The following is a 55,987-nucleotide window of genomic DNA, read 5'->3' as shown; positions in this document are numbered from 1 at the left end:
GCAGGCACTCCCGGCTGCGGCCGGCGTCGCCGAGTTCGGCGAGGGCCCGGCCGAGGACGGCCAGTGACAGCGCCTCGCCGTACGGGTGGCCGATCTGGCGGCTCACCGTCAGGGCCTGCTCGGCGTGCCGTACCGCGTCGGCGAACCGGCCCGCCGCGATGAACGTCTCCGCCAGCCGGCAGCAGACCCGCTGCTCCCACACGTGCTGGTTACTGGCCCGGAAGAAGGCGAGGCACTCGGCGTGATGGTGCACCGCCTCGTTCAGCCGCCCGACCTTGGACAGCACGATCCCCAGGTGGTAGCGGGCCCGCGCGGTGCCCGCCCCGCTGCCCATCTCGGTGAAGATCGCCAGCCCGCGTTCGGCGGCGGCGATGGCGTCGTCGGCGCGGCCGAGTCCGAGGTGGTCGCGTACCGAGTAGCTGAGCACCAGCGCCTCGCCCGCGGGGGCGTCCATGTCCCGGTAGACCTGCATGGCCGCGTCGAAGTGCGCCAGCGCCTCGTGGTGGCGGCGCTGCCGGCCGGCCACGACGGCCAGCGCGTTCAGCGTCTCGCCGAGCACGATCCGCTCCCCGCTCGCCTTCGCCAGCTCCAGCGCGGTGGCGAACTGCTCCTCGGCGTCGCGCAGCCGGTCCATGCCGAAAAGCACCCGTCCCAGGATGTACCGGGCGCGCACCTCGCTGTTGCGGTCGCCGCCGCGTCCGGCCGCGGCGATCACCTGGCGGGCGTGCCGTTCCAGCTCCCGGCCGTGCGTACCGGACTCCAGCAGCGGCTCGATCGCCAGCAGCAGGTCGGCGGCGGGCAGAATCGACCGGCCGGGCGTGTCGGCGGCCTGCGCGATCACCGCGAACAGCGCGTCGGCCTCCACCGTCAGCCACGCCACGGCCTCGTCGGCCGTGCCGAACGCCCGCCCGCTGCCGGACACCGCGAACCCGTCGGACACCCGGCTGCCCTCGTACCCCAGCCGGTGCGCCTCCTTGGCGGTGGCCAGGTAGAAGTCCAGCAGCCGGGCCAGGGCCTGCTCGCGGGCCTCGGGGTGCTCGGAGTCCTCCGCCTCGCGGCGGGCGAACAGCCGCAGCAGGTCGTGGAAGCGGTAGCGGCCGGGTGCCGGGGCCTCCAGCAGGCTGGCGTCCACCAGCGACTCCAGCAGGTCCTCGGCCTCGACGGGGGCGCGGTCCAGCAGCGCGGCGGCGGCCGAGGAGGAGATGTCCGGGCCGGTGGGCAGGGACAACAGGCGAAACGCCCGGGCCTGGGCGGGATCGAGCTGGTTGTAGCCGAGCGCGAAGGTCGCGTCCACGGCCAGCGTGCCGACCTTCAGCTCGTCCAGCCTGCGGCGTTCGTCGGCCAGCCGGGGCACCAGCGAGGCCACCGTCCAGGACGGGCGGGCGGACAGCCGGGCCGCCACGATCCGCACCGCCAGCGGCAGGAACCCGCAGGCGGCCACCACGTCCATCGCCGGGGCCCGCTCGGCGGCCACGCGTTCGGTCCCGGCGACCGCGCCGAACAGCGACAGCGCCTCGGTCGGCTCCAGTACGTCCAGGTCGATCAGCCGGGCGGCGGGCAGGTCGGCGAGCTTGGCGCGGCTGGTCACGATCGCGGCGCAGCCGGGCGCGCCCGGCAGCAGCGGGCTGACCTGCTCGGTGCTGTGCGCGTTGTCCAGCAGCACCAGCATCCGCCGCTCGGCCAGCAGCGAGCGGTACAACGCGGAGCGTTCGGCGGTGCGCTCGGGGATGATGTCGGGCGGCATGCCGAGCGCGCGCAGGAACGCGGCCAGCGCCGAGTGCGGCGTGGTCTGCTCGGTACCGTGGCCGCGCATGTCCACATAAAGCTGTCCATCGGGGAACAGATCGCCCGCGGCGTGCGCCACATGCACGGCCAGCGCGGTCTTGCCGACGCCGCCGATGCCGCAGATCGCCGCGACCGCCACCCCGCCCTCCTGCCGGTCGTCGCGCGCGGCCTCGGCGAGCAGGGCGCGCAGCCGGGCCACCACCTCGCGGCGGCCGGTGAAGTCGCTGACCGCGGCGGGAAGCTGGGCCGGGCGGGGCAGCTCCTCCTCTTCGGCCTCCGGGTGGTCCGGGTCGCCGGCCGGGGGCTGTTCTGGCCGTACGGCGGCCTGCGGCTCGTCCGGTACGGCCAGCGTCGGGTCGGCGGCCAGGATGCGCTGGTGCAGGGCGGCCAGCTCGGGGCCGGGGTCCACGCCCAGCTCCTCGATCAGCGCCTGGCGGGTCTCGGTGAACACCGCGAGCGCGTCGGCCTGCCGCCCGCAGCGGTAGTAGGCCAGCATGAGCTGGGCGCGCAGCCGTTCGCGCAACGGGTGGTCGGCGGTGAGCACGATCAGCTCGGAGACCACCTGGTCGTGCCGGCCGAGCTGGAGGTCCAGGTCCATCAGCGCCTCGATGGCGATCATCCGGCGCTCGGCCAGCCGTTCGCGCTGGTGCTCGGCGTACGGGCCGACGGCTCCGGCCAGCGGCTCCCCGCCGGACAGCGCGAGCGCCCCGCGCAGCAGCACGGCGGCCTCCTCCACGCGCCCGGCCCGCCGCGCGGTGTCGGCCTGGGCGATGTGCCGCTCGAAGACGGTGAGGTCCAGTGTGCCCTCGGGCAGCCGCAGCGCGTAGCCCTTGCCGACCGAGGTGAGCAGCTCGGGGCGGCTGCGCGGGGAGCGGTCCGGCTCCAGTACGGCGCGCAGCCGCGAGACGTACGTCCGCAGCGCGCCGAGCGCCCGGGGCGGCGCGTCCTGGCCCCAGACCGCGTCGATCATCTCCGTCGGAGTGACCGCCCGACCCTCTCTGAGCAGCAGCATCGCCAGGATGGAACGCTGGAGCGGAGTGCCCAGGTCCAGCTCGTCATCGTCCCGCCATGCCCGCACCGGACCCAGTACGGCGAAGCGCAGCCCGGCTTCTGTGCCTTGAACAGCCATTTCGCACGTCCCCGCCGCTAATGGGAAGTTTTACGGCCCAAATGATAGAACCTTGCGTCGCCGCCCCAAAGGCGCTCGGGCGCCGTGGTACGGCTGTCACTCGCCGTTGATCCGCTGTTGATCTGCTGTTGAGCGGGCCGGGCGACGCTGTGTTCACGCGCGGAGACCATGGCCCCGACACGGGGGCGGCCATGTTCTCGTACGTGCCCGACATATTCGACGGGGCCCGCATGGTGGTGCGGGCCCCTTTTCGTTGGCCCTCGCTGCTGCTCTTGCCCGCTCACCTTAGCGGGCGGGCTTGCAAGCCGCCGTCAACCCGGCGATAGCGCGTTGCAGGCGAGCGTCAACGCCATGTAAGCGCGGTGCAGGCGGGCGGGGTTACCAATGACCCATCGCCCCGGAAACGGGGCACGGTACTCGTCCTCAGCACAGGAGCACAACAATGCGCCACACCACCCGCAAGCTGCTCGGCCTGGCCGCCGTCACCGCCACCGCGCTGGCGATCGCGCTGCCGGCCTCCGCCTCGGCCGCCTCCGCCACCACGTCCGCGACGACCACGATCGCCGCCGACTTCGAGGATTCCTGGGGCTACAACTACTCCAAGTGGTACGACGGCTCGCGAGCCAAGGCCCGCGGCGACGTGTGGGCGGACGAGGACGGCCGGGTCCGCGTGTCCGGCAGGCTCTACGACAAGAACTCGCCCTGGTACCTCTGCGGGTACGCGCAGATCAAGTTCGAGAACGAGGACGGCGACGAGTGGACCCGCTGGGCCCAGAAGTGCGGATCGTCCGGCTACCGGAGCTTCCACTACTCCGCCCGTGACGTGGAGAACGTGCAGGTGCGCGTCTGCTACTGGCACTCCGAGCAGGAGAAGAAGAAGTACTGCGGCCGCTGGGACTACATCTTCGAGGCCGACGAGGACCTGTAACCCTCAGATAACCCTCAGACGTCGAGGAGCCCCGCCCGTCCGGGCGGGGCTTTTCGCGTGTGCGGTCAGCTCGCGGCGGCGGCGGCCGGGACGAGGACCCGGGCGCGGGACGCCTGCTGCCGCGGCGCCGTGGACAGGTCGCGCAGACCCTCGCTCAGATGGTCGAGCGCGGCGGCGATCCACGGCAGCGAAACCGGGTCGGGGGAGCGCAGCGCGGCCAGCCGCTGCTCGGTGGTCTCGCCGTACAGCAGGCTGGTGGCCACCCGGACCCGCAGCGCGCCCGGGTCGTCGCCGAAGGCGTGGCCGGGCAGCACGCCGATGCCGTGCCGGTCGAGCAGCAGCGCGCAGAAGTCCTGGACCGTGGACACGCCCAGCCGGTCGCGCAGGTGGGTCAGGTCGGGGTAGCAGTAGAAGCCGCCCTGCGGCTCGGCGACCTTCGCGCCCGCCTCGGCGAAGCGCGACCACACCGCGCGCAGCACCGCGCCGTGCAGCGACCGGCTGTCGGCCACCCGTTCGACCAGCTCGTCGGGCTCGGTGAACGCGTACGCGGCGGCCTGCTGGACCGGCGCCGCCGGGCTGGACCAGATCTCGCTGGCCACCGCGAGCATCCGCTCGCGCAGCGCGTAGCCCGCGTCGGGAAGCCTGGCCACGCCGATCCGCCAGCCGCCGAGCGCCAGGCTCTTGCTCAGCCCGGTGGTGATCACCGTGCGCTCGGGGGCGATGTCGGCCGGGCTCAGGTAGTCGGCGGCCGGGTCGTGGACGAGATCGCGGTAGATCTCGTCGGAGATGATGACGAGGTCCAGTTCGCGGGCCAGCTCCACCAGGCGGCGGATGGTCTGCGGGCGGGCGAGCGTGCCGGTCGGGTTGTCCGGCAGGGTCACGAGCAGCGAACTGACCTCGCGGCCCTGCCCCCGCGCGTGCAGTACGGCGGAGCGGACCAGGTCGGGGTCGGGCGCGCCGCCCTCGCCGGGAGGCGTGGGCACCAGCAGCGACCGGGCCCCGGCGAGGTCGGCCTGGGCGGCGTAGCTGACCCAGCTCGGCATCGGCAGGACGATGTCACCGCCGATCGCCAGTTGCAGGCCGTACAGCAGCGGCTTGCTCCCGGGGCCGCAGATCACCAGGTCGGGATCGGTGGCCAGGCCGCGGCGCTCCCAATATCCGGCCGCCGCCACGCGCAGGTCGGGCGCGCCGGCCACGGGGCCGTAGCCGTTGCGCTCGGACGCCGCGATCAGCCGCCGCCGGAGGGCCGGGTGAACGGGCAGACCGGCCTCGCCGAATGCGAGGTGGATGACCCGCTCCCCGGCACGCCGTCTTCGGTCGATGTCTTCGTTCGCCGCCAAGGTCGCGGACAACGTGACGTTCAAGGGGTGCCTCCAAGGTCTTTAACCGACACCTTTCCAGCGTGGCTGGACATAGGCGTAAGAACAAGCGAGCCTTTTCGAGGGTAGGCGTAAGGAAGGCCGATGCTTGATTTTCGAAGATTAATGCTGATCTGCGAGTTCGCCCGGCGTGGCAGCATCGCGGGCGCGGCGGCGTCGCTCGGCTACAGCCCGTCGGCGGTGTCCCAGCAGCTCGCGGCGCTGGAACGCGAGGCCGGCACCGCGCTGATCGACCGCACCGCGCGCAGCGCCGAGCTGACCGACGCCGGGCGGCGGCTGGTCGAGCACGCCGAACGCATCCTGTCCATGGTCGAGGCCGCCGAATCCGACCTGTCCGCGCACGCCGCGACCCCCTCCGGGCGCGTACTGATCACGGCGTTCCCCACCGCCGCGGTCGCCTTCGCCCCCGCCCTGGCCCGCTCGCTGCGCAGGCACGCCGCCCTGACGCTGCGGATGCGGCAGGCCCGTTCCGGGCGGGGCATGCGCGAGGTCGAGTCCGGCGAAGTGGACATCGCCCTGGTGGACGACTGGTACGGCCGGGCCCGCGAACGCTCGCCCGACCAGCTCCGGGCGTTCCCGCTGCTGCGCGACCCGCTGGTCCTGGTGGTGCCGCGCAAGCACCCGATGGCCGACCCGGACCGGCCGGTCGTTCTCGCCGAGCTGCGCGACGAGCCGTGGATGGCCACCCCCGACGGCGAACCGTCCCGGCTGGCCGTCGATCGGCTGCTGGCCGACGTGGGCGGCGCGCTGCCGGTGCCGTGGGAGTTCGAGGGGCTGGGGACGATCCTCGGGCTCGTCGCCAAGGGCATCGGGATCGCGGCGGTGCCCGCGCTGGCACTGGCCTCGGGGGTGCGCGGCATCGTGGTGCGGGAGTTCCCGGGCGACCCGCCGGGGCGGGAGGTGCTGGCCATCGCGCGCGCCTCCAGCGTCAACCGGCCTTCGGTGTCGGTGACGCTGCGGGCGATGCACGTCGCGGCCCGGGTCCTCGCGGCCGACCTCGAACCGCTGCGGCTGGCCGCTCGTTAGCGCTCTTTCGTCGGTGTGCGCGCGGTAGCGTTTCGCGACGTGAGACCTTCCTACGCCATCGAGCGGACACTGCTGGGCGGGCGGACCCGGCTGGTCGCCGGGATCGACGAGGTCGGCAGGGGAGCGTGGGCCGGTCCGGTGTCGGTGTGCGCGGTGGTGACCGATCTGTCCGACCCGCCGGGCGGCCTCACCGACTCCAAGCTGCTCACCGCCGCCCGGCGTACGGCCGTCGCGGCCGAGGTCCAGGCGTGGGCGGCGGGCATCGGCCACGGCGAGGCGAGCGCCGCCGAGATCGACGAACTCGGCATGACCGAGGCGCTGCGGCGGGCCGCCAGGCGGGCGCTCGACGCGCTGCCGAACCGTCCCGACGTGGTGATCCTGGACGGCAAGCACGACTACATCGGCTCCCCGTGGCCGGTCCGCTGCGAGGTCAAGGGCGATCAGGCGTCGATCTCGGTGGCGGCGGCCTCGGTACTGGCCAAGGTTCGCCGCGATGGGTATATGGCGGAGCTGGGATTTCCGGAGTACGGTTTCGCCGACAACGCGGGTTATCCGTCACCGGCGCACCAGGCGGCCCTGGCCGAGCTGGGGCCCACTCCGCACCACCGGCTCTCCTGGTCCTACCTCGACGACCTGCCGCGCTGGCGGCACCTGAAGAAGCACCGCGACCCTGCCGTTTCAGAAGGCCAACTCGACCTGTTCGCCATGTGATCGCCTATGAACGACTTCCGTGCCGGGGTTTTTCTGGCGGCCGCCCAGTTTCCGGGGGCGGCGGCGGGAGACGTGCTGGCCGACACCGTCGAGGCGATCGTCGCCGCCGAGGCGGCCGGGTTCGATGACGCGTGGATCGCCGAGCACCATTTCATGTCGTACGGGGTGTGCCCGTCGGCGGTCACGCTGGCGGGGGTGGCGCTCGGGCGTACGTCCCGGATCCGGGTGGGCACGGCGGTGAGCGTGCTGTCCACCCAGCACCCGGTGGCGCTGGCCGAGCAGGCGGCGGTGCTGCACCACGCGTCGGGCGGGCGGTTCGTGCTGGGGGTGGGACGCGGCGGGCCGTGGATGGACCTGGAGGTGTTCGGCACCGGGATCGAACGCTTCGAGCGGGGGTTCCCCGAGTCGCTGGACCTGCTGTGCGCGGCCCTGGGGTCTGCGAAGGTGGCGGCCGACGGGGAGTTCTTCCGGTTTCGCGAGGTGCCGATGGTGCCGCCGGGGTGCGCGGACCTGCGTCCGGTGGTCGCGTGTACGTCGGGCGCGACCCTGGCGCTCGCGGCCGAGCGCGGGCTGCCGATGCTGCTCGGCATGCACATGGACGATGCCGAGAAGGCCGCGATGCTCGCCGGCTATGCGAAGGCGTCGGCTTGTGCCGATCATGTGGCGGCGGTGGTCGGGCATGTGGCCGACACGACGGAGGAGGCCCGGAAGGAGCTGGCCGACGTGATGCCGTCGTGGCTGGGGCCCGGGCTGGCGGGTTATGTGACGGTGGACGGGCGGCCAAAGCGGGAGCAGGATATTTCGGCTTATGTCGACAGGTTGTGCCGCATCCATCCGGTCGGCTCACCGGATCACTGCGTCGAGACCACGCTCACCACGCTCCGGCGTACCGGCCTGCGGCATCTGATCTACATGGTGGAGGGTGCGGGCGGACCCGCCCGCACCCTCCAGAACATCACCCGCCTTGGAGCCGAGGTGCTACCTCGGGTACGTGCGGGCCGCTAGCAGTCCACCAGCTCGGGCTTCTGGTTGAGGATCTGGGCCCTCGGGGTGACGAAGTCGCGCAGGGCCTCGGTGGCGGTCGGGTCGAACACGGCGACACGGTGGCAGTTCTGGAAGGCCAGCCGTACCCCGAAGTGGCGCTCCAGGGCCCCGCGCATGGCGTCGCTGGCCAGGCAGCGCAGCAACTGGCCACGGGCCGCCTCGTCGGGCGGGGGCGTCTGGTTGTCGGCGAACGCGGCGCCGGAACGGTCGCGCTCCTCGACCAGCCCGCTGATCAGGGACCATGCGTAGGGGAGCGAGTCGCGGACGCAGCCGACGAACGCCGCGTCGTCGATCTCTCCGGCAACCGCCTGGTCGAGAAGATCGTTGGGAACGGTCAGCGACATGCTGGGTCTCCTTCCGGAAGGGACTTGTTTTCGACGCTAGATGGGGGGATTTGTCTGCTCTAGGTGGCTACGGGGCGACACTCGCGTGTACCGGCGGTTTGGTGTCCGTGCTCGCGGAGGGTGGTGGCACCGGCTGGGCCTGCGGCTTCGGCGGCCCGAACGCGAACGCCGGATCGACCTGCGCGCTCAGGTCCTCGCCCACGGCCCGGTTGGCCCAGGCCGCCGCGTTGCGCAGGTGGAACTCCACGGCCTGCCTGCCGAACTTCTCCCAGTCCTTCTGCTGGGCGTCGAGGTGGCTCAGGAGCACGGCGAGCGCGGCGCTGTTGGCGGGCTCCAGGTCGTCCAGCCCGAACGGCCGGCCCTGCTCCAGCGCCCGCACGGCCCTGCTGTGCTCGAACCACACCAGCAGGTCATCGCCGACGTGCCCCTTCAGGAACTCGACGTCCTCCGGGCCCTGGACCTTGTTGCCGACGACCGCGATCGGCACGTCGAACTCGGCCGAGTAGTCGCGGTACTGCCGGTAGACGCCGACGCCCTGACGGGTCGGCTCGGCCACCAGGAACGTCATGTCGAACCGGGTGAACATCCCCGACGCGAACGACTCGGCCCCGGCCGTCATGTCCACGACGACGTATTCGCCGGGGCCGTCCACGAGGTGGTTGAGGTACATCTCGACGGCCCCGGTCTTGGAGTGGTAGCAGGCCACGCCGAGGTCGTCCTCGTCGAAGGGGCCGGTCACCATCAGGCCGGGCCCCTCGGGGGTGGTGACCGAGAAGCGCTGGTGAATCGGGTCGGTCGCCTCGGAGATCTTGAGCAACCGGGAGCCCCGGCCGGGCGGCGTGGTCTTCACCATCGCCTCGGCGGAACTGATGCGCGGGTTGTCGCCGCGCAGGTACTCCTTGATCTCCGCGAGGTGGGCGCCCATGGGCGTGGGCGTCTGCTCCACGCCGAGCACCATGCCGAGGTGCTGGTTGATGTCCGCGTCGATCGCGACCACGGGCGCGCCACGGGCCGCGATGTACCTCGTGAACAACGCTGACATGGTCGTCTTGCCGCTACCGCCCTTGCCGACGAATGCAACACGCACGCCTGGTCACACCCCGATTCCGATACGGTTATGAAAACCATTCCTGCTGGCTGGCTGAACGAATCATGCCACGCCGCCGCCGCTCTGTCGTCCCCATCGGCCGATCCCTTCGCCGAGCCGCACCGTTCTGGTGGGATATGCGGCATAGGTCGTTCCAACCCGCTGCCTTACCGCACAGCCCACCCCCAAAGCGCCGGACCCTCCCACAGCCGCAGCGAAAGGTTCGTGCCAGGCCGAGCCCCGTCCAGCCGCGGCCGAGCCCCGTCCGGCCGGGGTTAAGGCTTGTACGGCAGAGCCCGGTACACGCCGCCCACCGTCTTCAGCAGGGGCTCTTGCGCCCGGCGTTTCGCGCGTGTCGTGCTACCCCGCCGTCCCAGCACCAGCCAAAAGCAGGCCCCGGACCGCCGTCGATGGCGTCCCACCGCCCTCCGCCCGAGAACCCGGGCTCCGCCCGTAGGGCCGCGCTCCGCGCGCAAGGGCCGGGCTCCGCCCGAAGGGACCGCACTCCGTGCGAGAGCGCCGGGCTTCGCCCAAGGGGTCGCGCTCCACGCGAGGATCCGGGCTCCGCCCGAAGGTGCCGCGCTCCGCGCGCAAGGGCCGGGCTCCGCCCAAAGGGGACCGCACTCCGCGCGGGAGGGCCGGGCTCCGCCCAAGGGGTCACGCTTCGCGCGTCGCAGAGGCTTCGCCCAACAGGTCCGCGCTTCGCGCAGGAGTCGGGTTCCGCGCCCCCTTGGACCTCGCTCCGCTCGGCCTGTACTTTCCCGCCGCCGCGCTACCGCGCGCCGCCTCAAAGCGCGCGTTACTGCGCACAATCGACCTCGCTTCGCTCGGCCTGTTTTCCAGGTCCGCGCTCCGCGCGCAGAGGCCGGGCTCCACCCGGGGGGTCGCGCTCCGCGCGCAAGGGCCGGGCTCCGCCCAAAGGGACCGCGCTCCGCGCGCAATCGACCTCGCTTCGCTCGGCCTGTTCTTCAGAACCGGGCTCCGCCCGAGGGGGTCGCGCTTCGCGCGTGCGGTGTGGTCCCGGGGGTCGCGCTTCGCGCGTGCGGTGTGGTCCCGGGGGTCGCGCTTCGCGCGTGCGGTGTGGTCCCGGGGGTCGCGCTTCGCGCGCATCGGACCTCGCTGACGCTCGGCCTGCTTTCCCAAGGCCGGGCTCCGCCCGACCATGACCGGACCCCTCAGTCGTCCACCCCACCGGCCTCAATGACCAAATGACCACGAACCATCAGCCGCCCGGCAAGCCACCCAGCTCATACATCCTTCCGAGATATCGTTTCTGTGTCTCTGGCTACATCCCCACAGCCCGGAGAGAAGATCGTCCCTGCCGAATCACGATGCTCAGAGGCCAGCCGGTGAGTGAGCGTTTTCGAACTAAAGGAAATCGCCGCCTGCGCCAGGAAGACCCGCAGGTCAGAAAGGGTGCTCCCCGCACGCGCGGGGGTGGTCCTTTGCACGCGGCCGGGATGCCGCGACGCTTTCGGTGCTCCCCGCACGCGCGGGGGTGGTCCTTTGCACGCGGCCGGGATGCCGCGACGCTTTCGGTGCTCCCCGCACGCGCGGGGGTGGTCCTTTGCACGCGGCCGGGATGCCGCGACGCTTTCGGTGCTCCCCGCACGCGCGGGGGTGGTCCTTTGCACGCGGCCGGGATGCCGCGACGCTTTCGGTGCTCCCCGCACGCGCGGGGGTGGTCCTTTGCACGCGGCCGGGATGCCGCGACGCTTTCGGTGCTCCCCGCACGCGCGGGGGTGGTCCTCGCATGCCGTGGCCCTTGGTGGAAACGGTCGGTGCTCCCCGCACGCGCGGGGGTGGTCCCCAGTTGACGACGGCGCCGCCGGGAGATGGCAGGTGCTCCCCGCACGCGCGGGGGTGGTCCCCGGTTGACCTCATCCAGGCGGACGTGGAACAGGTGCTCCCCGTACGCGCAGGGGTGGTCCTGACCGCATGGTCTACCGGGTTCTCAAGGGGGAGTGCCCCCGCACGCGCGGGGGGCCGATCCGTGACCGACCCTATGCCCACCACCGAGAGTGCTCCCCGCACGCGCGGGGGTGGTCCGCGCATCCGTCAGGGCCGCCTTAAATCGGGTCTTCAAAGTGGGATTGTCGGGTGGGATCGACTCGCCGTCCGCTACGAGGCCACTGGTGTGTCCGTGCGGGCGTCGTAGGTGGCGCGGGCATCGTCGATCCGGGCGAGGTGTGCGATGCTCCATTCGAGCAGGGGCGCGGTGGCCTCGCGCAGGGTGATGCCCATTTCGGTGAGCTCGTAGCTGACATGCGGGGGCATCACGTTGTGGACGGTGCGTGTCAGGATTCCGTCACGCTCCAGGCTGCGCAGCGTCACGGTGAGCATGCGCTGGCTGATGCCGTCAATGGCCTTTTTGAGCTCGGTGAAACGGCGCGGTCCGTTCCTGAGGTTGCGCACGACCAGCAGCGACCACTTGTCCCCGACGATGCCGAGCACCACGCGGGTCCGGCACGCGTCGCTGGGCCCCGCCGCCGGCCGCGGATCGCCGTGTGCCACGTCCATGGTTACCTCCAGAGAACCGGGGCATCGAAAAGTGCCTTATTGCCTGCGGCGCGGCGCGTGCACCAGCATGCTCTTGGTACTCAAACAGTACCGGGGCACGAATGGTAACCGCCAGAGCCGCGAACCGGCGGCATGCGCGTGGCCGTGCTCCTCTGCTTCTGCGAAGGAAGATCGATTCACTCATGTCCACATTTCTGCTGGTACACGGTGCTTGGCACAGCGGACGGTGCTGGGAGCGGGTGGTGCCGCTGCTGGAAGGTGCCGGGCACCGGGCGTTCGCGCCGTCGCTGACCGGCTATGGCGACAAGGTGCACCTAGCCGGTCCGGAGGTGGGGCTCGATACGCACGTCGACGACGTGGCCGGGCTGATCACCGAGGAGAACCTCAGCGACGTCGTACTCGTCGGCCACAGCTACGCGGGGCTGGTGATCTCCTCCGCGGCCAACCGGATTCCGGAACGCATCGCGCACCTGGTCTACCTCGACGCGATGGTCCCGGAGGACGGCGAGACCGCGGTCGACGTCCAACCCGTGGCACGGCAACTGATCGAGCTCGCCGAGAAGTCCGAGAGCGGCTGGCGCGTGCCGCCGATGCCCGAGCAGCCCGCGCCCTTCGGCCTGTTCGGCGTCACAGATCCGGCAGACGTCGCCTGGCTGCGCGGGATGCTCTCAGACCAGCCGGTGCGGTGCCTGCAGCAGCCGGTACGGCTGGATAACCCAGCCGTGAACGCGATCCCGCGCACGCACATCCACAATGTCGGCGCCATGCCGGCGGGCATCACCCATCGCCCCGTCCCCCCGATCCAACCCAACGGCACCGCCGCCCAGGTCTGGGAGCTGCCGACCGGCCACGACTGCATGATCACCATGCCGGTCGAACTGAGCGAACTGCTTCTCAAGCTCGCCTAGGCCGTGCCCTCGCAGGGGGTTGTGACCAGCCATTGATGGCGGCGATCTGCACGGTGGCCTCGTAGCGGACAGCGAGCCTGCCGTAGTGAGTGGCCACCGCGCGGTGTCGCTTGAGTTCGCGTAGTGGTCTGCGGAGCTCCCCGTACGCGCGGGCGGGGTGGTCTCGGGCGGTACCTTCGTGATGATCTAGGGCCGCATGCTCTCTGAAGTTTGGCTCTGGCGCGATTTTCCGTGGCTTGACTGCTCTGATCGGCCGGCATGGCACATTTGCGTAGGCGGCCGGGGCCGGTGCGGCCGTACATGGTGTGCCGGAAAGAAACGTGTCGTGCCTGCGCATCCTGCAGGCCGCACTGCAGGCCGCGTTCGTGGACATCCACACGCTGATGCTGCAGGACGTCCTCGCCGATCCGGAGTAGGCCGAGCCGACCGCCGCGTACTGACCCCGCTGTTCTCGCAGTCGTCCAGGTCCCACAGCAAGGTACGGCTGGACGTCGCCAAGCGGCTGCCGTTGGGCCGTGGCCTGCGCGCCCTGCAGCCGGGAAGCCGGGGTAGTTCATGATCGTGTCGTTGTCCGACGCGTGCGCGCGGGGGACACGACAGCCCGTGAGCCGGTAGCGGGGTTGGCCGCGTGGGGGCTCGATCGAGTGGCAAGCGAACGGATGGCACTTCCGCCGACCATCAGCCCCCTGATCTGGGCGGACCTCATCCGATGCCAACGGACAATGGCATATGGCGGCACCTGCGAGTCGTGGCCTCCGGAGGAACTCAAGCCGAAATTGAGACGCCCCGGGTGACAACCGGCCTCGTCGCGACACCTATCAAGTAGGCGGCACGACCTCGTACTGCCGACCTTGATAGGAGGCGGAGTTTGAACGACCAGACCGGCTTCACCGGCCTGTTCGAGGAGTATTACGAGGCGGTGCTCCGATACGCATGGCGGCGAGTCGGTGCCGCCGACGCATCGGACGTTGCCGCCGAAACATTTCGTATCGCCTGGGAGAAGTACGACCAGTTCTCTCGAGCCCAGCCCTTACCGTGGCTCTACACCACCGCCCGCCATGTGATCTTGAACTACGCCAGGAGCAGTAAACGGCGCGACAGCCTGGTCACCGCTCTGGGGGAAGGGCTTCTCCGGTGTGCTGGCGAGGGCGACCACGCGGCTGCCGTGGCCGCCCGCCATGCCGCGCTGGCAGCCCTTGACGATCTGGGCGAGGACGATCGTGAACTCGTGCTTCTCCTGGCATGGGAGGGCCTGGATCTGCACCAGGCGGCAAAGGTGGTCGGCTGCTCGTGGGCGGCGGCCCGAATGCGTCTCCATCGCGCTCGAAAACGGCTCCGGCGGCTTCTCGCAGACGATGATCAGGCCGGCGCGACCCATCGCTATCTGGAAGGGCTCACGTGAACAGCGATCTTGAGCAGCTCAGGACCATGGTCGGAAGGTACGACCCGGCCGGGAACGTCGTGGCCGATTCACACGTGCGGTCCGCGACCTTGGAGAGGATCATCAGCACGCCTCCTCCGGCAGGCGGCCCTGTGCGTCCCGGTCGCCGCCGCAGGCTGGTGACGGCGCTGAGCGTGGGCGCCGCAGCCGTCGCCATGGCCGTAGGGCTGCCGATGATCAACAGTTCCGGGGGGCCTCTCGCGAATGCCGTAGAGCGCGATGCGGACGGCTCTATCAAGATCTATATCAGAGAGTTCACCGACGCCGATGGGCTGGAGCAGAAACTACGGACTCTCGGGGTGAACGCAGTGGTGGACTTCGTTCCGGCCGGGATGCACTGCACCGAGCCCCGGGCCCGCTATGCGCCCCATGATCCGTATCTGGTGATCTCCGAGCCCCCCCGAGACGGCGCGAGTGGATTCATGCGGCTCCACCCTGAGCGCATCGAATCCGGCCGGACGCTGGTCTATGAGGTGGGCTACTTCGCAGGCCCGAAGGTCCGCTACAGCTATGATCGCGCCCGGCTGGCCATAGGGCAGGTCGCGCCCTGCCGCCTCGTGCCAGGTGGCGGATTCCGTGTCGAGTCCAAGCCTGGGAACTGAAAGCCCCGCACGAAGTACGCGCCGCCCCTGCCCCGTCCCTACCCTCGCCCCCGTCCCTCCCTCTGCCCCCGCCGTTGTAGGAGATCGGGGGCTGTGGCAAGAGGGCGGGCTGGGTTAGGGTTGGGCACGACAGATCGCGGGGGCCCGGTGAACCGGGCTGAGATTGTGGCTGAGACGGCTGCTGACCGCTGGAACCTGACCGGGTAATGCCGGCGTAGGGAGAGATCGAGTCGTCATGACCGACACTGCGATGACACGCGCCCGCAAGACGTACCTCCACGGAAAGCGGGCCGACCTGCGGGTGCCGATGCGGGAGGTGCCGCTCAGTGATGGCGGGGCCGTGGTGCTCTACGACACCTCCGGGCCGTACACCGACCCCGCCCACCACACCGACGTGCGACGCGGCCTGCCCGCACTGCGTACGCCCTGGATCGCCGAACGCGGCGACACCACCCCGTACACCGGCCGCACCGCACACCCCGAGGACGACGGGCGGCGCTCAAGCGACCCTCTGCGGAACGCCGCCGCGTTCCCCGAGCGGTCGCCCCGCCGGGCGAGCGGGGCGAGGGCGGTGACACAGCGCGCCTACGCGCGGCGCGGTGAGATCACCCCGGAAATGGAGTTCGTCGCGCTCCGCGAAGGGGTCGAGCCGGAGGTGATCAGGGCCGAGCTGGCGGCGGGACGGGCGGTGCTGCCCGCCAACGTCAACCATCCCGAACTCGAACCCATGATCATCGGCCGGAACTTCCTGGTCAAGGTGAACGCCAACATCGGCAACTCGGCGGTGGCGTCCTCGATCGAGGACGAGGTGGCCAAGATGACCTGGGCGATCCGCTGGGGCGCCGACACCGTCATGGATTTGTCCACCGGCCGGGACATTCACACCACACGCGAGTGGATCCTGCGCAATTCCCCCGTACCGGTCGGAACGGTGCCGCTCTACCAGGCCGTGGAGAAGGTCGGCGGCGACCCGGCCGCCCTGACCTGGGAGGTCTTCCGCGACACGGTGATCGAGCAGGCCGAGCAGGGCGTGGACTACATGACGGTGCACGCGGGCGTACTGCTGGAGTACGTGCCGCTGACCGCCCGGCGCCGCACCGGGATCGTGTCGCGCGGCGGATCGATCATGGCGGCCTGGTGCCTGGCCCATCACCGGGAGAACTTCCTGTACACCCACTTCCGGGAGCTGTGTGAGATCTTCGCCGCTTACGACGTGACCTGGTCGCTGGGCGACGGGTTGCGGCCCGGGTCGATCTCGGACGCCAACGACGAGGCCCAGTTCGCCGAACTGCGTACGCAGGGCGAACTCACCCGAATCGCCGCCGAGTACGACAACCAGGTGATGAACGAGGGCCCCGGCCACATCCCGATGCACAAGATCAAGGAGAACGTCGATCTGCAACGGGAGTGGTGCGACGACGCGCCGTTCTACACGCTCGGGCCGCTGACCACCGACATCGCGCCGGGGTACGACCACATCACCTCGGCGATCGGCGCGGCGATGATCGGCTGGTACGGTACCGCGATGCTCTGCTACGTCACGCCCAAGGAGCACCTGGGGCTCCCGGACCGCGATGACGTCAAGGCGGGCGTGATCGCGTACAAGATCGCCGCGCACGCGGCCGACCTGGCCAAAGGGCATCCGGGCGCGCAGGCGTGGGACGACGCGCTGTCCGACGCGCGGTTCGACTTCCGGTGGGAGGACCAGTTCAACCTCTCCCTCGACCCGGACACCGCGCGGGCGTTCCACGACGCGACGCTGCCCGCCGCGCCCGCCAAGACCGCGCACTTCTGCTCGATGTGCGGCCCGCACTTCTGCTCCATGAAGATCACGCGGGACGTACGGGCGTACGCCGCCGGGCGCGGCCTGGACGACGAGCAGGGCCTGGCCGAGGGGCTGCGCGAGAAGGCCGCCGAATTCAATGCCGCAGGGGGCCGCATCTACCTCCCGGTCTCGCCCTCCGCCGAACCCACCTGATGGCTCAACCGAGTCAGCCGAGCAGGTCCCAGCGGTTGCCCGCGATGTCGAGGAACACCGCGACCCGCCCATAGGGCTCCGCGCGAGGCGGCCTGACGAACTCGACGCCCGCCGCGATCATGCGTTCGTAGGCGGCATCGAAGTCCTCGACCCGCAGAAAGAACCCGACCCGGCCCGCGACCTGGTCGCCGACGATGGCGGCCTGGCGCGGGCCGTCCGCTTGGGCGAGCAGGATGCCGGTCTGAGCGCCCGGTGGACGTACGACGACCCAGCGCTTCGGGCGGCCGTCGTTGGTCGTCGCGGGAGAGTCCTCGACCAGGTCGAACCCCAGAACGGCGGTGAAGAACCCGATGGCAGAGTCATAGTCGTCCACGACGATCGTGATCAGGTCGAGCCGCATCGTCAGACCCTACAAGGCCGAGAAGTCGCGGGCGTGGTCGTGCGCCCATTCGGCGAACGTACGTGCCGGTCTGCCCGTCACCTCCTCGGCCGTGGACATCGGCCCCAGCATGGCGAGATCGAACTCCTCCTTCACCGAGGGGTCGGCCTCCGCGCCCGAGTAGTCCCGGAAGCCGGTCAGGAAGTCGGCGTTCTCGGCCGCGAAACCGCCCTGGGCCAGGTACAGCTCCCGGGCCTGCGCGGGGGTGACCACCTCCAGGCGGATCTCGGCCCCGATCGCGGCGGCGATGGCCGCCACCTGGGCGCGCCTGGTGATCAGCTCAGGGCCGTTGAGGGTGTAGGCCGTGCCGTGGTGGCCGTCCTCGATCAGCGCGGCTGCGGCCACGTCGGCGATGTCCTGTTCGTGCACGGGGTACCAGGCCGCGTCGGGCAGCGGCTCGCGTACGACGCGTTCGGCCCGGATGGACGGGCCCCACAGCCACAACTTGTTCAACATGAACTCACCCGGCCGCACATGCGTCCACTCCAGCCCGGAGGACTCCACCGCGCGCTCCACGGGCAGGTGGAAATCGGTGTCGTAGCCGGTGGTGACCGCGCCGGAGGACAGTACGACGATGCGGCGTACCCCGGCGTCCCTGGCCAGCGCCACCACCTGGGGCGCGGTCGCGGCGTGCGGGAAGAGGTACATCCTGTCCACCCCCTTCAACGCCGGGACCAGGCTCTCGGGGTGGGCGAGGTCGCCTGCGACCACCTCGACGTCCTGGGCGAAACGGGCGCGGGCGGGGTCTCTGGTGAGGGCTCGCACGGTGACCCCGGCGCGGACGAGGCGGTCCACTACGAGCCGGCCCACATTTCCGGTCGCGCCGGTCATCAGGGTTCTCATGGGCTCTACTTTTGACCGGCGAAGAAGGGGCGCGCAAATGCGAACAACGTGCTCGCGTATGCTGGCTGACCTGCAAAAACAGCCATTTTTGGCCCGCAGAGCGCGGTACGGCCCAGGGAAGGTACAGAACGGCCGCCGCGCGTCTCAGGTGGTGGCGGCGGGCGGGGAGCCGACCTCGTACCCGCCCGCCGCCGTACGGCACGGCGACGCCCTTTTCCGCACCACGCCGCCGTGCCCGCTCACGAAGAGGCCTCCCACGCGTCGCCGGACACCGTGACGGTCACGCCGTCCTGGCGGTGCGCGGTCAGCCGGGTCGGCCCGTACACATACCCGACGCCGACCCACGACAGCCGCGCGTACCGGACCCGCCCCCGCCCGGACGGGCAGGCGTCCAGCACCTCGAACATCGCGTCCTCGGCGGCGGCCGGGCAGTCGCTCACCCCGCCCGCACCCCGCCCACCGGTCTGGACCTCCCACACCGCCAGCAGCGGGCGCACGGTGCAGCCGAGGAGGAACCCGTCAGGGAACGGCCACATCGGGGGACTCCTCGGCGTCCGGGTTCAGCAGGGCGTAGTCGCAGGCCAGGGCTTCGGCGGCGCCGGTCACGGTGCAGCGGTGGACGTAGAGCGGGATGCCGGGGTGCAGCGTGCGGGGGCTGTGCCACCAGATTCCGTCGTCCTGGACGATGGCGACCAGGCCGGGGCAGAGCGACAGCCGGACCTGATCTTGAGTATTGACCATGTCCGCTTGGATCGCATGTAAGGCGGAAAGCGTGGCCTTCAGCCGGTGCGCGGTCCTCTCGGTGGGGGACGTCGGGCGGACCACGTGGGTACCGAGCATGAACGCGCTGCTTTGCATGAGGCTTGCACCTTCCGGCTCACTATCGGTGATCGTCCGTGTCGGATGCGTAGCGATAGCGTGCCCGGGTGCGGGGAAGGCGGCGACGTGATGTTGTCATCGGCGGTGGGCCGGGCTCGATTACGCAGAGTCGTAATATGATCACGATATGGCGTTACCATGGCGCGGGACAGCGTTCTGTGAGTAACACGCACGCGAAAGAGGACCGATGCCCCGGAATGAGCGGCTGTGTCCATCATGCAAAGCGACGCGGCTGAGCCGATACAACAATGACCCGCTATGTGCGTCCTGCACCAGTGCCTTGAAGCCGGCGACCGTAAATGCTCCTGAGTGGCTATGGGACTCGGCCCCGATGCGTCGGGCGCTCGCCGATCGGGAGCTGGGCACGTTCGTCACCATCCTGCGGGCCGCGACCGGACTGAGCCAGCTTGACCTCGGAAATATCGTCGGCATCTCGCAGAGCGCCATCAGCCTGATCGAAAACGGCGAGCGGGACACCCTTTACGACATCCGCGAACTGCTGCGGTTCGCGGACGCCTGCGACATCCCCCGTAAGGCGCTCCTGCCCCTTGTGCTCGGCCCTGAAAGTGGCACTCTGGGATTGTCCCCGTTCAGTGGAGAATCCCCTACTTTCGAGGCGGATGAAGAATTGGCAGGGGTGGATCGGCGCAGCTTCACCGGTTCGCTGCTCGGCTTGGTGACGGCCGGTGGCCTGGACCTGGTACAGGTTCCCAACCGTGCCGGCGCGGCGCATATCAGGTACCTGCACGCCTGCCTGGCGAGTTTGCGGGGGCAGGATGAGAAGCCTGGTGGTCATGCGGCGCTGCCGCAGGCCCTACGGCTGTTCTCGCGTGCGCGGCGGATGCTTGACGAAAGCGACTACACCGACAAGGTCGGGCGTCAATTGCTCATGGTCACCGCTGACCTCGGCAATCTATCCGGCTGGCTGGCCTACGAGAACGGGAATCAGCAGGCCGCCCGAATGCTGTACGGCGAAGCCGCCCTGCTGGCAGGCAGCGCCGATGACGCCCAGACCTCGGCCCATGTCTACCTGAAGCTGGCCCAGCAAAGCTCATACCTGGCCAGGACGCACGGCAGTACCGGAATGGCGCGCGAGGCGCTGCGCTTCGCCGACCGAGCCGCCCACCTCGCCCGCTACGAAAGATCTCCGCGCTTGCAGACGCTCATCCGGCTACGGCAGGCCCTGGCGCATGTCCGTCTTGGCGATGAGGTCTCCTTCCGGCGAAGCCTCGCCCAGGCCCGTGACGAACTTCAGCGGAGCGGCCCTTCCGACGACCTGGAGTGGACCAGGTTCGTCACCGAATCGGAGATCAACGGGTACGAGGCGATGGGCTATGTGCGACTCGGCTCCCCGTCGCGGGCCATCGACCTTTACTCCGATGTCGTGAACGACACCCGGCGCTCTCTTCGCGCCCGGACCCAATACCGTGCGCACCTTTCCAGTGCGCTGCTGCAATGCGGAGACAAGGCGCAGGCGGTCACCGAGGCAATGTCCATCCTCGCTCAAGGCGGCCCCGTTCCGCGGCGCACACTCAACGAACTGCGTCCGATTCGAGCCACAGCCGAACAGGCCGCCGCCGAAGAATTCTGCGTGCGCTTCGACCGCGCGGCCCGATCCTTTTCGGCGCCTGACCCTAGGAGCCGGGCATGACCGAGCCGACCTTTCGCCGTTATGACGCCGCAGCCGCCAGGCGGATACGCGACCAGGTGGCCTTGATCTACCGTGACGCCTACGCGGACCATATCGCCGAGGGGGACCCTTTCAACGAAGAGGCCGAGGCCATGCGGCGCTTCGACCTCTACGCCGCGAAATCCGGGTTCGACCTTGTCGTTGCCCATATCGACGGCGAACCGGTGGGGCAGACGTGGGGATGGCCGCTGGACGAGCGTGCCGGAGCCGCATGGTGGCGCGGGCTGCAGTCCGAGCCGGAGCCCGGCTTCACCCAAGAAGACGGGCGCAGGACATTCGCTCTGTCCGAAATCATGGTCCGGCGGCCATGGACAGGTCGCGGCCTTGCTCGTGCCCTCCACGACGAACTCCTTTCCGCCCGCCCCGAGCCGCGTGCCACCCTCCTCGTCCACCCGGAGAACGAGCGGGCGTACCGCGCCTACCTGAAGTGGGGCTGGGCCAAGGCCGCCGAGCTACGCCCCGGCATGCCACATGCCCCCCTGTTCGACGTGCTCATCCGCTACCGGGATCAGTGACCGGAATTGCTACCCGGGTTTGATCGTGGCGAGCTGGCCGAGCAGTAGCAGCAGCCGGTAGGTGTCGGTGAAGTCCGGGGTGGTGAAGGCGACCGTACGGCCGCCCGCAGCCCGTGAGACACCTGGCACCAGCGTTGCCAGGTCGGCCGTGAGCGGGTTGTGCAGATCGACCTCGACGTCCAACGGTCCCGGGATGGCGAGCGGTGGGATCTGCGTGTACCGCTTGATGGCGTCGGCGGCGGACTGGCGTAGCCGCTCGCGGGCCTCCTCGGGGTGCAGGGTGATGGCGGTGGCCTGGCCGAGGGAGTGTTTGACCGCGACGGTCACGGCCGAGGGGACCAGTTCGTGCAGTTCGGCCCCGGCCGCGTCGTCGCCGCTGAGCAGTACGACTGGGACGCCCAGGTGCCCGGCCATGGCGGCGTTGAGGCCGATTTCGCCCATCGAACGCCCCGCCACGCGTACGTCCAGGATGTCGTCGTTCATGGTGTGCGCCAGCAGCCCCGGCCCGCCGCCCGCGCGGGCGTGGTAGCCGATGAGCATGGCCGCGTCGGTGTGCTCGTCGAGGCCGGCGAGCATGCCCAGGGGGCGGGGTTTGCCGCGGACCAGGCGGGCCCGGCGGTCGAGCTGCTCGGGGAGGATGTTGCGGAACGGCCCGTGCGCGTCGGCGACCAGGACGGTGGCGGTCGGTTCGGCGTCCAGTACCCCGGCGATCACGCTGTTCGCCTCGGCCGTCATCAAGGCCCGGCCGCGCTCGTAGTCGTAGCCCCCTGGATTCGTCTCGGTGGGATGCACGATCCCCGAGATGCCCTCCATGTCAACAGAGATCAGCACCTTCACCCCCAGACCCTACATGGAGGGAGGAATACATCCGGAACGCATTCCGGTTACACCAAGCGGAACGCATTCCGATTCATCGAGGAGCGATCATGGCAGCGAGGAACGACGCCGTCGAGAAGTTCACGGTCGGCTCGCCGGATGTCTGGTGGCAGCGCGGCGAGCAGAAGATCTTCCTGGGGGACGTGCTTGACGGTTCCAACGATGTGAAGATGTCGGTCGGCTACGCCCGCTACGAGGGCGCCGAGAGCAACCCCTGGACCGTCACCTACGACGAGGCCCTGATCGTGACCAAGGGCCGGTTCATCGTGGACGGCGAGAACGGGCCGGTCGCCGCCGGACCCGGGGAGATCATCTACCTGCGCGCCGGGGCGAAGGTGGTCTACCGGACCGAGGAGCCCACCGAGCTGGTCTACGTGACCTACCCGCACTGGTACGAAGCGACCAGCGATTCGCCGAAGGCCGCCCAACTGGCGGAGTTCCACCGCGCGGACTGAGCCGCCGGCCGATTTCGGTCCGGCTCTGACCACCCGCAGCCCCCGACCCATGTCCGTGCTGGGCCGGGGGTTTGCCGGAACTTCGCACAGCGCGGGAAAGACGGCATGAGGGCGTGTCCAGAGTTCTCCGGGAGACTGCCACATCTGGACAAATCACATGAAATCCAGCGCTACCAGATGGGGTTCCGTAAGAATCGGGCACGGCACTCAACCGACCACTTTCCGGGGAAATGCGAACAGTGAGGTGGCAGTCAACCATGCACAATGTCGATCTCTCGAACGCCGTCTGGCGCAAGAGCAGTCGCAGTAACGGGCACACCAACTGCGTTGAAGTGGCCGCTCTCCCGGGTGGGGATGCGGCGGCGGGTGTACGGCGGGCGTTCGCCGTGCGCGACACCAAGAACCGCGCCGGTGGGGCGCTGGTGTTCGGTAGGGGCGATTGGGCGTCGTTCATCGCGCATGTCAAAGCGGGTGAGTACGACGTGCGGCCGTCCAGTGGCCGACCATCAGGACCACGGATCTGAGGTCATGGGCGGCTGACAAAAGACAGCACGCCATTTGATGGAGCGGTGACCGATGGCCGCGCATCCGGCGTTTCCCTAAGCGACCGACCGGCACGATCCGGAGGGTCTGCCGGCCGTCGGGCCACCAGAAGACGAAATATCCAGGACAGAACAACGGCCCCACCCACCGTAGACGGCGCAGCCGATGTCGCGGCCGATGGCTCAGTCGTCGGCGAGGACGGCCGCGGCCGCGTCGCCGACGATGTGGCGGAGGCGGTCGTTGGCCTCCTCCAGGGCCGCGATCACCAGCATTCGAGTCTCCTCGGGCAGGTGGCCGAGGGTCTCTTCGGCGAGCTCCGCCCAGGCGCGTTCGATGGCGGGGATCAGGTCCCGGCCGCGTTCGGTCGTCACCACGCGGACCTGCCGCCGGTCAGTGGGGACCGGGACGCGGCGGAACAGTTCGGATTTGTCCATGCGGGCCAGGCTGCGGGTGGCGGTGGGCGGTTCGATGCCCAGGCGGGCGGCCAGTTCGGACACCGTCATTCCGTCACCGGCCTCGGCGAGCACCCACAGCAGCACATCCTGGCCGGGGTGCAGGCCGAGGGCGGCCAGTTTGCGCGCTTTGGCGGCCCGGTAGAGCTTGGCCCCCTTGTTCAGCGTGCGGTTGATCCTGACGACCTCGGCGAACTCCATACCACCCACCCTATCGATGTATAGTCGGCTATTAGTTCGTCGGCTATCTACCCTGAAGGAGAGCACCGATGGATCTTCGTGTGCGGGGTCGGGTGGTACTGGTCACCGGCGGTTCCGGTGCCATCGGCGCGGCCGTCGCGACCGCCTTCGCCGCCGAGGGGGCCAAGGTCGCCGTCGGCTGGCACTCCCGGCCGGACCGCGCCGACCAGGTCGTCGGCGCGATCGGCGAGGCGGGGGGCACCGCGCTCGGCGTACGCCTCGACCAGGGCGACCCCGGCTCGATGGCCGAGGCCGTGGCCACCGTCGAGGCCGGGCTCGGCGGCGTCGACGTCCTGGTCGGCAACGCGGTGGCCTGGCCCGATCGGCAGGAGACCTGGGATACGCTGGTCCGCGCGCTCACCGTGAACGTCGCGGGCACGGTACGGCTGGCCGAAACGGTGTTCCCGGGGATGCGCTCCCGGGGCTGGGGCGCGTCGTGCTGATCTCGTCGGACGTGGTGGACCAGCCGGTACCGGTGTCCGCCGGTTATCCGGCGGGCAAGTCCGCGATCGAGGCCGCGGCCCGGGTGTTCGCGCTGCGTGAGGCCCGGCACGGCATCTTGACCAACGTCGTACGCCCCGGATTCACGCTCACCGAACGCGCGCTGACCCACCCCGGCCTCGGCCAGAAGCTGGTGGACGCCGAGGCCGAGAGGACCCCCACCGGCCGCATCTGCACCCCGCAGGACGTGGCCGACCTCACCACCTACCTCGGCTCCGACGCGAACGGCCACGTCAACGGGGAGATCATCGCCGTGGCGGGCAGCCGTCACCTCACCCGATGAGACGCCGCGCGCGGGCTTGACCTTGACGCGACGTCAACGTTTCTAATGAGCATCGACACAAGGCCGGACGAGCCGCAGGAGAGGTCCGATGCTCAAAGTCGCGCGTGCCGTGATGTTCCTGGTGATTCCGGGGGAACTGCTGCTGTTCGTCCTGCTCGTCGCCGGGGTGCGCCTGCCGACGCCCGTACTGGTGGCGGCCGAGGTCGCCGCCGCGCTGGCGCTGGCCTTCGAGGTCACCACCTTCGGCCGCCTCTACCGGGCGGAACGGCGGCGTGGCGCGGCACCGCGGGCCGCGCTCGCCGGGGCCTTCGCCACGCTGGTGCCCGTGCAGGTCAGGCGGCTGCTGCTGATCGAGCTGCGCGGCATGGCCGGCCTGGGCCTCTGGCTCGCCCGCCGCCGGCACGGCGTGCCCCGGGGCGGCGTCGCCGTGTTGTACGCCCGGGAGCAGGCCACGATGACGCTGATCATGCTGCTGGCAATGGTCATCGAGACGGTCGCGCTGGACGTACTGCTGACCGCCATGGACGTGCCGACCGGCCTGCGGATCGCGGTGCTGGTGCTGGACGTCTACGGCATCCTGTACGGCCTGATGTTCGCCGCCGCCTGCGCCACCCGCCCGCATGTGATCACCCCCACCGAGCTGCGCATCCGCTACGGCGTGTACTTCGACCTGCGCATCCCCAGAGAGCTGATCACCTCGGTCCGGTCGTCCCGCAACCTCAACGAGAAGGGCATGATCGGCCTGGCCGACGGCAGGCTCGGCGTGGCCGTGTCGTCCCAGACCAACATCACCGTCGAACTCGCCGAACCCGTCACCATCACCCGCCCCCTCGGCGCCCAGGCCGAGGCCAGGGTGATCCGCTTCTTCGCCGACCACCCCGCCACCGCCCTCCGCGCCCTCCGGACCACCGAGCACGAAGCGCTCACCTAAAGAAGCGGGTCTCGTTTCGAACGGTGGTCGGCCCACAGATCGACCGCCTGCTGCAGGTCGAGGGCGGCGACCCGCTCACGGGGCAGCCCGATGGTGTAGATCAACCGGTCCGCCAGCCAGTCCGGGACGGGCTCCCTGGGCGGCGGATCGGCCGGCCGGGCGCGCTCGGCCGCCGTGCCCAGCCGCTCGATGACCAGGCCGAGCAGCACGGCCTCGGGCCGCTGATCACCGGCCGCGCGGACCCTGGCCGCCGCCTCCGCGTACACCTCCGCGTCGGCCCGCTCGCCCACGGCCCAGATCTCACAGATCTCCACCGACTTGTCCGCGCCGATCCGGTAGACGACCCGCCAGGTGTTGCGGCCGACCACCAGTTTGCGAAAACGGGTGAGTCCGTCGCCGAGCGGGTAGCCCGCTTCCGGGGCGTCCCGCAGCAGAAGGATCCTCTTCAGCACCCTGGGAACGGCGTCCGGGCCGATGCGCCGCAGGTCATCGACCGCAGCAGCGGTGAACACGACGTCGGCCACGGGGTCACTCGTCGTCAGGGAGCGCGGCCAGTGACTCGCGCGTATGCCCGAACGCGGTCAGCACGGCATCCAGCGAGACCCGCTCCCCGGTATCGGTCACCGTGCGGGCCAGCACCAAGGCCAGATCGCGCAGGTCGGCCGCCGCAGTCTCCAACTCGTGGAAGCGCTGCATGCTCACCACCGCCGCCACTGGCCGCTGCCTGCGGGTCACCACCACATCGGCGCCGTGCTCGGCATCGGCCACCAGACGGGCCACACCCTGCTGGGCGGCCTCGGTGACGCTCACCTCGGTGGCCCCGTGCAAAAGCTCCATACTCAAACTATACAGCAATCTGTATAGAAGGGTACTGGCTTATGGGCGGTCTTCGGCCAGGGGCTTGGGGGTGGGGGCTTCGGTGAAGGGGGTGCCGGGGCGGTCTTTGACAAGGAATGTGGCGATGAGGCCGATCAGGGTGACGATGGCGAGGTAGACGCCGACGGCGTAGACCGTGCCGGTGCGGGTCTGGAGGGCCTCGGCGATGGTGGGGGCGAACGCGCCGCCGAGGATCGCGCCGATGGCGTACGAGATGGCGGCGCCGCTGTAGCGGACCCGGGTGGGGTACATCTCGGCGTACAGGGCGGGCTGGGGGCCGTACGTGAAGCCGAGGCCGATGGTGAACAGGACGAGGGCGAGGATGATCAGGGCCAGGTTCGCCGTGTTGACCAGCGCGAAGAACGGGAACATCCAGGCGAGCTGGACGACGAAGCCGATCCGGTAGATGGGCAGCCGGCCGTGCCGGTCGGCGAGCCACCCGCCGAGCATGGTGCTCACCAGCCAGCCGACGGCGGAGATCATCACGGCGGCCAGCACGGTGGTGCGGTCGAGATGCAGGGTCTTGACCGCGTACGACTGGATGTACCCGCCGGTGGCCATGTACCCGACCGCGTTGTTGGCGGCGAACAGCAGCGCGCCGACGATCACCAGAGTCCAGTGGTGCTTGAACAGCGGGACGAGCGGGACGCTGGACTGCGTCCGGGTCTTCTTGACCTCCTCGAACACCGGGCTTTCCGTCACCCGGGTCCTGATGTACATGCCGAAGACGATCAGCACGACGCTGAGCAGGAAGGGGATCCGCCAGCCCCAGTCGAGGAACCGGTCCGGTCCGGTGATCGCGGCGGTGGCGGCCAGTACGCCGTTCGCGAGCAGCAGTCCGATCGGCACGCCGATCTGCGGGAACGCGCCGTACAGGCCGCGCCGGTCGGCGGGGGCGTGCTCGACCGCGAGGAGCGCGGCACCGCCCCACTCGCCGCCCGCGGAGAGGCCCTGCATGATGCGCAGCAGGACCAGCAGGATCGGGGCGGCCGCGCCGATCGCGTCGGAGGAGGGCACCAGGCCCATCAGCGCCGTGGAGACGCCCATCAGCAGGAGGGTGAAAATGAGCATGGCGCGGCGGCCGACGCGGTCGCCCAGGTGACCGGCGACGATGGCGCCGAGGGGGCGGAAGAAGAAGCTGATTCCGATCGTCGCGAAGGATACGAGAAGGGCGTTCTTTCCGGCACCGCCGAAGAATTGGGTGGCGAAGACCAGCCCGGTGCTGATCGCGTAGATGAAGAAGTCGTACCACTCGATGGTCGTGCCGACCATTGCGGCGAGTACGACGCGGCGGTGTTCCCGGTCGAGAGTGATTTTGGTGGGGGGCATCTCGACTCCTCGCAGTTCAGGGACTGCCGGTAATCGCATTCATATAAGATCATATATGATTGTTGAGAGGGGTGGCAAGGGTTCACTGACAGGCGGTGTCAAGGGAGTCCGTATTCGGGGCGAGGTCCGGTGCGGTGGGGTACACCGGGGCCGGCGAATACCAGCCATCCTCCCTGACGGAGGGCGGGGCCGGGATCGCGGTGGGCGTGCGCATTTCGCGGTTCGGGCGACGTGGGCGGCTCGGGCGCGGCGACGGGGTGGCGGTGGCACCGACCGAGGGCCGGGGCTGGTCCGTCCGTGCGGACGGTGTGCGCGTGGGAGCGTCCGGTTCGGCCGGTGCCCAGGTACGCCTGGCCGACGGCCGGGTGGGATCGCCCGACCCGGACCTGTCCTTCGACGCCCGGCCCGGCTCGGCCGCTGGATCATCCGGCCGATCACCCGGCGGTTCGGCCTGCGGCCGGTCACGGTCCCTTGGCGTACGCCCCGAATCTGCCATGGGGCCGTCAGCCGGCTCATCCGGCCCCGACGCCGGACGAGGCGGCCCGTCCGGCTCGTACGGTGGCGGAACAGGATCGCCCGCCCCGCCCCAAAGCCGGAACAGACCGCTCGACGCGCGCCTCAAGCCCGCCGAAGCGGCCCCGCGCTCCGGCGTCAGCGGTCGAGTCCAGGGCTGGAGGAGGTCGCTGGGCGTACGGCCCAAGCCCGTCAAGGGGGCCCGGCGCGCGGGTGACGCCCACGCCGGATCGCCTGTTCCCCGCGTCAGTGGCCGGGTCCAGGGCTGGAGGAGGTCGCTCGGCGTACGGCCCAAGCCGACCGCGCGGCCAGGCGACCATGCCGGATCACCTGCGCCGAGCGTCAGCGGTCCGCTTGATGTGGGGGTCAGGCCCGCTGAGGGGTCGTGGGGTTCGAGGGATGGCCAGGGTGGGTCGCTCGCTTCCAGCGATGGCTGGGCGGGGGTGGCGGGTTCGAGCGTCGGGGCGAGTCGGCCGGTCGGTGAGTGGGTGGGGGTGGCCACGGGGTAGTCGAGCGCGGCGAGGGACTGGGCGACCTTGCGGCGGATCAGGGCGTAGTCGGGATAGGCCGTGTCGATCAACGGCGGGACGAACTGCACGCTGCTCATCGGCGCGTCCTTGACCTTCGCCGACAGGTCGATCAGCGCGGGCAGCAGCGACTGCGGGATGTCGGTCGCCACCGCGCGCTTCGCGGCGTGCGCCAGCCCGTCGAAGCTGCGCAGCAGCGTGGCCGGGTCGGCCTGCCGGACGACCGCGTTGAGCAGGCACTTCTGCCGTGACATGCGCACATAGTCGCTGCTGTCGGTACGCGAGCGCCCGAACCACAGCGCCGCCTCCCCGGACAGCCGGCGGGTGCCCGCCGGGATGTGCCCCTCGTTCTGCCTGCCGTACACGATCGGGTCCTTGACCGTGATGGTCACCCCGCCGATCGCATCGATGAGCTGCGCGAACCCCCGCATGTCGATGATCACGTAATAGTTCACCGGCAGCCCGAGCACGCCGCTCACCGTCTCCTTGAGCAGCGTCGCCCCGTATCGGCCGCGCGGTGCGCCGGGGACGATCTCGGGGTGCTCCTCGGCGTACTGGTAGATCTCGTTGAGCAGCCCGGGGGTGTGCGGCGGCGTGCCGCTGAAGCCCCACGGGAACCGGGCCCTGGCCGGGCCGGGCGGCAGGGGGACGCGTTGCAGGTTGCGCGGCAGGCCGAACAGCACGCTCCGGCCGGTCGCGGTGTCGATGGTCGCGAGCGTGACGCTGTCGGTGCGTACGCCGTACCGGCCCGCGGCGGAGTCCGCGCCGAGCAGCAGGATGTTCAACCGGCGCCGACCGGCCCATGGGTCCGGCCCGCTGCCCTGGCCGGGGGCGAACACGCTGGTCACCAGGTCGCTGGACACGTACGCGAGCCGGGCCAGCAACAGCGTGGGCGTCGCCACGACCAGGCACAGCAGGCCGACCATGGCGGTCATCAGCGGCCCGGCGGGCTGGTCGGCGGGCCGTACCAGCCGCCACGAGCACACGATCACCGACACCCAGACCAGCGCCACGGCGACCAGCGCGGCGGCCAGGCCGGTCAGCCAGCCGGGCTGCACGGCGAGCGTGAGCAGCCGGGCCCGGTGGCCGGTGACCAGGACGACGGCGGCGACCACCACCGCCGCCTGGGCGGCCATCAGGCCCAGCCCGGTACGCCCGCGCCACGCCACCAGGTGCGCCAGCCCCCAGAGGACGGCGGACCCGGCGGTGAGCGCGAACCCCTTACCCGTGCCGAACCCCTTGCTCTCGGCACCATGCCTGCCGACGCGCCCGTTCCGCATAAGCCGCCGCCCCCTCGCGATCAGCCGCCGCCCTTCGCATCCGACCTCAGAGGAGAAAGCCCATCACAGAACCGATGGTTTCTCCGCTGACGTCGGCATACGCCGGGTAAAGATCGCGCGAGCGTAGATCGCTGAGTAACAGCGGGTCAGCCGGACATACCCGGTCGCCCTCCTGCCGTCCGTTCCATGTGACCCGTCCGCCTCACCCGATACACACCGCTATGCGGTCCGCGCGAGTCGCCAGATGCCGTCTGGGCCGGGCTGGGCCGGCCCGGCCCGGCCCGGATGTTTCACGTGAATCAATTGGCGGGTTCTTCGGTGCGGCCGGACTCCCAGCGGGTGTGGAAGGAGCCCTCCGCGTCCACCCGGCGGTAGGTGTGGGCGCCGAAGAAGTCGCGTTGGGCCTGGGTGAGGGCGGCGGGGAGGCGGTCGGCGCGGAGGGCGTCGTAGTAGGCGAGGGCCGAGGCGAAGCCCGGGGCCGGGATGCCGAGGCGGGCGGAGGTGGCGACGATGCCGCGCCAGGCGTTCTGGGCGTCGCCGAGGGCCTGGGTGAAGTGGTCGTCGGTGAGCAGCGTCGGGCGCTGCGGGTCGGACTCGTAGGCCCCGCGGATGCGGTCCAGGAACTTGGCGCGGATGATGCAGCCGCCGCGCCAGATCGTCGCCATCGCGCCGGGATCGATCTCCCACCCGTACTCCGCGCTGGCCGCCTGGATCTGGTTGAACCCCTGCGCGTACGCGATGATCTTGGACGCGTACAGCGCCTTCTCCACGTCGTCCGGAGACACGTCCCCGGCTGCGGCGCGCGGCCCCGGCAGTCCGTGGCCCGCCTGACGCAGCTCGGCGTGCCCGGACACCGACCGCGCGAACACCGCCTCGGCGATGCCACTGACCGGTACGCCCAGGTCGAGCGCGGTCTGTACGGTCCAGCGCCCGGTGCCCTTCTGTTCGGCCTGGTCGAGAATGATGTCCACGAACGGCTTGCCGGTCCTGGCGTCGGTGTGCGCGAGGACTTCGGCGGTGATCTCGATCAGGTAGGAATCGAGCCGTCCTGAGTTCCACGACCTGAAGACCTCGGCGATCTCCGCGGGCGCCAGCCCCGCTCCCTGCCTGAGCAGGTCGTACGCCTCCGCGATGAGCTGCATGTCGGCGTACTCGATGCCGTTGTGGACCATCTTCACGAAGTGGCCCGCGCCGTCAGGGCCCACATGGACGCAGCACGGCGTGCCGTCCACCGTGGCGGCGATGCTCTCCAGCAGCGGGCCGAGCGCCTGATAGGACTCGGCGGAACCGCCCGGCATGATGCTCGGGCCGTTCAGCGCGCCCTCCTCGCCGCCCGAGATGCCCGCGCCGACGAAGTGCAGGCCGCGCTCGCGCAGCGCCGCCTCGCGCCTGCGGGTGTCGGCGAAGTGCGCGTTGCCGCCGTCCACGATCATGTCGCCCGGTTCGAGCAGCGGGGCGAACTCCTCGATCACCGCGTCGGTCGGCGCGCCCGCCTTGACCATGATGACCAGCCTGCGCGGGCGTTCCAGGGAGGCGACGAACTCCTCCGCCGTCTCGGCGGGCACGAACCGGCCCTCGTGCCCGAACTCCTCCACCAGCGCCTTCGTACGGGCCACGGTCCGGTTGTGCAGCGCCACCACGTGCCCGTGCCTGGCGAGGTTACGGGCCAGGTTGCGGCCCATGACCGCGAGGCCGGTCACTCCGATGACTGCCTTGTCCGCCATATCGGCTCCTTGCCGTTTCGCGTCGTCGCCATTTCACTCGATTTACTCGACCAATCCTGCATCCAGGACGGGAACGGCGCAGCGTCACCCCCGAACTCAGGCGGTCAGATCGATTACCACCTTGACGTCGTCGGGGCCGGGGGCCATCGCCTCCTGGGCCTGTTCCAGCGGAATCCGGCGGGTGATCATCCGCTCCAGCCAGCCGCGGTCGGCCTTGGCGAGCGATTCGGCGGCGAGCCGGTAGTGGTGCAGGTTGGCGTTGACCGAGCCGAACACCACGTCGTTCTCCAGCACGATGTCCCGGTTGATGGACCCGGCGTCCACCTGGAGCGGGCGTCCGGTGGCGGACACGCCGGTCAGGCAGACGATCCCGGCCGCCGCCGTGTTGGCCATCGCGTCGAAGACCAGCCGCCCGACGCCGGTGGCCTCGATGATGATGTCCGGTTTGGTCTCGCCGACCGCGTCAGGGATCGTCCCGGTGTGGTAGGTCGCGCCCAGGTCGGTGGCGAGCGCGGGCTTGACCCCCTTCTCGGCCAGGTCCAGCACGTGTACTTCGAGGCCGCGCTGCCGGCCCATCATGGCGGCCAGCAGGCCGATCGGCCCGGCCCCCGTGACCAGCACGCTCCTCGGCCCGTACCAGGCCCGCGCGCCGATCCGCCCGATCTGGTCCCACGCCTTGGCGAGCACGGTGGCGGGCTCCATGAGCACCCCGACGCGTTCCAGCGCCGGGTCCAGTTTGACCGCGTAGCCGGCCTCCACGGTCCACAGTTCGCTGCCGTACCCGTGGATCTGCTTGATGCCGTGCTCCACGTAACGCCCGTTGCGGCACATGTCGAACTCACCGCGTGCACACGCCGGGCACGGCACCGGGTCGGGACGGCGTACCACGCCCACCACCAGGTCGCCCTCGGCGAAATCGGAGCCGTCGGGGGCCTGGACGACCTGGCCGAGGGACTCGTGTCCGAGGATGAGCCGGTCCGCGCCCTCCGGTGGCCAGCCGTACTCGCCGTTGACGATCTCCCGGTCGGTGCCGCAGATGCCCAGCGCCAGCCCGCGCACCAGCAGGTCGCCTTCGTGCGGCACGGGATCGGGAACCTCTTCGACCCGTAGTGACCCGGGCTGGCTGGTTTTAACCGTTATGGCGCGCATACCGTTCCCCTTCTGAGGCCGTGTACCAGCGCATTTACCCCCGCGCCCAGCCCTTAGGCCGACGGTGCCCCGCGGGCGTTTGCGGTGCTTTGAGAGGGGTGTCGCCTGCACGGGCGTCCAACACCTGAGATACTTGAGGTACCCGGCTACCCCGCCATGACGGCCATCCGCGCAGCATATCCCTCAGGAGGGCCATGAATATCGTCCCTGTACACAGCAGTCACCCGCATGCACGATCATGAAGGTTCAGCCGAAGAAACGCGCCCGAGACGTCTCTCTCGCCTTGACCTACGCCTGTACCGTCAGCGCCCATGAGATGGTCGTCGGCGACCGGCCCGACGTGCCGACCGTGGAACGCGGCACCACCTGGGAGCCCCGGCTGGTCAGCCGCCACCGCGAACTGACCGAGATGTTCGCGCGGCTGTTGCTCGTCCGCCTGCGCGCCCGGGTCGATCGGCTGGCCGCGCTGGAGAGCGAGTGCCGCCGGCGGGCCGCCGAGGCGGCGCTGCCCGGTGCGCTGGCCGGAGTCCTGCGGCACATGGCGAGCGGGCGCGGCCCGGGCGCCGTGGCCGGTTCGGTGCGCTGGCTGTGCTCCCCGGTACGGCGGCGCGACTACCGCCGCGCGCACTCCCTCGCCGCCCACCTCGCCGACCTGGCCCGTACCACAGTGATCGAGGCCGGCGCGGCACGCGACCCGGTGGTCCGCACCCGGCTCCTCGCGGCCACCCGCTACCAGGCCACCCGCGACGTCCTCGACTTCACCCTCGGTGATCCCTCCCTCGCCGGTCCACCCGACCGCCTGCTCGCCGAACTCGACTGGCTCGACACCCACCTACCGCCCCGCGAAGGGCGTTCCTGACCCTGCCCGGGCGGGCCGCCATCATGCATGTGACGCGCGTGCCGCCCCGGGCAGGCCCCTAACTCCCCGGCAACTCCCTGGCAGGCCTGAATCGTCCCTCTCGTCCGGGACGCCGGAACCTGTCAGAGTTATGCGCATGCGATGCACCCAGTGCGATGGCGCCGATCTGGAGCCGGGCTTCATCGAGGACAACGGAGAGGCGTCCCAGGGGTACGGGCGGTGGATCCCAGGTCCGCTGGAACGCGGGATCTTCGGCGGGGCCCGGCGAATGGGCAAGCCGCGCTGGATCATCGACGCGTTCCGCTGCACCCGCTGCTCTCATCTGGAGCTGTTCGTACGCCCGAAGGACTGAACCCCGGCAACCGCGGGCGTCAGAACACGCACACCACGCCGTCGCCGTCGCGATCGACGTACCACTTGTACTCCGGGTGCTCGCCCCTGCGGTAGTTGCCGTGGCCGTGCGCGTTGGCCTCTTCGCAGGTGGCGTACCGGGAGTGCGGCTCGGTGCGCAACCCGACCGGCGCGGACTGCGGCTGAGAATCCACCGGCTGCTGGTTCTGGTTCTGTGCGGGCGGTTGCTGGTTCTGCCCGGAAGGTTGCTGTTGCTGCTCCTGCGCGGGCGGCTGTTGCGTGCCGCCGCCGCCGAGGATCAGCACGATCGGCGTGTCCGTGGTGGCCTGCTGCCCCGCGCCCGGTGACTGCGCTACCACCCGGTACTGGCTCTCCTGGGTGACCTGCGTGCCGTCCGTGGATCGCGCCGTGACGGACGTGAACCCCAGCCGGGTCACCGTGGCCCGCGCCGTGGCCCCGTCCATCCCGGACAGATCGGGCACGGCGACCTGTGCGGCCGCCGGCTGCGAGGGATCGGACACCCCCGGATCGGATGGGACGAACTCCTGCCCTACGTCCGGCTCCGCCGTGGCCACCGGTGTCGGGGTCGCCGGCGTGATGCCGCCCGTGTAGACGATGGCCAGCGCGCCCGCGACCGACAGCACCGCCAGGATGATCCCGATGACCACCAGGGCGATGGCCAGGTGCCTGGGCATCTCGCGGCGCGGCGGCTCCGGCGGAGGCTGCGGCGGTATCCACGGATAGTGCCCGGGAGGCGGATGACTCACCGCGACCTCCCGCGTCGTCTGCTGAGGATTCACTGACCGTGCCAGGGGCTCGCCGACCGTTCTGGCCAACCGTGCTAAAGGTTCGCCAACCGGATTCTAAACGTTTTCAGCTACCAAATCGCCGCTCTCAGCGGCGGATCGGCCGCCCGGGCAGTGCCGAAAGCACGAGTTCGCCGTCGCTCACCACGGCCTCGCCCGCGACGAACACGTGCGCGTATCCGGCCGAGGGACGCGTGCTGTCCTCGTACGTGGACCGGTCGGTGACCGTGGCCGGGTCGAAGACCACCAGGTCGGCGTCACACCCGGCCTGGACGCGCCCCTTGCGGCGCAGCGCGGGCGCCGACTCGCCGAGCACCCGGGCGGGCAGCGTGCTGGCCCGGTGGACCGCCTCCAGCAGCGACAGCGCCCCGGTCTCGCGCACGTAGTGGCGCAGCACCTTGGAGAACGTGCCCGCCGTGCGCGGGTGGGTCACCGCGGCCTTCGGCAGCGGCCAGGCGTACGGGTCAGGGACGCCGGAGGTCCAGGTCAGCGGCATCGCGTCAGAACCGATCACGGTGCTTCCGGCGAGCAGCGCCCGGTCCAGGAAGATCCGGTCGGCGGGCAGCCGCTCGTCCAGGGAGTGGATGATGGCCAGCCCGCCGGGGTCGTCGGCGCGCAGCCTGGCCAGCCGGGCGGCGTCGGCCACGCGTTCGCCGGTCGGGGTGTACACGATCGAACTCGGCGTCATGCCCCACTCGGCCAGCCGCTCGGGGGCCAGGAACGACGCGCCGATGCCGGTCATGCCCGCGCCGTACGGGTACGCCTCGGTGGACACCCGCGCGCCCTCGGCGCGGACCTTCTCCACCAGGCCGAGCACCCGGTCGATCTGCCGCGTGGAGGTGCTGTTGACGTGGCAGTAGTGCATGTGCGCGCCGGTCTCGGCGGCGACCTTGGTCAGCTCCTCGGCTCCGTCGATGAGGATGTCGGGCACGCGTTCGACCAGGTCACGGCTGTGCGTGTAGGTCGGTACGCCCGCCGCCGCGGCCAGTGCGGCCACCGCCGCGTACTCCTCGTGGGCGACGCCGGGCGCGTAGCCCATCAGGATGCCGATGCCCAGCGCGCCGTTGGCCAGCTCGCCGCCGAGCAGCTCCAGGATCTCGTCGAGCGCGCGGCCGGTGGCGGGGGCCTGCCAGCGCGGGTCGCCGACGCGGCTGAGCGTCGCGCCGATGCCGCCGCCGGGCGGCATGCCGCCGATGACCGCCATTCTGGCCTGGGTCCAGGAGGCGGCGAAGCCGAAGTTGAGCGGACGGCCCTCGGCGGTCGCCTCGTCGTACGCCTCGGCCACCGGCGTGGCCCCGGCCTCCAGCTCAAGGGCGGTGGTGACGCCGTCGAGGGCCTGGAGCCGGTGCCCGGCCAGCGTCTGGGCGTGGCTGTGCATGTCGATCCAGCCGGGCGCGACGGCGAGCCCGGACACGTCGAGCGTGCGCCGGCCGTGCAGGGGCGTCGTGGAGACGGCGGTGATGACGTCTCCCGTCACGCCGACGTCGGCCACGGCGTCGAGATTCGTCTCCGGATCGAGGACTCGCCCGCCACGGAGCACCAGATCGTGCGTCTCGGCCACCGGCCGATCATATCCGGGGCCGTTCCGAGGTCCAGGGCATGACCCGCTACGGCTTGTGCCTGGGCATCCAGCGCTCGCCCAGCTCGCGCGCGGTGGGGGCGCTGCCCGGCAGCGGCGTGGCCGGGGCGGGGGCGGCGCGCAGCGCGTCCAGCGTGAGGGTGAGGTAGCGGTGGCGCAGCTCGGAGATCCGCTCGGGTGAGCCGATCTTGATCGCGGTCTGCTGTTCGAGCAGCATGGTCAGGTCGTTCAGCTCGATGTCCGGGCGGATCACCCCGGCGTTCCTGACCGCGTCGAACAGTGCCGTGTTCAGCTCCTCGGCGCGGGCGCTCTCGCGCATGTGGTCGTCGGTGGGCGTGAACGTGCCCGCCAGGTTTTGCGTCAGGGAGTGGGTGTCGGCGTCGGTCAGCCCGCGCAGGAACCCCTCGAACGCGGTCCACGGGTCGCCGCCGCCGTTGAGCACCGCAAGCGCGGCCTCCGCCTCGGCGTTGTAGCGCTTCAGCCCGTCAAGGCAGAGCTTGCGAAGTAGCTCCTCTTTTGAGGGGTATCGCCGGTAGAGGGCACTGATGCCCACTCCGGCGTGCTCGGCGACCGCCGCGATGGGGGCGCTCGGATCGGCCACGAAGACGGCCCGGGCGGATTGCAGGATCACCTCGTCGTTGCGGGCCGCCTGCGCCCGGCGCCCGCTCATGGGTGCGTTCATACGCCCCAGAGTAGCAGTAGAACGAATCATTCCGTTCTGCTAGAGTGAGAGCAGAACGTTCCGTTCCGGATAACTGCCAAGGAGTTCCTGTGATCAAGCCGTTCCGTCTCGACATCCCGCAGGCCGACCTCGACGACCTCCAGGCGCGGCTGGACCGCACCCGCTTCGCCGAGGAGCTGCCCGGCGCCGGCGGTGACTACGGCGTTCCGGTGAGCCGCGTCCGGGCGCTGGTCGAGCGGTGGCGCGACGGGTTCGACTGGCGGGCGCTGGAGGCCCGGATCAACGCCCACCCGCAGTTCACCACCGAGATCGACGGCCACGAGGTGCACTTCCTGCACGTACGCTCGCCCGAGCCGGATGCCTTCCCCCTGGTCCTGACGCACGGCTGGCCCGGCACGATCGTCGAGTACCTGGACGTGATCGGCCCGCTCACCGACCCCCGGGCGCACGGCGGCGACCCGGCCACCGCGTTCGACCTGGTCATCCCGTCCATCCCGGGCTTCGGCCCGTCCGGCCCGACCACCGAGCGCGGCTGGAACCGCTACCGCGTCGCCGCCGCCTGGGCCGAGCTGATGGCCAGGCTCGGCTACGAGCGGTACGGCGCGGCCGGCAACGACGGCGGCTCGTTCGTCTCCCCCGAGCTGGGCCGGATCGCCCCGGACCGGGTGGCGGGCGTCCACGTCACGCAGATCTTCTCCTTCCCCTCCGGCGACCCCGCAGAGCCGGCCGACCTGACCGAGGACGAGCAGGCGGCCATCGCGCACCTGCAGTGGTTCTGGGAGAACATGGGGGCCTTCAACCAGCTTCAGGCCCAGCAGCCGCAGACCCTCGCGCACGCCATGGCCGACTCCCCGGCGGGCGTGGCGGGCTGGTTCGGGCAGCTTCTCGGCGAGGACGTCGAGCCGGACTTCGCGCTGGCCAACATCGCGATGCACTGGCTGTGCGGCACCACGGCCTCCTCGATGCGCTTCTACTACGAGGACGCCAAGGCCACCCCGCCCACCGGGCCGACGACCGTGCCGATCGGGCTGGCGCAGTTCGGCGACGACTTCAAGTCGATCCGCAGGTTCGCCGAGCGCGACCACGCGCGCATCGCCGCCTGGAACACCTACGACCAGGGCGGCCACTACGCCGCCCACCAGGTCCCCGAGCTACTGGCCGGCGACGTCCGCGCGTTCTTCGCCGGTCTGCGCTGACCCGGTTTGTGCTGACCCGGTTTGTGCTGACCCGGTGTGTGCTGACCGTTCGCGATCTCCGGGGCCCAGGAGGGCTTCGGCGAGCCGCCGGTAGTACGGCTCGATCTGGTCGTAGGAGGCGTCGGCGAGGGCGGGGGAGCGGACCACCGACCGAGCCACGCTGATGCCGAGGACGAGGGCCCCGAGCAGCTCCGCGCGCAGCGCGGGGTCGGGGCCCTCGACCAGTTCTTCCAGGCCCTTCATGAAGCCGCCGCAGATCTGCTCCTGCATCCGCCGGTGCGCGGGCTCGTGGGCGGAGGAGCGCAGCATCGCCACGAACGGGTGCTCGCCGCCGGTCTGCCGCCAGTCCTGGGACACCACCGAACGCAACAGCAGGTAGGGCAGGTCACCGGCCGGACCGTCGAGCACGGCCGCGCCCTCCTGGCCGCCCGCGTTGGCCACCTCGTCGAACAGGCCCTGCTTGGAGCCGAAGTAGCGGAAGATCAGGGTGGCGTCCACCCCGGCGTCGCGGGCGATGTCCCGGACGCTCGCGGCCTCGTACCCCTCGCGGGTGAAACGGACCCTCGCCGCCGCCAGCAGCGCGGCCCGTGTGGCCTCCCGGTCGCGTCTGCGTCCTTCGCCCATCGGCCGTCCCTTCCGTCATCGATCGTTGACATGTTAGCCGCCGGTCCCGTACGTTCACCTTTGTCAGCGTTCGATGACTTACCTTAGAGGTGGGCCGATGAGCACCTATGTCATGACCGGCACCGATGGCATCGCGCGGGCGATGGCCCTGGCCAGGCTGCGCGCGGGCGACACCGTGGTGGTCGTCGGCCGCAGCGCCGAACGTGGGAAGAGCCTGCTCGACGCGGGGGACGCGGTGTTCCTGCGGGCCGATCTCAGCCTGGTCGCCGAGACCCGCCGGGTGGCCGGCGAGATCGCCGAGCGCTTCCCGGTGATCGACGGCCTGGTGATGTGCGCGCAGCACGGGCGAAGCACCCGCCTGGAGACGGCCGAAGGGCTGGAGAACACGTTCGCGCTGTACTACCTGAGCCGTCACATCCTCGCCGACGCGCTCGCCGTGCCGCTGGAGCGGGCCGCGCGGCCCGTCGTACTGAACGTGTGCGCTCCGGGGGTGGACGCGGGGGAGATCCACTGGGGCGATCTCCAGCTCCGCGACGGCTACGCCATGATGACCGCGATCCTGCAGGCCAGCAGGCTGAACGACCTGCTCGGCGTCGCCCACGGCGCCCGGCCCGGCCGCACCCGCTACGTGCTGGTCAACCCGGGCGGCGTGGCGACCAGCTTCTCCGGGGAGTACGACGCCGAGACCGTCGCCGCGATCGAACGCGCCCGCGCGGTCGCCCAGCCGGTCGACGAGGCCGTCGTGCCGATCCTCGCCCTGCTCACCGACCCGCCCGCCGACCAGGTCAGCGCCTACGTCCAGGGCGAGCGGATCGCCATGGACGGCCCCGCCTTCGACCCCGCCGCCGCCGGACGGCTGCGCACGCTGACCGGCGACCTGCTCAGCCGGGTGTGATCCGCGGAGCGTCGTACGGCAGCAGTTCTTCGGCGCGCAGCGCGAGCAGGATGTCCGGGCGCACCAGATCGGCCGCCGAACCCGCGCCGAGCAGCGTCAGAATGCGGCGAACGCGGTAGCTGACGGTGTTCTCGTGGATGGCCAGCCGCTGGGCGGTGACCCGCGTGGACAGCCCGGTGGTCAGGAACACCCGCAGCGTCTCGATCAGCGCCGGGCTGGGCCGCAGCGGGCGCAGGATGGTGTCGGCCAGCAGCCGGGCGTCCAGCGGGTTGCCGAGCAGCAGCACCTCGGGCACGACCCGCTCGAACGGCACCACCACCCGGTCGGCCCGCGTCCGCAGGCCCGCCTCCAGCGCCGACATCGCCTCCCGGCACGACCCGCCCGCCTCGCCCAGCCGGGGACGCGGCTCGCCCAGGCCGATGACCAGGCCCTCCGGCACCCCCGGGCGGGTGGCCGCGCGGGCGAACGCGTCGGCGATGCCCGGCGAGTCGGCCAGTACCAGCAGCAGCGTGGAACCCCGGGCCCCGACGAGCAACCGGCTGCGCAGCCGTGGCGTCACCGCGTCCAGGATGATCCGCTGGGCGCGGGTGAGGGCCAGCGCCCCGGCGTCTGGGGGCAGCCCGATCGCCGCCGCCCGGTGCGGCACCTGGGCGGGCACGCCGACCAGGCGGGCGCGTTCTTCGACGTCGGCCGGGTCCAGCGGTTCGCCGCCGGCCAGCCGGGAGACCAGGTCGGTGGCGATCTGGTCCAGGTGGCCCGCCGACTCGGTGCGGGTGGTCCGGTACGCGTCGATGGACGCCTCGGCCAGCGCGTCGGTGGCCGAGGCCAGCCGGTGCGACAGGTCGATCAGGCCCACGGTGTCGAGTGGCGGGCCGGCCGCCGCGAAGCGTTCCAGCAGCTCGCGTTCGGCGGCGTGCCAGGAGGCGACCACGCCTTCCACCGGCACGCCCTGGATGGCCCGGCGCTGGCCGAGGGCCGCCGCCGGGGCCAGCTCCTCGCCGCGCGGCAGGCGGCGCGCGGCCACGGCGGTGAGCAGCGCGCGGACGTTGAGCGCCACCACGTTCGCCAGGTCCTCGACGTCCATCCGGGCGTCGTCGTAGCCGGGCAGATGGCCCCAGACGGCGGACACGAGCACGGCGGCGATATCGTCGGCCTGCTGGTGGAGAAGCCGGGCCCGTTGTGTCAGATCCACAAACGCCCCCTTACCAGATTCACGTCGGTCCACGTAGTGGGGTCGCCAGGCATATCTGACTATGGATTATCACAGGCCCCCAGCGAAAGGACCGCCCATGAGCGAAGAGGCGGCGGGCCGCCACCGGCTCGCCACCGACCTCGACGACCACGCCCTGGAGCCCGTTCCGCGCGAACGGCGCAAGTCGCTGACCCAGATGATCATCGTGCAGATCGGCTGGAACATCAGCGTCAGCAGCTTCCTGGTGGGCGGCGTCGTCGGCGGAGGTACGAGCTTCGGCGAGGGAATGGCCGCGGTCGTGGTCGGCAACCTCGTCCTGGTGGCCGTCTCGGCCCTGGTCGGACTGGTCGGCTATCGCACCGGCCTGTCCAGCTACCTGGCCGCCCGCGCGGTCTTCGGGCGGCACGGCGCGGTGGTGGTCTCGCTGCTGCTCGGGGTCATCGCGATGGGCTTCATCGGCGTGCTGATGGACACCTGGGGCGGCGCGGTCAACAAGCTGATCCCGGCGATCCCCTCGTGGGCGTTCGTGCTGCTGTTCGCGGTCGCCATCACCTCCACGTCGATCTTCGGCATCAAGGGCCTGGCCAGGTTCTCCGCCATCGCGGTGCCGATCGAGATCGCCATCGCGCTGGTCGCGCTGGTCAAGATCGGCGGCGGCGACGGCGGGTTCGGCGACGTGTTCGCGTACGTCCCGGCGGTGCCGATCGGGTTCGCCACCGCCGTGGGCGCGGTCATCGCCACCTGGGTCACCGGGGCGGCCCTGATCGGGGACGTCTCCCGCTACGCCACCCGGCCGCGCGACGTGCTGATCTCCAGCTTCTGCGGGTTCGTGGTCGGCGCTGGGGTGTTCGAGACGATCGCCACCGTGTCCGCGATGAAGGTCGGCAACAGCAACTTCGTGCTGGTCATGCAGGGCCTCGGGCTGCTCGCCCCGGCCGCGGTGATGCTGGTGCTGGCGCTGTGGAACACCGCCGACAACAACCTCTACTCCGCCTCGCTGGCCTTCACCAACGCCTCCAACTCGCTGCGGTGGCCGATCCGCAAGCCGGTGTGGAACGTGGTGGCCATCGTGATCGCGGTGGCGGTGGCGTTCGCCGGGCTGGCCGACTCGTTCCTGACGTTCCTCACCATCATCGCGCTGGTCGCGCCGCCGTTCGCGGGCGTGATGATCGCGCACTTCTGGGTGCTGGCCCGCCGCGGCACGGGCCGCGAGCTGCTGGAGTCCGCGCCCGGCGTACGGGTGGAGGCACTGGCGGCGTGGCTGATCGCGGCGGTGCTGTCCAAGTTCACCGACGTGCTGCTGGCGGACGCGATCGAGGGACTGGTGTACGGGTTCGTCTGTTATGCGCTGCTCGGCCTGGCCGTGCAGGCGGCCCGGCGCGGTCAAGCGGCGCCCGCCGTGCAGAGAGGAGAGTCATGAGGTTCGGGCTCGGGGTGCCGACCGGCACCGAGGGGCTGATGTATCCGGTCCCGTACGCCGACGCCGAGCAGGCCGTACGGCTGGCCGTCGAGGCCGAACGGCTCGGCTTCGACTCGGTGTGGGGCAACGACCACGTCACCACCCAGGCGTACGTCCGCGCGGAGTTCGCCGAACCGCCGCGCTACTACGACCCGTTCGCCTACCTCAGCTACGTCGCCGCGCTCACCGAGCGGATCAGGCTGGCCACCGCGATCATGGTGCTGCCGTTCCGCAACCCGGTGGTGGCCGCCAAGCAGGCCGCCACCCTGGACCGGCTGTCCGGCGGCCGGGCGGTGCTCGGCGTCGGGATCGGCGCGTACCGGGAGGAGTTCACCGCGATGAACCCCGGCGTGCCGATCAACCGGGGCGAGCACGCGGCCGAGGCGCTGCGGGCGCTGACCGCGCTGTTCACCGAACGCCGGGCGAGCTTCAAAGGCCGATGGGTGAACTTCGAGGACGTCGAGTCCTCCCCCAAGCCGGTCGCCCGGCTGCCGATCCTGTCCGGCGGCAACGCGCCCGGCTCCAAGACCCGCGCCGCCCTGTACGCCGACGGCTGGCTGCCCGCCTGCCTGACCCCGCAGGAGGCGGCCAAGGGGCTCGCCGAGATCCGGGCCCAGGCCGAGGCGGCCGGACGCGGCCCGCTGCCCGCCGACTTCGAGGTGGCCCTGCAGGTCGCGGTGTGCGTCGCGCCCACCCAGGAGGAGGCGTGGCGCAAGTTCCGGGCCTCGCAGCTCCACACGCACATGGTGTCGCTGTCCAAGACGACGCTGAAGGACCAGGGCGTGGCCGACCTCGCCGCGCGCAACCTGATCGGCACGCCGCAGAGCGTGGCCGAGCGGATCGAGGAGTACCGCGCGGCCGGGGTGAACACGCTGGCCGGGCTGCTGTTCGCGGCCAACACGGTGGAAGAGACGCTGGACGCCATGACGGAGTTCAGTGAGGTGATCATGTGAAGGAGGCTCTGATCGACTCCCCCCTTGCGCCCCCGGACATCGACGAACGCCGGCTCGCCGCCGACCGGCTGGCCCGGCTGCGCGCGGCGCTGGCCGCGGCCCCGTTCGACGCGGTGGTGCTGACCAGCGCGGAGAGCGTGTTCTACGCCACCGGCTACCGGGCCGTGGCCACGCCGCTGTTCCGCGCGCACCGGATGGCCGCCGTGGTCACCGGCGATGACCTGTGGCTGGTCTGCCCGGCCGCCGACACCGCTCCCGCCGCCGATCTCGGGGTCCCCGAGGACCGGCTGATCCCCTACGGCCGGTTCTACTTCGAGTCGGCGGCGGGTTCCACCCTCGCCCTGGCCGCCGACCGGCACCAGGGGCTCGCGGCGGCGCTCGGCACGGCCGTGGGCGCGATGGGGCCGCGGCTGAAGTACGCCGTGGAGGCCCCCGAAGAGGGCCTGCTCGACGTCCCCGCCACGGACGCGACCGCCTGGATCGCCGAGGTGCGCGGCGTGAAACTGCCCGGCGAGGTCGAACTTCTGCGTTACGCCGCCCGGCTGGCCGAGTCCGCCGTCGAGGCGGCGCTGGCCGCCGCCGGGCCCGGCGTCACCGAACGCGACCTCGCGGCGGCCGTCGCGGCCACCATGGTCGCGGGCGGGGCCGAGCCGAGGTTCCTGGTGGCGACCACCGGCCCGCGTACCGCGCTGGCCGACGCGCAACCGACCGGACGGCAGTGGCAGCCGGGCGAACTGGCCCGGTTCGACGTCGGCTGCGTCTACCAGGGCTACTGGTCGGACATCGGGCGCACCGCCGTACTCGGCGAGCCCGGTGAACGGCAGACCCGCCGCTACGCCGCGATCCTGGCCGGGCTGGACGAACAGCTCGCCCTCGCCCGCCCGGGGGTGCCCGCCGAGGAGGTCTTCGAGGTCGCCATGGGCGCGGTGCGCCGCGGCGGCGTGGACCCCTACCGCCGCCAGCACTGCGGCCACGGCATCGGCACCGCCGTGTACGAGCCGCCGATCATCGCCCCCGGGGCCGCGACGCCGCTGGTCACGGGCATGACGTTCTGCTTTGAGACGCCATATTATGAACTGGGATGGGGCGGCATGATGGTGGAAGACGCCCTGGTCGTCACCCCCGGCGGGGTCGAGCGGTTCACCCGCTCCCCGCGGGCGCTGCCGGTGGTGGCGGCATGAGCGACGTCCGTTATCTCGGCAGGCTGACCTGCCTGCGCTGTGGCACCGGCTACCCCGACCCGAGCGTGGCGCTGATGGGCCGGGGCTGCCCGGCGTGCGAGCGGGACGGCGTACCGGCCAACGCGCTGCCCGATTATGAGATCCCGGCCATCGGGGAGCTGCCCGTCGATGACGGGCAGCCCGGCCTGTTCCGGTATCGGGCGCTCCTTCCGCTTTCCCAGGAAACCCCCGCGGTGAGTCTGGGGGAGGGCGGCACTCCCCTCGTCGCTCTCCCCCGGACCGCCGATCGGCTGGGCCTGGCCTCGGTCCACCTCAAGGACGAGACCCGCAACCCGACCTGGTCCTACAAGGACCGGCTGGCCGCGGTCGCGGTGACCAAGGCCGCCGAGCTGGACGCGCCCGCCGTGGTCGTGGCCAGCACCGGCAACCACGGGGCGGCCGTCGCCGCCTACGCGGCCCGCGCCGGGCTGCGCTGCGTGGTGCTGACCGTCGCCTCGGTGCCGGACACCATGAAGACGCTCATGCAGGTCTATGGGGCCGGGGTGGTGGCGCTGGAGCGTCCCGCCGACCGGTGGGTGCTGATGCGCCGCCTGGTCGAGGAGCGCGGCTGGCTGCCGCTGTCCGGGCACGCGAGCCCGCCGGCGGGCTCGCTCGGGTACGGCGTGGACGGCTACAAGACCATCGCCTACGAGATCGCCGCGCAGCTCGGCCGGGTGCCGGACTACGTGGTGGTGCCGGTGTCCTACGGCGACGGGCTGGCCGGGATCTGGCGCGGGTTCGCCGACCTGGTGGCCCTCGGGGTGACCGACCGGCTGCCCCGGCTGGTGGCCGCCGAGCCGTTCGGCCCGTACGGCGACGCGCTGGCCAAGGGCGCGGACGTCGCCGGGCCAGTGCCGGTCACGCCGTCCGTGGCGTTCTCGACGGCCTCGCCGTTCGGCACGTACCAGGGCCTCGCGGCGCTGCGCGCCACCGGCGGGCTGACCGTCGGCGTGCCGGACAACGACCGCATCATGGACGCCCAGCGCCGGTTCGGCCGGGAGGCCGGGCTGTACCTGGAGGCGTCCTCGATCACCACGTTCGCCGCGCTGGAGGAGCTGGCCGGGCGCATCCCGGCGGGCTCGGACGTGGTGCTGATCGGCTCGTCCACCGGGCTCAAGGACGTCGGGTCCACCGCCGCCGGGCAGCGTCCGGTCCAGGTCGTGGAACCGACCCCCGGCGCGATGGACCGGGCGCTCGGGTGAGGCTCGCGTTCTCGATCTCCGGCCACCGTGCGGCGGGCGACGCCGTACGGGTCGCGCGGGCCGCCGAGCAGGCCGGGTGCGACACCGTGTGGATCACCGAGGACTACTGCGAACGCGGCGCGTTCGCGCTGGCCGGGGCCATCGCGGCGGTCACCGAGCGGGTGCGGATCGGGATCGGCGTGATCAACCCCTGGACCCGGCACCCCGCGCTGATCGCCATGGAACTGGCCGCGCTGGACGAGGTGAGCGAGGGCCGGGCGGTGCTCGGGCTGGGCGCGAGCAATCCGCGCTGGATGAGCGACCAGCTCGGCATCCCGTTCGACCGGCCGATCGGGCGGCTGACCGAGTCGGTGGACCTGGTCCGCGCGCTGATGACCGGCGAGCCGGTACGCCACCACGGCGCGCACTTCCAGGTGGAGGCCACGCTGGCCTTCACCCCGCCGCGCACCCGCCCGCCGATCGTCCTCGGCGTCAAGGGGCCGCGGGCGCTGGCCATGGCGGCGGAACGGGCCGACGGGCTGCTGCTGTCGATTCTGTCGTCCGCGCCGTACGTGGCCTCGGTACGCGAGCGCGTCGGCGCGGACCTGGAACTGTCGGCATATGTCGGGCTGTCGGTGGACGACGCCGACCCGGCCGCCGCCCGCGACCGCGCCCGCGCCGGGGTCGCCACGTACCTGGGCGTGCACGGCGACCACGAGATCACCCGGACCGCCGGGCTGGACCCGGAGCGCTGCGCCGCCTTCCGGGCCGGGTGGCGCGCCGGCGCGCCCCGTACCGACCTGGTGGACGACGTCCTGCTCGACGTCTTCACCGCGGCGGGGACCCTCGGCGACGCGGCCCGCCATCTGCGCGGACTCGCCGACGCCGGGCTCGACGTGGCCGTCATCCGCGACGCCCCCGAAACCGATCCCACGACTCTGCTGCGTACCGCGTCCGTCGCGCTGGGCCGGTGAGCCTGAGACCTTCCTCGGTGCCGCCTCGGCCGCGCCGGGTCGGCGAGCCTGCCCGGAAACGGCCCTGAGCTGCGGTTACGATCGCCGGGTTCGGCCGTTTCGCGGGGGAGACGGCTGGTCGGTTCTGGTCCGGGCGCGGGGGCGTAGGTGAACTGAGCGGATGCTGCTTGCCGTGGCCGCCTTCTTCGCCGCCGCCGTGCTCGCGCCCACCGCGCTGCGCACGCTGGGACTGCGGGCCTTCTGGCTGGTCGCGCTGGTACCCGCCGCCGTCACCCTGTGGGCGCTCGCCGTGCCCGTGCCGCACGAGCAGGTCGTGCCGTGGGTCCCTCAGCTTCAGGTCCAGCTCGCCTTCCGGATGGACACCCTCGGCCTGGTGATGACCCTGATCGTGGCGGGCATCGGCGCGCTGATCCTGGTCTACTGCGGGGGCTACTTCACCCCGGGCGCGCCGGGGCTGCCCGCCTTCGCCGGGGAGTTCACCGCGTTCGCCGGGGCGATGCTCGGCCTCGTACTGGCCGACGACCTCATCCTGCTCTACGTCTTCTGGGAACTCACCACCGTCTTCTCCTACCTGCTGATCGGCTACGACGCCGAGGACCGCACCAGCAGGCGGGCCGCGCTCACCGCGATCGTCGTCACCGCGGCGGGCGGGCTGACCATGCTCTCCGGGCTGATCCTGCTCGGGCTGCGCGCGGGCACGTTCCGGATCTCGGAGATCCTGGCCGCGCCGCCCGCGGGCCCGGTCGCGTCGGTCGCCCTGGCGCTGATCCTGGTGGGCGCGCTGAGCAAGTCGGCGCTGGTGCCGTTCCACTTCTGGCTGCCCGGCGCGATGGCCGCGCCCACCCCGGTCAGCGCCTACCTGCACGCGGCGGCCATGGTCAAGGCCGGGGTCTACCTGGTGGCCCGGCTGGCTCCGGCGTTCGCCGCCGATCCGGTCTGGCGGCCGGTCGTGCTGGTCTTCGGCGGGGTCACGATGCTGGTGGGCGCGTGGCGGGCGCTGCGCAAGCACGACCTGAAGCTGCTGCTGGCCTTCGGGACGGTCAGCCAGCTCGGGTTCCTGACCGCGCTGCTGGGCGCGGGGGGCCGGGCCGCCGCGCAGGCGGGGGCGTACCTGCTGATCGCGCACGCGGTGTTCAAGGCCGGGCTGTTCATGGTCGTCGGCATCGTGGACCACGCCACCGGCACCCGCGACCTGCGCAAACTCAGTGGCGTGGGGCGGTCCATGCCGATCACCCGCGCGGCGGCGGTGCTGCTGGCGGCGTCCATGGCCGGGGTGCCGCCGCTGGCGGGGTTCGTCGGCAAGGAGGCGGCCTTCGCGGCCTTCCTGTCCGACGGGGTGGTGCTGACGGTCCTGGTGGCGGGGTCGGCGCTGACCGTCGCCTACAGCCTGCGGTTCGTGTGGGGGGCGTTCGCGGACAAGGGCGTCCGGCCCGTCGTGGTACACCCTCCGGGGGCGGTGCCGGCCGGGCCCGTGGTGCTGCTCGCGGTGCTGAGCCTGCTGCTCGGGCCGCTCGCGCCGGTCATCGACGGGTGGCTTGCCGGGTACAGCGCGGTCTATCCGGCGGGAACCGCGGACGAGCCGCTGGCGCTGTGGCACGGGTTCACCGTGCCGCTGCTGCTGTCCGCCGTGGTGCTGGCCGTGGGCTTCGTGCTGTTCCTGGGGCGTCCCCTCGTGGCCCGCGTACAGAACTCGCTGCATCCGCCGATCGACGCCGAGCGGACCTTCCGGCTGATCATGCGCGGCCTGGACCACGCCGCCGACCAGGCCACCCGGTTCACCCAGCGCGGCTCGCTGCCGGTCTACCTGCGTTACATCCTGTCCGCGCTGCTGGTGCTGCCCGGCGCGGCGCTGGTGTCGGGGCTGCCCTGGCCGGGGGCGGCGCGGGTCTGGTACGTCCCCGCGGAGATCATCGTGGCCGGGCTGGTGTGCCTGGCCGCGTTCGCCACCACCCTCCAGTCCTGGCGGATGCCCGCCGTGATGTGCGCGGCGGTGACCGGCACCGGCACGGCGACCATGTTCGTCCTGCACGGCGCGCCCGACCTGGGGCTCACGCAGTTCCTCACCGAGACGGTCACGCTGGTGGCGTTCGTGCTGGTACTGCGCAGGCTGCCGCCCCGGTTCGTGGAACGCCAGTACGTCGGCATGCGCCGGGTCAACGCGGCGCTCGGCGTGGCGTCCGGGCTGCTGATCGCCGCGATGGGCTACGTCGCCGTCAACGCCCGCACCCAGGTCCCGATCTCCGCCGCCTACCCCGACGCCGCCGAGGCGGCCGGGGGCGCCAACATCGTCAACATCGCCCTGGTGGACCTGCGCGCCTGGGACACCATGGGGGAGAGTTCGGTCCTGCTGATCGCGGCGGCGGGGGTGACCGGGCTGATCTACGTACGTCGCCGGCCGAGGCTGCCGAGGACGGTCGATGCGCCCGGCGGCACCTGGTCGCTGCCCGGCCTGCGCTCCTTCGGCGAGCCGCCTGCGGACGCCGAGGCCACCACCTGGCTGCGCGGCAGCGAGACGCTGTCCCCCGAACGCCGGTCGATCATGTTCGAGGTGGTCGCGCGGACGATCTTCCACCCGATGCTGGTGCTGTCGATCTACCTGCTGTTCAGCGGGCACGGCACGCCCGGCGGGGGGTTCGCCGCCGGGCTGGTGGCCGGGCTCGCGCTGACCGTCCGGTACCTGGCCGGGGGCCGCTACGAACTCGCCGAGGCCATGCCGATCGGCCCCGGCGTCTGCCAGGGCACCGGCCTCGGGGTGATGGCCGTGACCGGGCTGACCGGGCTCGCGCTCACCGGCAGCGTGCTGCGCGAGACGGTGCTGCACTGGCGGCTGCCGGTGCTCGGCGACGTCCACCTGGTCACCTCGCTCGCGTTCGACATCGGGGTCTACCTGGTGGTCATCGGCGTGGTGCTCGACGTACTGCGGGCCATGGGCGACGAACTGGACCGGCAGGTCGAGGAGGAGGGCGAGGAGGTGATCACTCCATGAGCGGCCCGGACCTGATGGTCCTCGCCACGGTGGCGACGCTGGGCGGCGCCGGGATCTACCTGCTGCTGGAACGCAGCCTGACCAGGATCGTGCTCGGCGTGGTGCTGATCGGCAACGGGGCCAACCTGTTCATCCTGCTGTCCGGCGGGGTCACCGGCAGGCCGCCGATCCGGGGGCTGTTCGGCTCGGAGGGCATCAGCGACCCGCTGCCGCAGGTGATGATCCTCACCGCGATCGTGATCACGCTGGCGCTCACCGCCTTTCTGCTGTCCCTTTCGCACCGGGCCATGCGGCTGACCGGCGACGACGAGGTACGCGACGACGAGGAGGACCGCAGGGTCATCGCCCGCGTGGAACGCGAACTGGCCAGGCACCGGGTCCGCGAGGAGGTCGAGCGGATGCGCCGGATCCACGCGGAGGAGGGGTTCCGGGCGGGGCTGCGGGCGCGGCTCGGGCTGCGCGGCACGGTACGGCGCGAGCGCAGGGACCTGCGCAGGCGGATGCGCGAGGAGTGGGAGCGCCAGATGGCCGCTGACGACCCCGAGGGCGGCGTGGACACCACGATGGGCGAGGACTCGTCATGAACAACGTGCTCGTCCCGCTGCCGGTGGTGTTGCCGCTGCTGGCGGCGGGGCTGCGGCTGGCGCTCGCGCAGCGGCTGGTCCGGGTGCAGCGCGGGATCAGCGTCGCCGTGCTCGCGGCCGTCGTGGTGATCGCCGCCGTACTCGTCTACCAGACCGACCGCTACGGCCCGCAGACCATGCACCCCGGCGGCTGGCCCGCGCCCATCGCGGTGATGCTGGTCGTGGACCGGCTGGCCGCGCTGATCCTGCTGGTCTCCGGCGTGATCACGCTGTGCGTCCTGATCTACGCGATCGGCCAGGGCGCGTCCGACAATGACGAGAGCACCCCGCTGGCGATCTTCCACCCGTCGTTCCTGGTCCTGCTGGCGGGGGTGGCCGACGCGTTCATGGCGGGCGACCTGTTCAACCTCTATGTCGCGTTCGAGATGCTGCTGACCGCCAGCTACGTGCTGATCACGCTGGGCGGGACCCCGGCCCGGGTGCGGGCCGGGATGACGTACGTCGTGGTCGGCATCCTGTCCTCGGTGATCTTCCTGATCGGGGTCGCGCTGTGCTACGCGGCGACCGGCACGCTGACCCTGGCCCAGCTCGCCGTACGCCTCGCGGACCTGCCGCCCGACGTCCGGCTGGTGCTCCAGCTGACCCTGCTGGTGGCCTTCGGCATCAAGGCGGCGGTCTTCCCGCTGTCGGCCTGGCTGCCGGACAGCTACCCGACCACCCCCGCGCCGATCACCGCCGTGTTCGCCGGGCTGCTGACCAAGGTCGGCGTGTACGCGATCATCCGCGTCCAGACGCTGCTGTTCCCCGGCGAGGCGCTGACCGGGCTGCTGCTGATCGCGGCGGCCTGCACGATGCTGATCGGCATTTTGGGCGCGGTCTCGCAGACCGACATCAAGCGGACGCTGTCCTTCACGCTGGTCAGCCACATCGGGTACATGGTGTTCGGGATCGCGCTGGCCTCCCGGGCCGGGATCGCCGGGGCGATCTTCTACGTGGCCCACCACATCACCGTGCAGACCACGCTGTTCCTGGTCGCCGGGCTGGTGGAACGGCGCGGTGGCAGTACGTCGATGGACCGCCTCGGGGGGCTGGCCCGGGTGTCGCCGCTGGTGGCGGTGCTGTTCTTCATCCCGGCGATGAACCTTTCCGGCATACCACCGCTGTCTGGATTTATTGGGAAACTGTGGCTGTTGCGGGCGGGCGTCCAGGAGGGCACCTGGCCCGCGTACGCGCTGGTCGGGGTCGCGCTGCTGACCAGCCTGCTCACGCTCTACACGATGTGCCACCTGTGGAACCGCGCGTTCTGGGGCGACCGGGGCAAACTCCCGGAACGCGGCCAGATCATCGAGGGGCGGCGCGGGCTCAGCGGCACCGGCATCGTGGCCACCGCCGCCCCCGGCACCATGGCGGGCACGGCGGCGGCCCTGATCGTCTTCGCGACGGCGTTCACGGTCGCGGCCGGTCCGATGACCGGCTACATCGAACGCGCCGCCACCGAACTCCTCGACCGCCGCGCCTACCTGGCGGCGGTGCTGCCATGAGGATCGCCGCGCCGGTCGTCGGCATGGCCGTCATCTGGGTCCTGCTGTGGGGCAACCTCTCGTTCGCCAACGTGCTGTCCGGCCTGGCCGTCGGCCTGCTGGTGGCCGCGCTGTCCCGGCTGCCGCACGTCGGCGCGGGCGCACGCGTACGGATCGGCGGCTGCCTGCGGCTGCTCGGCTGGTTCGTGCTCGACATGGCCCGGTCCGGCACGCGGGTCGGCTGGCAGGCCCTGCGCCCGGGCCCGCCGCCGGTCAACGCGGTGATCGCGGTGGCGCTGCGCACCCAGAGCGACCTGACCATGGTGTTCACCGCGCTGGCGCTGTCCGCGCTGCCCGGCAGCCTGGTGGTGGAGGTCAGGAGGTCCAGGCAGACGCTGTACGTCCACGTGCTCGGCGTGGACGAACAGGGCGGCCTGGACAAGGCCCGGCAGGACGCGCTCGACCTGGAGAAGCGGGTCATTCGGGCGATCGGTACGGCGGACGACAGAAGGGAAGTCCTGTGACGGCGGTCGTGGGGGTGTGCGCCGGGCTGCTCGGCCTGGCCGGACTGCTGGCGATGATCCGGCTGATCACCGGCCCCAGCCGGCTGGACCGGGCGCTGGCGCTGGACGTGCTGATCGCGGTGACCGTGGTCGGGATCGGGCTGGAGGCGGCCTACCACCGCTACACCGCCACGCTGCCGATCCTGCTGGTGGTCTCCATCGTGGGGTTCGTCGGGTCGGTGTCGGTGGCCCGCTTCGCGGTGCGCAGGAACAGCGAGTGAGCGTCGTACCGGACGTACTGGTGGCGGTGCTGCTGCTGCTCGGCGCGCTGTTCTCGCTGACGGCCGGGGTGGGGCTGCTGCGCTTCCCCGACACCCTGGCCCGGCTGCACACCGGAGCCAAACCACAGGTCATCGGGCTGATGGCGACCCTGATCGCGATCGGGCTGCGGGCGGAGGCGCCGCTGGACATCGGGATCCTGCTGCTGGTCGCCATATTCCAGCTGATGACGGCCCCGGTGGCGGCGCACATGGTGGGGCGGGCGGCGTACCGATCCGGGCGGGTGCGGGCGGACCTGCTGATGACCGACGAACTCAGCCGTGACCTGTCGGAGTCGTGATCGGGGCCACGCGCGGGGCGGCCAGGCGGAGGTAGTCGTCGGTGGCCAGGGCGATGGAGCGATCCAGACGGGCGGCGTTGAAGTACAGCTCGGGGGCCTTCTCCAGCTCCGGATCGGCGATCAGCTCCAGCCTGGGGTGGTAGCTGAAGGGCAGCACCGTGCCGCTGACGCTCCCGGCCAGCTCCTCGGCCTTGGCGCGGTCGGCGAAGGTGGCGTACGTGCCGTCGAGCAGGGCCTTCACCGCCTGGACGTCCAGCCGGGCGGTGCCGGGGACGACCGCCAGGACGTACCTGGTCTGCTTCTTGCCGATCTTGACCATGACGACCAGGCACTTGGCCGCGTGCGCGACATCGTGCCCGCGCATGGCGCTGACCACCTCGGTACGCCCCTCGGGCGGATGGTCGATCAGCCGGTAGCGCGCTCCGGCCGCGTCCAGGTCGGTGATCAGCCGCTCGTAGAGCCCTTCTGACGTCGCCACCTCACCACTCACCGCTCAGCAACTCCTTCGCCTCGGAAATACGGTCCTCGTCGCGCTGGTAGAACACCCACTGCTTGATCTTCTTGCCGCGCAGCAGCCCGGCCTGCGCGAGCACCTTCAGATGCTCGCCGCAGGTCGGCTGGCTCACACCCAGCTTCTGGGCGATGAACAACGAGCAGACCCCGTCGCGTACGAGATCGCCGTCGCGCTGCGGGGGGAAGTGGCTCTCGGGATCGCGCAGCCACTCCAAGATCAATAGACGCTTGTCGTTGGCCAGCGCCTTCACCAGATCGACGTCCAGCATTAAGGCATTATGGCAATTAGCTAATTGCCTGTCTAGGCTGGCTTGTCACGCAGAGGGGAGTACGTCGGCCCAGGGCGGGTTCGCCCCGGCGACCGAGCAGGTCAGCGCGGCCACCCGGGCCGCGAAGCCGACCGCCTCGCGTACCTGGCCGATCTCCAGGCCGGTCAGTCGGCCGCCGAGCAGTTGCTCGCCGTTCAGCCAGTGCAGCAGCCCGGCCGTGAACGCGTCGCCCGCCCCCACCGTGTCCACCACCGCGACCCGGAACCCCGGCACCGACACCCGCTCCCCGCGCAACGACGCCACCGCGCCCTCCGCGCCCCTGGTCACCACCACCAGTTCGGCCCCGGCCGCATGCCACTCGTCGCAGGCCCGCTCGATCGACCAGCCCGGGTAGAGCAGGGCGAGATCGTCATCGCTCAGTTTCAGCACGTCGGCGAGGGCGCACCAGTACGGGAGCCGGTCGCGCAGCCCGTCCAGGGTGACCAGGGGCAGCCGGACGTTCGGGTCGATCGAGATCGTCGCCCGATACCGGGCCGCCTCCGCGAACTCCTCGATCACCCGCCCACCGGGCGCCCTGCCCAGCGCGATCGAACCGGTGTGCAGGCACACCGTCTCGTCCAGGACGTGCGCGGGCAACTCCTCGGCGGTCCACTGCCAGTCGGCGGTGCCCTCGGCGTGGAAGGAGTACGCGGCTCCGCCTCGCTCGTCGAGGGTCGCGACGGCGAGCGTACTGGGCTCGGCGGCCCGCACGCTGCCGGTCAGCTTCACCCCCGATGACGTCAGCCGGTCCCGGAACGCCCTGGCGAACACATCACCGGAGAACCGGCCCAGAAACCGGGTCCGCGTACCGAGGCGGGCCAGCGCGACGGCTGTATTGGCGGGACTGCCCCCGGGCAGCACCCGCAACATCAACTCTCCGTCCGTGCCGGTGGGACCTTGGGTGGGGTCGGCGAAGGTGTCCGCCACGTTCTCGCCCAGGACGGTGACGATGCCCCCGGTCATACCCGCCCCTTCCCTCCACACCACCAACCCGACCACTCTGACACACCCCCCACCCCACCTACCGCACGCCGCCTCCAAAGCCCGCGCCCCGCGCACAATCGCCCTCCCTCCGCTCGGCCCACCTCCCAAGCCCGCGCTCCGCGCCGGGGCTGGGCTCCGCCCGAGAGTCGGGCTCCGCCCGAAGAGTCGCGCTCCACGCAAGAGGTCGGGCTTCGCCCGAGAGGGCCGCGCCCCCGCGCAGGACGGCCAGGCTCCGCCTGAAAGGGCCGCGCTTCGCGCGAGAGAGCCGCGCTCCGCGCGTTGTACGGGCTTCGCCGGAAAGCGTCGCGCTTCGCGCGCAGACGGCGGGCTTCGCCCGGGGGTCCGCGCTTCGCGCGAAAGAGCCGCGCTTCGCGCAAGAAGGCCGGGCCCCGCCCGAGAGGCTCGCGCTCTGCGCGCAATCGACCTCGCTAAACGCTCGGCCTGTTCTCCCAGACTGGGCTCCGCCCGAGGGCGTCGCGCTTCGCGCGCATTGGACCTCGCTGACGCTCGGCCTGCCTTCCCAAGGCCGGGCTCCGCCAGGCGCTACCGCCACCAGCACACCGAAACCCACCCCACGGAAGCCATCCAGCCACGGCCAGACCCTTCAGCCGCCCACCGCAACCGGCCTTGATGACCACGAACCATCACCAATGCCCGGCAAGCCGCCCAGTTCATACGCCTTTCCGAGATATCGTCTCTGTGTCATCAGCCACAGCCCCACAGCCAGAGAGAAGATCGGTCCCCGCCGAGTCACGATGCTCAGAGGCCGGCCGGTGAGTGAGCGTTTTCGAACTAAAGTAAATCGCGTCCAACGCGAAAAGACCTGTCCGTGGCCATGTAAAAGTCCCCACAGGTGGCCAGTTCAAGGCCACCACAGGTGGCCGGTTCAGGTCCCCACTTCGTCTTCGCGCTGGTTGGTGTGTCGCGCGGCGATGTGTGCCCTGAGCGGTGATCGTGACGGTGTCAGCCAGTCACGAGATCACCGCTCAGGGGGTCTGCCCGGCCATGAAGTCTTCGGGGGAAATCATGGACATCATCGCCGCCTACCAGGAGGTAGGCACCTATCGCGGAG

General features: G+C 71.1%; 53 protein-coding genes, 1 pseudogene, 1 CRISPR repeat array and 1 riboswitch (1 of these 56 cut by a window edge). Of the genes and pseudogenes, 29 read left to right on the top strand and 25 right to left on the bottom strand.

The features are described from left to right. Positions 1 to 2,914: the 5' portion of an AfsR/SARP family transcriptional regulator gene (locus DP939_RS33850; protein WP_113984923.1), read on the bottom strand. Its footprint begins 89 nt before the window's first position; 2,914 of the gene's 3,003 nt are visible here — the first part of the coding sequence; it begins with the start codon at positions 2,912 to 2,914; the stop codon falls past the left edge of the window. A 442-nt stretch (positions 2,915 to 3,356) separates the two neighbouring features. Here DP939_RS33850 and DP939_RS33845 point away from each other — a divergent pair, with 442 nt between their 5' ends. Further along, positions 3,357 to 3,842 (top strand): hypothetical protein, encoded by a 486-nt coding sequence (locus DP939_RS33845; RefSeq protein WP_113984922.1) that lies wholly within the window; start codon positions 3,357 to 3,359, stop codon positions 3,840 to 3,842. Positions 3,843 to 3,907: 65 nt separating this feature from the next. Here the strand turns inward: DP939_RS33845 and DP939_RS33840 are convergent, their stop codons facing one another. After that, entirely contained in the window at positions 3,908 to 5,206 is a 1,299-nt protein-coding gene (locus DP939_RS33840) for a pyridoxal phosphate-dependent aminotransferase (RefSeq protein ID WP_113984921.1), read from the bottom strand. A gap of 99 nt (positions 5,207 to 5,305) precedes the next feature. Here DP939_RS33840 and DP939_RS33835 point away from each other — a divergent pair, with 99 nt between their 5' ends. Genes DP939_RS33835 through DP939_RS33825 form a run of 3 tightly spaced genes read left to right on the top strand, consistent with a single transcriptional unit; the run spans position 5,306 to position 7,963 of the window. Next, a complete protein-coding gene (locus DP939_RS33835; protein WP_113984920.1) occupies positions 5,306 to 6,247 on the top strand; it encodes a LysR family transcriptional regulator in 942 nt (313 codons plus the stop codon). 39 nt (positions 6,248 to 6,286) lie between these two features. Further along, positions 6,287 to 6,958, top strand: coding sequence for a ribonuclease HII (locus tag DP939_RS33830; RefSeq protein ID WP_113984919.1), 672 nt, complete (start codon positions 6,287 to 6,289; stop codon positions 6,956 to 6,958). A gap of 6 nt (positions 6,959 to 6,964) precedes the next feature. After that, positions 6,965 to 7,963, top strand: coding sequence for an LLM class flavin-dependent oxidoreductase (locus DP939_RS33825; protein ID WP_113984918.1), 999 nt, complete (start codon positions 6,965 to 6,967; stop codon positions 7,961 to 7,963). On the opposite strand, the gene DP939_RS33820 is transcribed toward DP939_RS33825, so the two are convergent. The 3 genes from DP939_RS33820 to DP939_RS33810 all read right to left on the bottom strand — a co-directional run bounded on the left by DP939_RS33820 (position 7,960) and on the right by DP939_RS33810 (position 11,953). After that, complete coding sequence (locus DP939_RS33820; RefSeq protein ID WP_111166997.1) at positions 7,960 to 8,346, bottom strand: SCO5389 family protein; 387 nt, start codon at positions 8,344 to 8,346, stop codon at positions 7,960 to 7,962. The two genes, DP939_RS33825 and DP939_RS33820, sit on opposite strands and share 4 nt — an antisense overlap. Before the next feature lie 67 nt (positions 8,347 to 8,413). Further along, positions 8,414 to 9,433 carry an ATP-binding protein gene (locus DP939_RS33815; protein WP_113984917.1) on the bottom strand — a complete coding sequence of 340 codons (1,020 nt, stop codon included), beginning with the start codon at positions 9,431 to 9,433 and terminating at the stop codon, positions 8,414 to 8,416. 1,413 nt (positions 9,434 to 10,846) lie between these two features. Then, positions 10,847 to 11,364: a CRISPR direct-repeat array (repeat unit 31 nt; unit sequence TCGGTGCTCCCCGCACGCGCGGGGGTGGTCC). Positions 11,365 to 11,554: 190 nt separating this feature from the next. After that, positions 11,555 to 11,953 carry a winged helix-turn-helix transcriptional regulator gene (locus DP939_RS33810; protein WP_113984916.1) on the bottom strand — a complete coding sequence of 133 codons (399 nt, stop codon included), beginning with the start codon at positions 11,951 to 11,953 and terminating at the stop codon, positions 11,555 to 11,557. Between the two features lie 182 nt (positions 11,954 to 12,135). On the opposite strand from DP939_RS33810, the gene DP939_RS33805 reads away from it, so the two are divergent. The 4 genes from DP939_RS33805 to thiC all read left to right on the top strand — a co-directional run bounded on the left by DP939_RS33805 (position 12,136) and on the right by thiC (position 16,882). Next, positions 12,136 to 12,861: an alpha/beta hydrolase gene (locus DP939_RS33805; protein WP_113984915.1), complete on the top strand. Its 726-nt coding sequence runs from the start codon at positions 12,136 to 12,138 to the stop codon at positions 12,859 to 12,861. An 868-nt stretch (positions 12,862 to 13,729) separates the two neighbouring features. Then, positions 13,730 to 14,263, top strand: a complete 534-nt coding sequence (locus DP939_RS33790) for an RNA polymerase sigma factor (RefSeq protein WP_113984912.1) — start codon at positions 13,730 to 13,732, stop codon at positions 14,261 to 14,263. Continuing rightward, the gene (locus DP939_RS33785; RefSeq protein ID WP_113984911.1) at positions 14,260 to 14,904 is read left to right on the top strand and encodes a hypothetical protein; all 645 of its coding nucleotides are present in this window, start codon (positions 14,260 to 14,262) and stop codon (positions 14,902 to 14,904) included. The genes DP939_RS33790 and DP939_RS33785 overlap by 4 nt, the downstream gene beginning before the upstream one ends. Before the next feature lie 126 nt (positions 14,905 to 15,030). Next, a riboswitch (TPP riboswitch) is annotated at positions 15,031 to 15,144 on the top strand. Next, entirely contained in the window at positions 15,140 to 16,882 is a 1,743-nt protein-coding gene (thiC, locus tag DP939_RS33780) for a phosphomethylpyrimidine synthase ThiC (RefSeq protein ID WP_113984910.1), read from the top strand. Its footprint overlaps the riboswitch before it by 5 nt. 13 nt (positions 16,883 to 16,895) lie before the next feature. Here the strand turns inward: thiC and DP939_RS33775 are convergent, their stop codons facing one another. From DP939_RS33775 to DP939_RS33760, 4 genes are all read right to left on the bottom strand, one after another. Beyond that, complete coding sequence (locus DP939_RS33775) at positions 16,896 to 17,282, bottom strand: VOC family protein (RefSeq protein ID WP_113984909.1); 387 nt, start codon at positions 17,280 to 17,282, stop codon at positions 16,896 to 16,898. A 9-nt stretch (positions 17,283 to 17,291) separates the two neighbouring features. Beyond that, positions 17,292 to 18,164, bottom strand: a complete 873-nt coding sequence (locus DP939_RS33770) for an SDR family oxidoreductase (RefSeq protein WP_113984908.1) — start codon at positions 18,162 to 18,164, stop codon at positions 17,292 to 17,294. A 239-nt stretch (positions 18,165 to 18,403) separates the two neighbouring features. Next, positions 18,404 to 18,700 carry a hypothetical protein gene (locus DP939_RS33765; protein WP_113984907.1) on the bottom strand — a complete coding sequence of 99 codons (297 nt, stop codon included), beginning with the start codon at positions 18,698 to 18,700 and terminating at the stop codon, positions 18,404 to 18,406. Beyond that, entirely contained in the window at positions 18,684 to 19,022 is a 339-nt protein-coding gene (locus DP939_RS33760; RefSeq protein ID WP_113984906.1) for a hypothetical protein, read from the bottom strand. Before DP939_RS33760 ends, DP939_RS33765 begins: the two co-directional genes overlap by 17 nt. A gap of 352 nt (positions 19,023 to 19,374) precedes the next feature. Here DP939_RS33760 and DP939_RS33755 point away from each other — a divergent pair, with 352 nt between their 5' ends. Together DP939_RS33755 and DP939_RS33750 are read left to right on the top strand one after the other, a co-directional pair. After that, positions 19,375 to 20,694: a helix-turn-helix domain-containing protein gene (locus DP939_RS33755; protein WP_158578843.1), complete on the top strand. Its 1,320-nt coding sequence runs from the start codon at positions 19,375 to 19,377 to the stop codon at positions 20,692 to 20,694. Beyond that, positions 20,691 to 21,248 (top strand): GNAT family N-acetyltransferase, encoded by a 558-nt coding sequence (locus DP939_RS33750; protein ID WP_113984904.1) that lies wholly within the window; start codon positions 20,691 to 20,693, stop codon positions 21,246 to 21,248. The genes DP939_RS33755 and DP939_RS33750 overlap by 4 nt, the downstream gene beginning before the upstream one ends. 9 nt (positions 21,249 to 21,257) lie before the next feature. On the opposite strand, the gene DP939_RS33745 is transcribed toward DP939_RS33750, so the two are convergent. Then, a complete protein-coding gene (locus DP939_RS33745; RefSeq protein WP_113984903.1) occupies positions 21,258 to 22,085 on the bottom strand; it encodes a M55 family metallopeptidase in 828 nt (275 codons plus the stop codon). Positions 22,086 to 22,174: 89 nt separating this feature from the next. Between DP939_RS33745 and DP939_RS33740 the strand changes: the two genes are divergently transcribed. Then, positions 22,175 to 22,579 (top strand): cupin, encoded by a 405-nt coding sequence (locus tag DP939_RS33740; protein ID WP_113984902.1) that lies wholly within the window; start codon positions 22,175 to 22,177, stop codon positions 22,577 to 22,579. Between the two features lie 257 nt (positions 22,580 to 22,836). Continuing rightward, on the top strand, positions 22,837 to 23,103 hold the full coding sequence (locus DP939_RS33735; protein WP_113984901.1) for a DUF397 domain-containing protein: 267 nt from the start codon (positions 22,837 to 22,839) through the stop codon (positions 23,101 to 23,103). 201 nt (positions 23,104 to 23,304) lie between these two features. Here DP939_RS33735 and DP939_RS33730 read toward each other — a convergent pair whose 3' ends face one another. Next, a complete protein-coding gene (locus DP939_RS33730) occupies positions 23,305 to 23,775 on the bottom strand; it encodes a MarR family winged helix-turn-helix transcriptional regulator (protein WP_113984900.1) in 471 nt (156 codons plus the stop codon). 68 nt (positions 23,776 to 23,843) lie between these two features. On the opposite strand from DP939_RS33730, the pseudogene DP939_RS49430 reads away from it, so the two are divergent. Together DP939_RS49430 and DP939_RS33720 are read left to right on the top strand one after the other, a co-directional pair. Then, positions 23,844 to 24,514 (top strand): annotated as a pseudogene (locus DP939_RS49430) (SDR family oxidoreductase); the annotation flags it as partial. 172 nt (positions 24,515 to 24,686) lie between these two features. Next, positions 24,687 to 25,529: a hypothetical protein gene (locus DP939_RS33720; protein ID WP_113984899.1), complete on the top strand. Its 843-nt coding sequence runs from the start codon at positions 24,687 to 24,689 to the stop codon at positions 25,527 to 25,529. Here the strand turns inward: DP939_RS33720 and DP939_RS33715 are convergent. The 6 genes from DP939_RS33715 to DP939_RS33690 form a co-directional block, all read right to left on the bottom strand. Then, the gene (locus tag DP939_RS33715; RefSeq protein WP_113984898.1) at positions 25,526 to 26,053 is read right to left on the bottom strand and encodes a type II toxin-antitoxin system RelE/ParE family toxin; all 528 of its coding nucleotides are present in this window, start codon (positions 26,051 to 26,053) and stop codon (positions 25,526 to 25,528) included. The two genes, DP939_RS33720 and DP939_RS33715, sit on opposite strands and share 4 nt — an antisense overlap. Positions 26,054 to 26,057: 4 nt before the next feature. Then, the gene (locus DP939_RS33710) at positions 26,058 to 26,366 is read right to left on the bottom strand and encodes a type II toxin-antitoxin system Phd/YefM family antitoxin (RefSeq protein ID WP_113985020.1); all 309 of its coding nucleotides are present in this window, start codon (positions 26,364 to 26,366) and stop codon (positions 26,058 to 26,060) included. Positions 26,367 to 26,405: 39 nt separating this feature from the next. Then, a complete protein-coding gene (locus tag DP939_RS33705; RefSeq protein ID WP_113984897.1) occupies positions 26,406 to 27,734 on the bottom strand; it encodes an MFS transporter in 1,329 nt (442 codons plus the stop codon). 82 nt (positions 27,735 to 27,816) lie between these two features. Further along, positions 27,817 to 30,054 carry an LCP family protein gene (locus tag DP939_RS33700; RefSeq protein WP_113984896.1) on the bottom strand — a complete coding sequence of 746 codons (2,238 nt, stop codon included), beginning with the start codon at positions 30,052 to 30,054 and terminating at the stop codon, positions 27,817 to 27,819. 299 nt (positions 30,055 to 30,353) lie between these two features. Further along, the gene (gene gndA / locus DP939_RS33695) at positions 30,354 to 31,778 is read right to left on the bottom strand and encodes an NADP-dependent phosphogluconate dehydrogenase (RefSeq protein ID WP_113984895.1); all 1,425 of its coding nucleotides are present in this window, start codon (positions 31,776 to 31,778) and stop codon (positions 30,354 to 30,356) included. Positions 31,779 to 31,874: 96 nt separating this feature from the next. Next, entirely contained in the window at positions 31,875 to 32,927 is a 1,053-nt protein-coding gene (locus DP939_RS33690; RefSeq protein WP_113984894.1) for a glucose 1-dehydrogenase, read from the bottom strand. 238 nt (positions 32,928 to 33,165) lie between these two features. Here DP939_RS33690 and DP939_RS33685 point away from each other — a divergent pair, with 238 nt between their 5' ends. After that, complete coding sequence (locus DP939_RS33685; protein WP_147268240.1) at positions 33,166 to 33,786, top strand: hypothetical protein; 621 nt, start codon at positions 33,166 to 33,168, stop codon at positions 33,784 to 33,786. 136 nt (positions 33,787 to 33,922) lie between these two features. Then, a complete protein-coding gene (locus tag DP939_RS33680) occupies positions 33,923 to 34,138 on the top strand; it encodes a hypothetical protein (RefSeq protein WP_113985019.1) in 216 nt (71 codons plus the stop codon). 19 nt (positions 34,139 to 34,157) lie between these two features. Here DP939_RS33680 and DP939_RS33675 read toward each other — a convergent pair whose 3' ends face one another. From DP939_RS33675 to DP939_RS33665, 3 genes are all read right to left on the bottom strand, one after another. Further along, positions 34,158 to 34,904 carry an excalibur calcium-binding domain-containing protein gene (locus DP939_RS33675; protein WP_147268239.1) on the bottom strand — a complete coding sequence of 249 codons (747 nt, stop codon included), beginning with the start codon at positions 34,902 to 34,904 and terminating at the stop codon, positions 34,158 to 34,160. A gap of 127 nt (positions 34,905 to 35,031) precedes the next feature. After that, a complete protein-coding gene (locus DP939_RS33670; protein WP_113984891.1) occupies positions 35,032 to 36,504 on the bottom strand; it encodes an amidohydrolase family protein in 1,473 nt (490 codons plus the stop codon). A gap of 46 nt (positions 36,505 to 36,550) precedes the next feature. Next, positions 36,551 to 37,204, bottom strand: coding sequence for a TetR/AcrR family transcriptional regulator (locus tag DP939_RS33665; protein WP_225878668.1), 654 nt, complete (start codon positions 37,202 to 37,204; stop codon positions 36,551 to 36,553). Positions 37,205 to 37,293: 89 nt separating this feature from the next. On the opposite strand from DP939_RS33665, the gene DP939_RS33660 reads away from it, so the two are divergent. Further along, positions 37,294 to 38,400, top strand: coding sequence for an epoxide hydrolase family protein (locus tag DP939_RS33660; protein ID WP_113984889.1), 1,107 nt, complete (start codon positions 37,294 to 37,296; stop codon positions 38,398 to 38,400). On the opposite strand, the gene DP939_RS33655 is transcribed toward DP939_RS33660, so the two are convergent. Next, the gene (locus tag DP939_RS33655) at positions 38,356 to 39,024 is read right to left on the bottom strand and encodes a TetR/AcrR family transcriptional regulator (protein WP_113984888.1); all 669 of its coding nucleotides are present in this window, start codon (positions 39,022 to 39,024) and stop codon (positions 38,356 to 38,358) included. The two genes, DP939_RS33660 and DP939_RS33655, sit on opposite strands and share 45 nt — an antisense overlap. 97 nt (positions 39,025 to 39,121) lie before the next feature. On the opposite strand from DP939_RS33655, the gene DP939_RS33650 reads away from it, so the two are divergent. Then, positions 39,122 to 39,919: an SDR family NAD(P)-dependent oxidoreductase gene (locus DP939_RS33650; RefSeq protein WP_113984887.1), complete on the top strand. Its 798-nt coding sequence runs from the start codon at positions 39,122 to 39,124 to the stop codon at positions 39,917 to 39,919. On the opposite strand, the gene DP939_RS33645 is transcribed toward DP939_RS33650, so the two are convergent. Beyond that, positions 39,906 to 41,111 (bottom strand): PucR family transcriptional regulator, encoded by a 1,206-nt coding sequence (locus tag DP939_RS33645; RefSeq protein WP_113984886.1) that lies wholly within the window; start codon positions 41,109 to 41,111, stop codon positions 39,906 to 39,908. The genes DP939_RS33650 and DP939_RS33645 overlap by 14 nt on opposite strands. A gap of 97 nt (positions 41,112 to 41,208) precedes the next feature. Between DP939_RS33645 and DP939_RS33640 the strand changes: the two genes are divergently transcribed. From DP939_RS33640 to mnhG, 11 genes are all read left to right on the top strand, one after another. Next, the gene (locus tag DP939_RS33640) at positions 41,209 to 42,531 is read left to right on the top strand and encodes a cytosine permease (RefSeq protein ID WP_158578841.1); all 1,323 of its coding nucleotides are present in this window, start codon (positions 41,209 to 41,211) and stop codon (positions 42,529 to 42,531) included. Then, positions 42,528 to 43,523, top strand: a complete 996-nt coding sequence (locus DP939_RS33635; protein WP_113984884.1) for an LLM class flavin-dependent oxidoreductase — start codon at positions 42,528 to 42,530, stop codon at positions 43,521 to 43,523. The genes DP939_RS33640 and DP939_RS33635 overlap by 4 nt, the downstream gene beginning before the upstream one ends. After that, complete coding sequence (locus tag DP939_RS33630) at positions 43,520 to 44,704, top strand: M24 family metallopeptidase (RefSeq protein ID WP_113984883.1); 1,185 nt, start codon at positions 43,520 to 43,522, stop codon at positions 44,702 to 44,704. Before DP939_RS33635 ends, DP939_RS33630 begins: the two co-directional genes overlap by 4 nt. Beyond that, positions 44,701 to 45,945 carry a threonine synthase gene (locus DP939_RS33625; RefSeq protein ID WP_199565589.1) on the top strand — a complete coding sequence of 415 codons (1,245 nt, stop codon included), beginning with the start codon at positions 44,701 to 44,703 and terminating at the stop codon, positions 45,943 to 45,945. The genes DP939_RS33630 and DP939_RS33625 overlap by 4 nt, the downstream gene beginning before the upstream one ends. After that, positions 45,942 to 46,898: an LLM class flavin-dependent oxidoreductase gene (locus tag DP939_RS33620; protein WP_113984882.1), complete on the top strand. Its 957-nt coding sequence runs from the start codon at positions 45,942 to 45,944 to the stop codon at positions 46,896 to 46,898. The genes DP939_RS33625 and DP939_RS33620 overlap by 4 nt, the downstream gene beginning before the upstream one ends. A gap of 160 nt (positions 46,899 to 47,058) precedes the next feature. Continuing rightward, positions 47,059 to 49,884, top strand: coding sequence for a Na+/H+ antiporter subunit A (locus DP939_RS33615; RefSeq protein ID WP_113984881.1), 2,826 nt, complete (start codon positions 47,059 to 47,061; stop codon positions 49,882 to 49,884). Continuing rightward, entirely contained in the window at positions 49,881 to 50,468 is a 588-nt protein-coding gene (locus tag DP939_RS33610) for a Na(+)/H(+) antiporter subunit C (RefSeq protein WP_113984880.1), read from the top strand. Before DP939_RS33615 ends, DP939_RS33610 begins: the two co-directional genes overlap by 4 nt. Next, entirely contained in the window at positions 50,465 to 52,009 is a 1,545-nt protein-coding gene (locus DP939_RS33605) for a Na+/H+ antiporter subunit D (protein ID WP_113984879.1), read from the top strand. Before DP939_RS33610 ends, DP939_RS33605 begins: the two co-directional genes overlap by 4 nt. Beyond that, a complete protein-coding gene (locus DP939_RS33600; protein WP_113984878.1) occupies positions 52,006 to 52,512 on the top strand; it encodes a Na+/H+ antiporter subunit E in 507 nt (168 codons plus the stop codon). The genes DP939_RS33605 and DP939_RS33600 overlap by 4 nt, the downstream gene beginning before the upstream one ends. Next, entirely contained in the window at positions 52,509 to 52,772 is a 264-nt protein-coding gene (locus DP939_RS33595) for a monovalent cation/H+ antiporter complex subunit F (protein WP_225878667.1), read from the top strand. Before DP939_RS33600 ends, DP939_RS33595 begins: the two co-directional genes overlap by 4 nt. After that, positions 52,769 to 53,110, top strand: coding sequence for a monovalent cation/H(+) antiporter subunit G (mnhG, locus tag DP939_RS33590; protein WP_113984877.1), 342 nt, complete (start codon positions 52,769 to 52,771; stop codon positions 53,108 to 53,110). Before DP939_RS33595 ends, mnhG begins: the two co-directional genes overlap by 4 nt. Here mnhG and DP939_RS33585 read toward each other — a convergent pair. Genes DP939_RS33585 through DP939_RS33575 form a run of 3 tightly spaced genes read right to left on the bottom strand, consistent with a single transcriptional unit; the run spans position 53,085 to position 54,894 of the window. Then, the gene (locus tag DP939_RS33585; protein ID WP_199565588.1) at positions 53,085 to 53,600 is read right to left on the bottom strand and encodes a YbaK/prolyl-tRNA synthetase associated domain-containing protein; all 516 of its coding nucleotides are present in this window, start codon (positions 53,598 to 53,600) and stop codon (positions 53,085 to 53,087) included. The genes mnhG and DP939_RS33585 overlap by 26 nt on opposite strands. Continuing rightward, a complete protein-coding gene (locus tag DP939_RS33580; protein ID WP_113984876.1) occupies positions 53,590 to 53,892 on the bottom strand; it encodes an ArsR/SmtB family transcription factor in 303 nt (100 codons plus the stop codon). Before DP939_RS33580 ends, DP939_RS33585 begins: the two co-directional genes overlap by 11 nt. A 45-nt stretch (positions 53,893 to 53,937) precedes the next feature. Then, positions 53,938 to 54,894 carry a carbohydrate kinase family protein gene (locus tag DP939_RS33575; RefSeq protein ID WP_113984875.1) on the bottom strand — a complete coding sequence of 319 codons (957 nt, stop codon included), beginning with the start codon at positions 54,892 to 54,894 and terminating at the stop codon, positions 53,938 to 53,940. Between the last annotated feature and the right edge of the window lie 1,093 nt (positions 54,895 to 55,987).

Source organism: Spongiactinospora rosea (assembly GCF_003315795.1).
In the GTDB taxonomy this organism is placed as follows: Bacteria; Actinomycetota; Actinomycetes; order Streptosporangiales; family Streptosporangiaceae; genus Spongiactinospora; species Spongiactinospora rosea.
Note: the sequence above shows the minus strand (reverse complement) of the source record. Positions and strands in the feature narration are given on the sequence as shown.

Bases quoted from the DNA above. Each gene is read 5' to 3' on its own strand.
- DP939_RS33845 (WP_113984922.1), top strand. From the start codon at position 3,357: ATGCGCCACACCACCCGCAAGCTGCTCGGCCTGGCCGCCGTCACCGCC.
- DP939_RS33835 (WP_113984920.1), top strand. From the start codon at position 5,306: ATGCTTGATTTTCGAAGATTAATGCTGATCTGCGAGTTCGCCCGGCGT.
- DP939_RS33825 (WP_113984918.1), top strand. From the start codon at position 6,965: ATGAACGACTTCCGTGCCGGGGTTTTTCTGGCGGCCGCCCAGTTTCCG.
- DP939_RS33820 (WP_111166997.1), bottom strand. From the start codon at position 8,346: ATGTCGCTGACCGTTCCCAACGATCTTCTCGACCAGGCGGTTGCCGGA.
- DP939_RS33810 (WP_113984916.1), bottom strand. From the start codon at position 11,953: ATGGACGTGGCACACGGCGATCCGCGGCCGGCGGCGGGGCCCAGCGAC.
- DP939_RS33805 (WP_113984915.1), top strand. From the start codon at position 12,136: ATGTCCACATTTCTGCTGGTACACGGTGCTTGGCACAGCGGACGGTGC.
- thiC (WP_113984910.1), top strand. From the start codon at position 15,140: ATGACCGACACTGCGATGACACGCGCCCGCAAGACGTACCTCCACGGA.
- DP939_RS33775 (WP_113984909.1), bottom strand. From the start codon at position 17,282: ATGCGGCTCGACCTGATCACGATCGTCGTGGACGACTATGACTCTGCC.
- DP939_RS33770 (WP_113984908.1), bottom strand. From the start codon at position 18,164: ATGAGAACCCTGATGACCGGCGCGACCGGAAATGTGGGCCGGCTCGTA.
- DP939_RS33765 (WP_113984907.1), bottom strand. From the start codon at position 18,700: ATGTGGCCGTTCCCTGACGGGTTCCTCCTCGGCTGCACCGTGCGCCCG.
- DP939_RS33760 (WP_113984906.1), bottom strand. From the start codon at position 19,022: ATGCAAAGCAGCGCGTTCATGCTCGGTACCCACGTGGTCCGCCCGACG.
- DP939_RS33755 (WP_158578843.1), top strand. From the start codon at position 19,375: ATGCGTCGGGCGCTCGCCGATCGGGAGCTGGGCACGTTCGTCACCATC.
- DP939_RS33750 (WP_113984904.1), top strand. From the start codon at position 20,691: ATGACCGAGCCGACCTTTCGCCGTTATGACGCCGCAGCCGCCAGGCGG.
- DP939_RS33740 (WP_113984902.1), top strand. From the start codon at position 22,175: ATGGCAGCGAGGAACGACGCCGTCGAGAAGTTCACGGTCGGCTCGCCG.
- DP939_RS33735 (WP_113984901.1), top strand. From the start codon at position 22,837: ATGCACAATGTCGATCTCTCGAACGCCGTCTGGCGCAAGAGCAGTCGC.
- DP939_RS33730 (WP_113984900.1), bottom strand. From the start codon at position 23,775: ATGGAGTTCGCCGAGGTCGTCAGGATCAACCGCACGCTGAACAAGGGG.
- DP939_RS33720 (WP_113984899.1), top strand. From the start codon at position 24,687: ATGCTCAAAGTCGCGCGTGCCGTGATGTTCCTGGTGATTCCGGGGGAA.
- DP939_RS33710 (WP_113985020.1), bottom strand. From the start codon at position 26,366: ATGGAGCTTTTGCACGGGGCCACCGAGGTGAGCGTCACCGAGGCCGCC.
- DP939_RS33705 (WP_113984897.1), bottom strand. From the start codon at position 27,734: ATGCCCCCCACCAAAATCACTCTCGACCGGGAACACCGCCGCGTCGTA.
- DP939_RS33700 (WP_113984896.1), bottom strand. From the start codon at position 30,054: ATGCGGAACGGGCGCGTCGGCAGGCATGGTGCCGAGAGCAAGGGGTTC.
- gndA (WP_113984895.1), bottom strand. From the start codon at position 31,778: ATGGCGGACAAGGCAGTCATCGGAGTGACCGGCCTCGCGGTCATGGGC.
- DP939_RS33690 (WP_113984894.1), bottom strand. From the start codon at position 32,927: ATGCGCGCCATAACGGTTAAAACCAGCCAGCCCGGGTCACTACGGGTC.
- DP939_RS33685 (WP_147268240.1), top strand. From the start codon at position 33,166: ATGAAGGTTCAGCCGAAGAAACGCGCCCGAGACGTCTCTCTCGCCTTG.
- DP939_RS33680 (WP_113985019.1), top strand. From the start codon at position 33,923: ATGCGATGCACCCAGTGCGATGGCGCCGATCTGGAGCCGGGCTTCATC.
- DP939_RS33665 (WP_225878668.1), bottom strand. From the start codon at position 37,204: ATGAACGCACCCATGAGCGGGCGCCGGGCGCAGGCGGCCCGCAACGAC.
- DP939_RS33655 (WP_113984888.1), bottom strand. From the start codon at position 39,024: ATGGGCGAAGGACGCAGACGCGACCGGGAGGCCACACGGGCCGCGCTG.
- DP939_RS33650 (WP_113984887.1), top strand. From the start codon at position 39,122: ATGAGCACCTATGTCATGACCGGCACCGATGGCATCGCGCGGGCGATG.
- DP939_RS33640 (WP_158578841.1), top strand. From the start codon at position 41,209: ATGAGCGAAGAGGCGGCGGGCCGCCACCGGCTCGCCACCGACCTCGAC.
- DP939_RS33635 (WP_113984884.1), top strand. From the start codon at position 42,528: ATGAGGTTCGGGCTCGGGGTGCCGACCGGCACCGAGGGGCTGATGTAT.
- DP939_RS33625 (WP_199565589.1), top strand. From the start codon at position 44,701: ATGAGCGACGTCCGTTATCTCGGCAGGCTGACCTGCCTGCGCTGTGGC.
- DP939_RS33615 (WP_113984881.1), top strand. From the start codon at position 47,059: ATGCTGCTTGCCGTGGCCGCCTTCTTCGCCGCCGCCGTGCTCGCGCCC.
- DP939_RS33610 (WP_113984880.1), top strand. From the start codon at position 49,881: ATGAGCGGCCCGGACCTGATGGTCCTCGCCACGGTGGCGACGCTGGGC.
- DP939_RS33605 (WP_113984879.1), top strand. From the start codon at position 50,465: ATGAACAACGTGCTCGTCCCGCTGCCGGTGGTGTTGCCGCTGCTGGCG.
- DP939_RS33600 (WP_113984878.1), top strand. From the start codon at position 52,006: ATGAGGATCGCCGCGCCGGTCGTCGGCATGGCCGTCATCTGGGTCCTG.
- DP939_RS33580 (WP_113984876.1), bottom strand. From the start codon at position 53,892: ATGCTGGACGTCGATCTGGTGAAGGCGCTGGCCAACGACAAGCGTCTA.
- DP939_RS33575 (WP_113984875.1), bottom strand. From the start codon at position 54,894: ATGACCGGGGGCATCGTCACCGTCCTGGGCGAGAACGTGGCGGACACC.